At 56.6% G+C, this 56,166-nt stretch carries 61 protein-coding genes and 2 pseudogenes (1 of these 63 only partly in view); 28 read left to right on the top strand and 35 right to left on the bottom strand.

Annotation, left to right across the window (positions count from 1 at the left end):
- Positions 1-65: 65 nt before the first annotated feature.
- Both IPJ12_15865 and IPJ12_15860 read right to left on the bottom strand, forming a co-directional pair.
- Positions 66-284, bottom strand: coding sequence for a hypothetical protein (locus tag IPJ12_15865; GenBank protein MBK7648578.1), 219 nt, complete (start codon positions 282-284; stop codon positions 66-68).
- A gap of 198 nt (positions 285-482) precedes the next feature.
- Positions 483-1,982, bottom strand: coding sequence for a hypothetical protein (locus IPJ12_15860; protein MBK7648577.1), 1,500 nt, complete (start codon positions 1,980-1,982; stop codon positions 483-485).
- A gap of 129 nt (positions 1,983-2,111) precedes the next feature.
- Between IPJ12_15860 and IPJ12_15855 the strand changes: the two genes are divergently transcribed.
- Complete coding sequence (locus IPJ12_15855) at positions 2,112-2,918, top strand: class II glutamine amidotransferase (protein MBK7648576.1); 807 nt, start codon at positions 2,112-2,114, stop codon at positions 2,916-2,918.
- Here the strand turns inward: IPJ12_15855 and tatC are convergent, their stop codons facing one another.
- The 10 genes from tatC to hisB are packed head-to-tail and all read right to left on the bottom strand — an operon-like array spanning position 2,919 to position 8,230.
- A complete protein-coding gene (gene tatC / locus IPJ12_15850; protein MBK7648575.1) occupies positions 2,919-3,737 on the bottom strand; it encodes a twin-arginine translocase subunit TatC in 819 nt (272 codons plus the stop codon).
- Entirely contained in the window at positions 3,734-4,096 is a 363-nt protein-coding gene (gene tatB, locus IPJ12_15845; GenBank protein ID MBK7648574.1) for a twin-arginine translocase subunit TatB, read from the bottom strand. The genes tatC and tatB overlap by 4 nt, the downstream gene beginning before the upstream one ends.
- Positions 4,097-4,142: 46 nt before the next feature.
- Positions 4,143-4,376 carry a Sec-independent protein translocase subunit TatA gene (gene tatA, locus IPJ12_15840; GenBank protein MBK7648573.1) on the bottom strand — a complete coding sequence of 78 codons (234 nt, stop codon included), beginning with the start codon at positions 4,374-4,376 and terminating at the stop codon, positions 4,143-4,145.
- Positions 4,377-4,386: 10 nt separating this feature from the next.
- Positions 4,387-4,737, bottom strand: a complete 351-nt coding sequence (locus IPJ12_15835; GenBank protein ID MBK7648572.1) for a histidine triad nucleotide-binding protein — start codon at positions 4,735-4,737, stop codon at positions 4,387-4,389.
- A complete protein-coding gene (locus IPJ12_15830; GenBank protein MBK7648571.1) occupies positions 4,734-5,060 on the bottom strand; it encodes a phosphoribosyl-ATP diphosphatase in 327 nt (108 codons plus the stop codon). Before IPJ12_15830 ends, IPJ12_15835 begins: the two co-directional genes overlap by 4 nt.
- On the bottom strand, positions 5,057-5,455 hold the full coding sequence (gene hisI / locus IPJ12_15825) for a phosphoribosyl-AMP cyclohydrolase (GenBank protein MBK7648570.1): 399 nt from the start codon (positions 5,453-5,455) through the stop codon (positions 5,057-5,059). Before hisI ends, IPJ12_15830 begins: the two co-directional genes overlap by 4 nt.
- Positions 5,456-5,468: 13 nt before the next feature.
- Positions 5,469-6,227 (bottom strand): imidazole glycerol phosphate synthase subunit HisF, encoded by a 759-nt coding sequence (gene hisF / locus IPJ12_15820; protein ID MBK7648569.1) that lies wholly within the window; start codon positions 6,225-6,227, stop codon positions 5,469-5,471.
- Complete coding sequence (gene hisA / locus IPJ12_15815) at positions 6,227-6,967, bottom strand: 1-(5-phosphoribosyl)-5-[(5-phosphoribosylamino)methylideneamino]imidazole-4-carboxamide isomerase (protein ID MBK7648568.1); 741 nt, start codon at positions 6,965-6,967, stop codon at positions 6,227-6,229. The genes hisF and hisA overlap by 1 nt, the downstream gene beginning before the upstream one ends.
- 34 nt (positions 6,968-7,001) lie before the next feature.
- A complete protein-coding gene (hisH, locus tag IPJ12_15810) occupies positions 7,002-7,607 on the bottom strand; it encodes an imidazole glycerol phosphate synthase subunit HisH (protein ID MBK7648567.1) in 606 nt (201 codons plus the stop codon).
- A 35-nt stretch (positions 7,608-7,642) separates the two neighbouring features.
- Positions 7,643-8,230, bottom strand: coding sequence for an imidazoleglycerol-phosphate dehydratase HisB (gene hisB, locus IPJ12_15805; GenBank protein MBK7648566.1), 588 nt, complete (start codon positions 8,228-8,230; stop codon positions 7,643-7,645).
- A 79-nt stretch (positions 8,231-8,309) separates the two neighbouring features.
- Here hisB and IPJ12_15800 point away from each other — a divergent pair, with 79 nt between their 5' ends.
- On the top strand, positions 8,310-9,401 hold the full coding sequence (locus tag IPJ12_15800) for a histidinol-phosphate transaminase (GenBank protein MBK7648565.1): 1,092 nt from the start codon (positions 8,310-8,312) through the stop codon (positions 9,399-9,401).
- A gap of 5 nt (positions 9,402-9,406) precedes the next feature.
- On the top strand, positions 9,407-9,613 hold the full coding sequence (locus tag IPJ12_15795) for a hypothetical protein (protein ID MBK7648564.1): 207 nt from the start codon (positions 9,407-9,409) through the stop codon (positions 9,611-9,613).
- A 36-nt stretch (positions 9,614-9,649) separates the two neighbouring features.
- Here the strand turns inward: IPJ12_15795 and IPJ12_15790 are convergent, their stop codons facing one another.
- The 16 genes from IPJ12_15790 to IPJ12_15715 all read right to left on the bottom strand — a co-directional run bounded on the left by IPJ12_15790 (position 9,650) and on the right by IPJ12_15715 (position 20,760).
- The gene (locus tag IPJ12_15790) at positions 9,650-10,501 is read right to left on the bottom strand and encodes a methyltransferase domain-containing protein (protein MBK7648563.1); all 852 of its coding nucleotides are present in this window, start codon (positions 10,499-10,501) and stop codon (positions 9,650-9,652) included.
- A gap of 2 nt (positions 10,502-10,503) precedes the next feature.
- Complete coding sequence (locus IPJ12_15785; GenBank protein MBK7648562.1) at positions 10,504-11,022, bottom strand: chromate transporter; 519 nt, start codon at positions 11,020-11,022, stop codon at positions 10,504-10,506.
- Complete coding sequence (locus IPJ12_15780; protein ID MBK7648561.1) at positions 11,019-11,582, bottom strand: chromate transporter; 564 nt, start codon at positions 11,580-11,582, stop codon at positions 11,019-11,021. The genes IPJ12_15785 and IPJ12_15780 overlap by 4 nt, the downstream gene beginning before the upstream one ends.
- 13 nt (positions 11,583-11,595) lie before the next feature.
- The gene (gene hisD / locus IPJ12_15775; GenBank protein ID MBK7648560.1) at positions 11,596-12,897 is read right to left on the bottom strand and encodes a histidinol dehydrogenase; all 1,302 of its coding nucleotides are present in this window, start codon (positions 12,895-12,897) and stop codon (positions 11,596-11,598) included.
- The gene (locus IPJ12_15770; GenBank protein ID MBK7648559.1) at positions 12,898-13,542 is read right to left on the bottom strand and encodes an ATP phosphoribosyltransferase; all 645 of its coding nucleotides are present in this window, start codon (positions 13,540-13,542) and stop codon (positions 12,898-12,900) included.
- 111 nt (positions 13,543-13,653) lie between these two features.
- Positions 13,654-13,860, bottom strand: a complete 207-nt coding sequence (locus IPJ12_15765) for a cold-shock protein (protein MBK7648558.1) — start codon at positions 13,858-13,860, stop codon at positions 13,654-13,656.
- 221 nt (positions 13,861-14,081) lie between these two features.
- Positions 14,082-15,335 carry a UDP-N-acetylglucosamine 1-carboxyvinyltransferase gene (gene murA, locus IPJ12_15760; protein MBK7648557.1) on the bottom strand — a complete coding sequence of 418 codons (1,254 nt, stop codon included), beginning with the start codon at positions 15,333-15,335 and terminating at the stop codon, positions 14,082-14,084.
- Positions 15,328-15,570, bottom strand: coding sequence for a BolA/IbaG family iron-sulfur metabolism protein (locus IPJ12_15755; protein ID MBK7648556.1), 243 nt, complete (start codon positions 15,568-15,570; stop codon positions 15,328-15,330). The genes murA and IPJ12_15755 overlap by 8 nt, the downstream gene beginning before the upstream one ends.
- A 5-nt stretch (positions 15,571-15,575) precedes the next feature.
- Entirely contained in the window at positions 15,576-16,328 is a 753-nt protein-coding gene (locus IPJ12_15750) for an ABC transporter permease (GenBank protein MBK7648555.1), read from the bottom strand.
- Positions 16,325-17,044, bottom strand: a complete 720-nt coding sequence (locus IPJ12_15745) for an ABC transporter ATP-binding protein (protein ID MBK7648554.1) — start codon at positions 17,042-17,044, stop codon at positions 16,325-16,327. Before IPJ12_15745 ends, IPJ12_15750 begins: the two co-directional genes overlap by 4 nt.
- 10 nt (positions 17,045-17,054) lie before the next feature.
- Entirely contained in the window at positions 17,055-17,336 is a 282-nt protein-coding gene (locus tag IPJ12_15740) for an STAS domain-containing protein (protein MBK7648553.1), read from the bottom strand.
- On the bottom strand, positions 17,333-17,968 hold the full coding sequence (locus IPJ12_15735; protein ID MBK7648552.1) for an ABC transporter substrate-binding protein: 636 nt from the start codon (positions 17,966-17,968) through the stop codon (positions 17,333-17,335). Before IPJ12_15735 ends, IPJ12_15740 begins: the two co-directional genes overlap by 4 nt.
- Before the next feature lie 6 nt (positions 17,969-17,974).
- Entirely contained in the window at positions 17,975-18,694 is a 720-nt protein-coding gene (locus IPJ12_15730; protein MBK7648551.1) for a VacJ family lipoprotein, read from the bottom strand.
- On the bottom strand, positions 18,694-19,164 hold the full coding sequence (gene mlaD, locus IPJ12_15725; GenBank protein MBK7648550.1) for an outer membrane lipid asymmetry maintenance protein MlaD: 471 nt from the start codon (positions 19,162-19,164) through the stop codon (positions 18,694-18,696). The genes IPJ12_15730 and mlaD overlap by 1 nt, the downstream gene beginning before the upstream one ends.
- Positions 19,164-19,955: a lipid asymmetry maintenance ABC transporter permease subunit MlaE gene (mlaE, locus tag IPJ12_15720; GenBank protein MBK7648549.1), complete on the bottom strand. Its 792-nt coding sequence runs from the start codon at positions 19,953-19,955 to the stop codon at positions 19,164-19,166. Before mlaE ends, mlaD begins: the two co-directional genes overlap by 1 nt.
- Positions 19,948-20,760, bottom strand: coding sequence for an ABC transporter ATP-binding protein (locus IPJ12_15715; GenBank protein ID MBK7648548.1), 813 nt, complete (start codon positions 20,758-20,760; stop codon positions 19,948-19,950). The genes mlaE and IPJ12_15715 overlap by 8 nt, the downstream gene beginning before the upstream one ends.
- On the opposite strand from IPJ12_15715, the gene IPJ12_15710 reads away from it, so the two are divergent.
- The 12 genes from IPJ12_15710 (at position 20,747) to IPJ12_15655 (ending at position 36,836) form a co-directional block, all read left to right on the top strand.
- The gene (locus tag IPJ12_15710; GenBank protein MBK7648547.1) at positions 20,747-22,288 is read left to right on the top strand and encodes a sigma-54-dependent Fis family transcriptional regulator; all 1,542 of its coding nucleotides are present in this window, start codon (positions 20,747-20,749) and stop codon (positions 22,286-22,288) included. The genes IPJ12_15715 and IPJ12_15710 overlap by 14 nt on opposite strands.
- Positions 22,285-23,661 carry an AAA family ATPase gene (locus IPJ12_15705; protein MBK7648546.1) on the top strand — a complete coding sequence of 459 codons (1,377 nt, stop codon included), beginning with the start codon at positions 22,285-22,287 and terminating at the stop codon, positions 23,659-23,661. The genes IPJ12_15710 and IPJ12_15705 overlap by 4 nt, the downstream gene beginning before the upstream one ends.
- Positions 23,662-23,764: 103 nt before the next feature.
- Positions 23,765-25,561: a pilus (MSHA type) biogenesis protein MshL gene (mshL, locus tag IPJ12_15700; protein MBK7648545.1), complete on the top strand. Its 1,797-nt coding sequence runs from the start codon at positions 23,765-23,767 to the stop codon at positions 25,559-25,561.
- Positions 25,562-25,570: 9 nt separating this feature from the next.
- Positions 25,571-26,824, top strand: a complete 1,254-nt coding sequence (locus IPJ12_15695) for a tetratricopeptide repeat protein (GenBank protein ID MBK7648544.1) — start codon at positions 25,571-25,573, stop codon at positions 26,822-26,824.
- Between the two features lie 6 nt (positions 26,825-26,830).
- Entirely contained in the window at positions 26,831-28,537 is a 1,707-nt protein-coding gene (tadA, locus tag IPJ12_15690) for a Flp pilus assembly complex ATPase component TadA (GenBank protein MBK7648543.1), read from the top strand.
- Between the two features lie 41 nt (positions 28,538-28,578).
- Positions 28,579-29,739 (top strand): type II secretion system F family protein, encoded by a 1,161-nt coding sequence (locus tag IPJ12_15685; GenBank protein ID MBK7648542.1) that lies wholly within the window; start codon positions 28,579-28,581, stop codon positions 29,737-29,739.
- Positions 29,736-31,244, top strand: coding sequence for a hypothetical protein (locus IPJ12_15680; GenBank protein ID MBK7648541.1), 1,509 nt, complete (start codon positions 29,736-29,738; stop codon positions 31,242-31,244). The genes IPJ12_15685 and IPJ12_15680 overlap by 4 nt, the downstream gene beginning before the upstream one ends.
- Complete coding sequence (locus IPJ12_15675; protein ID MBK7648540.1) at positions 31,241-31,843, top strand: hypothetical protein; 603 nt, start codon at positions 31,241-31,243, stop codon at positions 31,841-31,843. Before IPJ12_15680 ends, IPJ12_15675 begins: the two co-directional genes overlap by 4 nt.
- Positions 31,840-32,211 carry a hypothetical protein gene (locus tag IPJ12_15670; protein ID MBK7648539.1) on the top strand — a complete coding sequence of 124 codons (372 nt, stop codon included), beginning with the start codon at positions 31,840-31,842 and terminating at the stop codon, positions 32,209-32,211. The genes IPJ12_15675 and IPJ12_15670 overlap by 4 nt, the downstream gene beginning before the upstream one ends.
- Positions 32,208-34,718: a hypothetical protein gene (locus tag IPJ12_15665; protein ID MBK7648538.1), complete on the top strand. Its 2,511-nt coding sequence runs from the start codon at positions 32,208-32,210 to the stop codon at positions 34,716-34,718. Before IPJ12_15670 ends, IPJ12_15665 begins: the two co-directional genes overlap by 4 nt.
- 7 nt (positions 34,719-34,725) lie before the next feature.
- Positions 34,726-35,448 (top strand): prepilin-type N-terminal cleavage/methylation domain-containing protein, encoded by a 723-nt coding sequence (locus IPJ12_15660; protein MBK7648537.1) that lies wholly within the window; start codon positions 34,726-34,728, stop codon positions 35,446-35,448.
- Between the two features lie 95 nt (positions 35,449-35,543).
- Positions 35,544-36,836 carry an adenylate/guanylate cyclase domain-containing protein gene (locus tag IPJ12_15655; protein ID MBK7648536.1) on the top strand — a complete coding sequence of 431 codons (1,293 nt, stop codon included), beginning with the start codon at positions 35,544-35,546 and terminating at the stop codon, positions 36,834-36,836.
- Here the strand turns inward: IPJ12_15655 and IPJ12_15650 are convergent.
- A complete protein-coding gene (locus IPJ12_15650) occupies positions 36,814-38,496 on the bottom strand; it encodes a HAMP domain-containing histidine kinase (protein ID MBK7648535.1) in 1,683 nt (560 codons plus the stop codon). The genes IPJ12_15655 and IPJ12_15650 overlap by 23 nt on opposite strands.
- Positions 38,497-38,624: 128 nt before the next feature.
- Between IPJ12_15650 and IPJ12_15645 the strand changes: the two genes are divergently transcribed.
- Positions 38,625-39,266, top strand: a complete 642-nt coding sequence (locus IPJ12_15645; protein MBK7648534.1) for a prepilin-type N-terminal cleavage/methylation domain-containing protein — start codon at positions 38,625-38,627, stop codon at positions 39,264-39,266.
- Between the two features lie 38 nt (positions 39,267-39,304).
- Here IPJ12_15645 and IPJ12_15640 read toward each other — a convergent pair whose 3' ends face one another.
- Complete coding sequence (locus tag IPJ12_15640) at positions 39,305-41,263, bottom strand: cation:proton antiporter (GenBank protein ID MBK7648533.1); 1,959 nt, start codon at positions 41,261-41,263, stop codon at positions 39,305-39,307.
- Between the two features lie 52 nt (positions 41,264-41,315).
- Between IPJ12_15640 and IPJ12_15635 the strand changes: the two are divergent.
- The 6 genes and pseudogenes from IPJ12_15635 (at position 41,316) to IPJ12_15610 (ending at position 45,436) form a co-directional block, all read left to right on the top strand.
- Positions 41,316-42,314: pseudogene (locus IPJ12_15635) on the top strand (KpsF/GutQ family sugar-phosphate isomerase).
- The gene (locus IPJ12_15630) at positions 42,314-42,841 is read left to right on the top strand and encodes an HAD hydrolase family protein (GenBank protein ID MBK7648532.1); all 528 of its coding nucleotides are present in this window, start codon (positions 42,314-42,316) and stop codon (positions 42,839-42,841) included. Before IPJ12_15635 ends, IPJ12_15630 begins: the two are co-directional and overlap by 1 nt.
- Positions 42,838-43,419 (top strand): LPS export ABC transporter periplasmic protein LptC, encoded by a 582-nt coding sequence (lptC, locus tag IPJ12_15625; GenBank protein ID MBK7648531.1) that lies wholly within the window; start codon positions 42,838-42,840, stop codon positions 43,417-43,419. Before IPJ12_15630 ends, lptC begins: the two co-directional genes overlap by 4 nt.
- On the top strand, positions 43,416-44,006 hold the full coding sequence (gene lptA, locus IPJ12_15620; protein ID MBK7648530.1) for a lipopolysaccharide transport periplasmic protein LptA: 591 nt from the start codon (positions 43,416-43,418) through the stop codon (positions 44,004-44,006). Before lptC ends, lptA begins: the two co-directional genes overlap by 4 nt.
- Positions 44,007-44,244: 238 nt before the next feature.
- Positions 44,245-44,799: a phasin family protein gene (locus tag IPJ12_15615; protein MBK7648529.1), complete on the top strand. Its 555-nt coding sequence runs from the start codon at positions 44,245-44,247 to the stop codon at positions 44,797-44,799.
- A 73-nt stretch (positions 44,800-44,872) separates the two neighbouring features.
- Positions 44,873-45,436, top strand: a complete 564-nt coding sequence (locus IPJ12_15610) for a phasin family protein (GenBank protein MBK7648528.1) — start codon at positions 44,873-44,875, stop codon at positions 45,434-45,436.
- 118 nt (positions 45,437-45,554) lie between these two features.
- Here the strand turns inward: IPJ12_15610 and IPJ12_15605 are convergent, their stop codons facing one another.
- The 3 genes from IPJ12_15605 to hrpA are packed head-to-tail and all read right to left on the bottom strand — an operon-like array spanning position 45,555 to position 50,918.
- Positions 45,555-46,319 (bottom strand): competence/damage-inducible protein A, encoded by a 765-nt coding sequence (locus IPJ12_15605; GenBank protein ID MBK7648527.1) that lies wholly within the window; start codon positions 46,317-46,319, stop codon positions 45,555-45,557.
- Complete coding sequence (locus tag IPJ12_15600; protein ID MBK7648526.1) at positions 46,316-47,050, bottom strand: EI24 domain-containing protein; 735 nt, start codon at positions 47,048-47,050, stop codon at positions 46,316-46,318. The genes IPJ12_15605 and IPJ12_15600 overlap by 4 nt, the downstream gene beginning before the upstream one ends.
- Positions 47,043-50,918: an ATP-dependent RNA helicase HrpA gene (hrpA, locus tag IPJ12_15595; protein ID MBK7648525.1), complete on the bottom strand. Its 3,876-nt coding sequence runs from the start codon at positions 50,916-50,918 to the stop codon at positions 47,043-47,045. Before hrpA ends, IPJ12_15600 begins: the two co-directional genes overlap by 8 nt.
- A gap of 244 nt (positions 50,919-51,162) precedes the next feature.
- On the opposite strand from hrpA, the gene IPJ12_15590 reads away from it, so the two are divergent.
- From IPJ12_15590 to IPJ12_15570, 5 genes are all read left to right on the top strand, one after another.
- The gene (locus IPJ12_15590) at positions 51,163-51,750 is read left to right on the top strand and encodes a hypothetical protein (protein MBK7648524.1); all 588 of its coding nucleotides are present in this window, start codon (positions 51,163-51,165) and stop codon (positions 51,748-51,750) included.
- A 139-nt stretch (positions 51,751-51,889) separates the two neighbouring features.
- Positions 51,890-52,885 (top strand): hypothetical protein, encoded by a 996-nt coding sequence (locus tag IPJ12_15585; protein MBK7648523.1) that lies wholly within the window; start codon positions 51,890-51,892, stop codon positions 52,883-52,885.
- Positions 52,886-53,066: 181 nt separating this feature from the next.
- The gene (locus IPJ12_15580) at positions 53,067-53,519 is read left to right on the top strand and encodes a hypothetical protein (GenBank protein ID MBK7648522.1); all 453 of its coding nucleotides are present in this window, start codon (positions 53,067-53,069) and stop codon (positions 53,517-53,519) included.
- A gap of 19 nt (positions 53,520-53,538) precedes the next feature.
- Positions 53,539-54,156 (top strand): hemolysin III family protein, encoded by a 618-nt coding sequence (locus IPJ12_15575; GenBank protein ID MBK7648521.1) that lies wholly within the window; start codon positions 53,539-53,541, stop codon positions 54,154-54,156.
- An 84-nt stretch (positions 54,157-54,240) separates the two neighbouring features.
- Positions 54,241-54,468, top strand: coding sequence for a hypothetical protein (locus IPJ12_15570; protein ID MBK7648520.1), 228 nt, complete (start codon positions 54,241-54,243; stop codon positions 54,466-54,468).
- 12 nt (positions 54,469-54,480) lie between these two features.
- Here the strand turns inward: IPJ12_15570 and IPJ12_15565 are convergent, their stop codons facing one another.
- Positions 54,481-55,041 (bottom strand): flavodoxin, encoded by a 561-nt coding sequence (locus IPJ12_15565; protein MBK7648519.1) that lies wholly within the window; start codon positions 55,039-55,041, stop codon positions 54,481-54,483.
- A gap of 150 nt (positions 55,042-55,191) precedes the next feature.
- Here IPJ12_15565 and IPJ12_15560 point away from each other — a divergent pair, with 150 nt between their 5' ends.
- A complete protein-coding gene (locus IPJ12_15560) occupies positions 55,192-55,452 on the top strand; it encodes a hypothetical protein (protein MBK7648518.1) in 261 nt (86 codons plus the stop codon).
- 12 nt (positions 55,453-55,464) lie between these two features.
- Here IPJ12_15560 and IPJ12_15555 read toward each other — a convergent pair.
- A pseudogene (locus tag IPJ12_15555) lies at positions 55,465-56,166 on the bottom strand (dinitrogenase iron-molybdenum cofactor biosynthesis protein); it runs 33 nt beyond the window's last position.

Below are 56,166 nucleotides of genomic sequence, written 5' to 3'. Positions count from 1 at the left end.
GTTAATCACCCTGGTCAATTTTCAGCGCGCACAACCTCGCTTTTCTGGTCAGTTTTCAACGAGCGTCAACAGTTATAAGGATTTTCTACCACTAATTGCCCGCGCAGCCGCCTGTACTCTGGAACCTCTCCAGTTCTGAAACCTGTTAGTTCAGAGTTAATCCACTCCACAAGCTCCGGAACATTAAGTCGGCGGGCTACCACAAGGGAACGACGTAGCAAGTCCCCGGTAGAAACATTAGGGTCGCTAGCCATGTTGACTAATTCTGGCACTAGCGCGGGCATTTTCTCTCCTTGGACAAACCTAATCTTCATAGTTTAGCCATGTTCCGCCTTAAGCGACTACAGCCCGACAGGAACACAGCAATTAATTAGCATAACCTTATTTCATAATCACCAAACTTCCCTTTTGTTCGTACCCCTATCGCAGTCATACCTAAAACGTGGATCAATGCATCTTTAGCAGCTCATGCCATCTGTTTCTTATGCGACAGCAAAGATCACAGAACGCACAGCCTCGATAGCATCCAGCCCTCTAGCAAGAGGAATTCCCGATCCATACACCGCTGCGACTCCCGGCACCTTATGCCCCATCAACCGCTCTCGTAGCTCTGAATCTACCCCGGCATTTACCGCTACGTCTTTCCAAGAATGCCGCATCTGGTACAACGTACTGCCTCCTGTCATATCCTTGAATCTGGTTCCGAATGACGAGACAGCGCCATGAGGAGAACGCACATTTTTCTCCTGCCACTCCAACATCTCCCGCAATCGCTGAACTGGCAGAACTTCCCGAGTTCCATCGCTTAGGGGTATCTCGCGCTCCGATGCCTTGTTCTTTCCATCAACAAGTCGGAGATACAACCCTTTCTCTCCGAATACATCAGTTTTCGTTACAAGGTCGATTGGTCTTGCTTGTATCAATTCCCGAGGTCTCATACCAAGCACGGCCAAAACCTCGACGGCGATTGCATCAAACTGCGAAGCACCGCCCCCGTAGTCGTTCCGAACCTTCACAGGAACTGGCCTACTCTTGAATGCCTTAAGTGCTGAGCGAATCTCCTGAATCGGCATGCTCTGCCGATCACCCACCCGAGGCTGCATAACGCCCTGTAGCTCACGCAATACCGGCGCGGTAAACTTTGGAAGAACGCACCGAAGAGCAGACACCATGCAATCAAGCTGGCCTTTCACGCTCCGAGGCTGAATCACTTGCAGACGAGCATTGCACCACTCCCGCAAACCATCCTGAATATCTGATTCCCCAACGCTCCGAACCTTTATCTTCGGCAGAAGCGATTTCGCCAACTGATACCGCTGAGGGGCTACCTTGTGCAGGTATTCGCGCAATGCCCGATCACAAAGCACCGACCATGTTTCCGTGTTTGCCTCACTCCCCGACTGGGTAGCAATAGGCTGCTGTATTGCGCTCGATTGCGTTGCAGGTTCCGGAGGGAGTGGCTGAGCTTGTATTGCCAACTCGATTCCATTCAGACACGCCTGCGCCTCGATAGCGGTCTGAGGGCCGGGACTCGGCATTGGTGCTGTAAGCGCAGCCGAATAGAAATCCTTCCAGCGCCTAATCGTATCTAACCAGCCCTGCGGATCACGTTGCTGTTCTTCCACAACCCGAATAGCAGCAAGCCGCATCAACTCAGGAACCCGAGCCAAGACGCTCTCGGGACTTCTTTGGCTATCTGCACCGGCTGCACCATCAACCCGCTTCGCTTCAGCCCCTTGTGCCGCCACAAGTTCCACCTGCCGCTTTTCCTCTTGAAACTTGTGTTCCCGCCTTGCCTCGGCACAGATCGCATCGAACTGCACGGACACGGCACGGCACAATTTCTCAGCCTCTCTCCTGTTCGCAGTCTGAAGACTCTGCATGTGCATGGTCTTGCCAACCACCTTAGCTACCTCAACCGGGTATCTGCGACGGAAGTACCAGAGACTAGAGCTGTCCTTTTTGTGTAAGAATTCTGCCATCGCGTGTCACCCTGTTGTGTATCCGAATCACGGCAGTTTGTGTCACCTAAACAAACCCAGACCAACACCGCAAATCGCTTGTACTGCAAGCATTTAGAGCGGACAGGCTATCATGAAAAGAGTTAGAAAATGTGCCAACTGCTCGGCATGAACTGCAACGTGCCGACCGACATCTGCTTCTCCTTCAGCGGATTTCGAGAGCGAGGCGGTGCAACGGACGTGCACTCGGATGGTTGGGGCATCTCCTTTTTTGAGGGCAAGGGAACCCGGACTTTCCTTGACCCGCAACCTTCAAGCATTTCGCCGGTCGCCGAGCTGGTTCGTCGTTATCCGATTCGCTCCAAAAACGTCATCGCCCATATCCGCAAGGCAACGCAAGGCGCCGTCGGACTGGAGAACACGCATCCCTTCATGCGCGAACTGTGGGGACGCTACTGGATCTTTGCCCATAACGGCAATCTGTTCGATTTCATGCCGCAGCTCGATGGCAGCTTCGTTCCGGTCGGACTCACCGACAGCGAACGCGCCTTCTGTTGGCTGCTTCAGGAATTGCGCAAGCGTTTCGGAAATCATGTGCCGGAACGCAACGATTTGTTTGATGCGATTCATGCGCTGACGCTGGTCATTTCCAGCCACGGCGAGTTCAATTTTCTGCTCTCGAATGGCGACTGTCTGTTTGCGCACGCCTCGACCAAACTGAGCCACATCGTGCGTCAGGCACCGTTTGCTCAGGCGCACCTGAAGGATCAGGACGTCACCGTCGATTTCAGCGATGTCACCTCGCCCAACGATCGTGTAGCGGTGATTGCCACATTGCCACTGACCGATAACGAGGCGTGGACCGCGATGCCGCCGGGCACGCTGTGGTGGTTCGAGGAAGGCGCGCCGGTCAAGACCTTGCCGACGCGACCGGGGCCGGTCAAAAAGCCCGCCTGATCAGTCGCCGGAGAACTTGCGGAAATCTTCTTCCGCCTTGGCCATCTCAGTTTCCATTTTTGCCTGATTTTCCGGGTTGACCGCAGGATCAGCCACCGGACGCGAAACCAGGCGGGATGCGATGATTCCCAGCTCATAGAGCAGGCACATTGGGACAGCCAGCGCCAGTTGGGAAACGACATCCGGAGGCGTTACGACCGCAGCAACCACAAAGGCACCGACGATAAAGTAGGAGCGCCATTCCTTGAGTTTTTCAACGGTAACAAGGTTCAGCTTGACCAGCATGACCAGTGCCACCGGCACCTCGAAGGCGATGCCGAAGGCCAGGAACATGGTCATGACGAACGACAGGTACGCTTCAATGTCAGGTGCGGGCGTAATGCTCTTCGGGGCAAAGGTGTTGATAAAACTGAACACTTGCCCGAAGACGAAGAAATAACAAAACGCCATGCCGGAAATGAACAGCAACGAACTGGAAATGATCAGCGGAATCCCCAGACGCTTTTCATGGGCATAGAGGCCGGGAGCGATAAAGGCCCATACCTGATAAAGGATATAGGGCAAGGCAAACACGAAGGCGACCATCGCTGTCACCTTCAGCGGCACCATGAATGGCGTAATGACGCCAATGGCAACCATCTTTGTGCCCTCAGGCAAAGCCCTGGTCAGCGGTGCAGCGAGAATGTCGTAAATTACCCCTGGCCCCGGGTAGAGACACAGAATGCCAAGCACCACGACAATAGCGATCAGACTGCGCAACAAGCGGTCGCGCAATTCGATCAGATGCGAAATGAAGGAATCTTCCGGCGTATCGCTCATGCCACAGGCTTGCTGGCGCTATCAGCGACGGGCAATGTTTCAGACAATTTTGCGTTCGATTGCAATTCAGTCATCGCCTCGTGTGCCGGCACTTCAATGGCACTGCGTGCCGATTCAAACTCCTTGCGCACAGAGGTCTCCAGTTCGCGCGCAGAATCCGTAACCTGGGACTGCAGCTTTCGCAGCTCATCGAGCTGGACTTCGCGACTGATATCGGACTTCACGTCATTGACGTAACGCTGGGCACGACCGAGCAGATGCCCGAGTGTGCGTGCGACCTTGGGCAAGCGCTCGGGGCCGATGACGATCAACGCCACGAAGCCGATCACTATCAACTCGGAAAAACTGATATCGAACATGGATTTGAGGCCGGATCATGAAACGGAAAACACCCGTTTCATGACATCAGGACTTGGTCTTTTCCTTAACTTCGACGTCAATGGTTTCGCCACTGACCTGCTGAGTTGGCTGTGCCACATCCGCTGGCTTGTTTTCGGCGCTCGCTTCCTTCATGCCTTCCTTGAAACCCTTGACGGCGCCACCGAGATCCTGTCCTACGTTACGCAGCTTCTTGGTGCCGAAAATGAGCATGACGATGACCAGAACGATCAACCAGTGCCAAATGGAAAAACTGCCCATAATGTGTCTCCTAGATACGTTTCAGCATGGGGCCGACCGGTTCCGGGCCTCCCACGATATGCGCGTGCAAGTGCGGCACTTCCTGCTGCCCCACACGTCCTGTATTGATAATCATACGAAAGCCGTCCGGACTGCCTTGAGCTACCGCAATTTCGTTAGCCTTGGCCAGAATCCTGCCGAGCACCTGCGTATCGTCTGCCGTTGCCGTTGCCAGCGATGTGATGTGCTTCTTGGGAATTACCAGAACATGGACAGGCCGAGCCGGGTTGATATCGTTGAAGGCAATTATCTCGTCGTCTTCATAGACCTTCTTCGCGGGGATCTTTCCATCGACTATCTTGCAAAAAATGCAATCGCTCACTTGGCGCCTCGTGCCGCCTTTTCGTCGATACCGGAAATGCCTTCGCGACGACGCATCTCCTGGGAAACATCCTCGATGCTCAATCCATAGAAGGCTAGCAATACCAGCACGTGATAAATCACATCCGTTGATTCCCAGACCACTTTAAGGCGCTTGCCTTCCTTCCCCGCCATAATCAGTTCGGCGCATTCCTCGCCGATTTTCTTCAGAATCGAATCGGGTCCCTCTGAAAACAGCTTGGCGGTGTAAGACTTCTCCGGGTCAGCGTGACGACGGGAAGCCAGTGTCTCGGAGAGACGGTGCAGGATGTCATGGGTGCTCATTTGTAAATATCCTTCGGGTCTTTCAAAACCTGATCTACGGGAATCCAGCGATCCCCATTCAACTCATTGAAGAAACAACTCTCTCGGCCGGTATGACAGGCAATCCCGCCTACTTGTTCAATGCTCAACAGCAACACATCGCCATCGCAATCGGTGCGAATAGCCTTGATCTTCTGAAAATGGCCTGACTCTTCACCCTTGCGCCAAAGACGCTTCCTCGAACGCGACCAGTATACCGCGTTGCCGGAGCGAAGCGTTTCCTGAAGCGAGTCGCGGTTCATGTAGGCGAACATCACGACGCGTCCTTTTTCGTCCTGCGCAATGGCCGGGATCATCCCGTCAGCGTCCCATTTCAACGCCTGCAACCAGTCTTGCGTATGATCCAGATCAGACATTAGCTACTTAGCCTTAAAGCCGCACTTCAATGCCGCGGGCCGCCATGTATTCCTTGGCCTGGCGAACCGTATACTCGCCAAAATGAAAAATGGATGCAGCCAGCACTGCATCGGCCCGGCCTTCGCTGACACCATCGGCCAGATGCTGCAAGTTACCCACACCACCGGAGGCAATGACCGGAATCTTCACCGCATCGGACACGGCGCGGGTCAGCGCCAGATCGAAGCCATTCTTGGTACCGTCACGATCCATGCTGGTCAGCAGAATTTCGCCGGCGCCCAAAGCATCAACCTTTTTCGCCCACTCGATCGCATCCATACCGGTATCGTTGCGACCGCCATGGGTAAAGACATGCCATTGGCCAGGCGCAACCTGCTTGGCATCGATGGCGACGACAATACACTGCGAACCAACCTTGCTCGACGCATCGAAAACGAGATCCGGATTCTGCACGGCCGCCGTGTTCATCGACACCTTGTCGGCGCCTGCATTAAGCAGACGACGGACGTCTTCCACCTTGCGCACGCCACCACCTACCGTCAGCGGAATGAAAACCTGCTCGGCGCAGGCTTCAATGATGTGCAGGATGATGTCGCGCTGATCGCTGGACGCAGTGATATCGAGAAAAGTCACCTCATCGGCGCCCTGCTCGTTATAACGGCGGGCGATTTCGATGGGATCGCCGGCATCGCGCAGGCCGACAAAATTCGTCCCCTTGACGACACGGCCAGCCGTGACATCAAGGCACGGGATGATGCGCTTGGCGAGCATCAGGCGCCCAACTCGTCAGCCATTTCCTGAGCTGCCTTGAAGTCGAGAGAGCCATCGTAAACCGCACGGCCGGCGATGGTGCCAACGATGCCTTCAGCTTCAACGGCACACAGCGCACGGATATCGTCAAAACCAGTCAGGCCGCCGGACGCAATGACCGGAATAGTCAGCGCCTGGGCGAGACGCACAGTGGCTTCGATATTCAGGCCAGAAAGCATGCCGTCGCGGCCAATATCGGTGTAAATGATCGACTCGACGCCGTAATCTTCATATTTCTTGGCCAGATCGACGACCTCGTGGCCGGTCAGCTTGGACCAGCCGTCGGTCGCCACCTTGCCGTCCTTGGCATCAAGGCCAACGATGATGTGACCGGGGAAGGCCACACAGGCATCACGCAGGAAGCCGGGATTCTTGACTGCGGCGGTACCGATGATGACGTAGGAAAGACCGCCATCGATACAGGCTTCAATGGTATCGAGGTCGCGAATGCCGCCGCCCAACTGCACGGGAATCTCATCACCCACTTCAGCCAGGATGGCCTTGATGGCGGCTGCGTTCTTTGGCTTGCCGGCAAAGGCACCATTCAGGTCGACCAGGTGGAGACGACGGGCGCCCTGGTTCAGCCAATGACGAGCCTGCTCGGCCGGGCTATCGGAAAAAACAGTAGCCTGTTCCATCAGGCCCTGCTTCAGACGGACGCATTGGCCGTCCTTGAGATCAATCGCGGGAATAATCAGCATGGGAGTCTAGGAAAATGTGTTCGACAAAAGCGAATCAAGGGTGCCACTCAACGAAGTTTTTCAGTAGTTGCAGGCCGTCACGAGCGCTTTTCTCAGGATGGAACTGAACCGCGAAGATATTATCCCTCCCGACAGCGCAGGTAAAGGGTATGCCGTACTCGCAGGAGCCCGTGACCAGCGCCGGATCGGCAGGTACGACAAAGTAGCTGTGCACAAAGTAAAAGCGCGAGCGGTCGGCGATGCCCTGCCATAGCAAATGCGGCTTCTGGGCCACTTCGTTCCAGCCCATGTGCGGCACCTTCAGGCGCTCGCCGGTGGGCTGCAGCATTTTGTCATCGGGGAAACGTTTGACGTTACCGGCAAAGACACCAAGAGCCGAGACGTTACCTTCATCACTGTGCTCGAACAGCATCTGCTCGCCGACGCAGATGCCGAGAAACGGCTTGTTCTTGGCAGCAGCCAATACTGCGCCACGCAGACCGCGTGCATCAAGCTCCCCCATGCAGTCCGGCATCGCGCCCTGACCGGGAAAGACCACTCGCTCTGCCGCCGCAACCATGGCCGGGTCGGCAGTCACAACAACTGGGCAGCCACCGGCTACGTGCTCCAGCGCCTTCGATACGGAGCGCAGGTTGCCCATGCCGTAATCGATGACAGCGATGGTTTTGCCTGCACTCACAGCGAGCCTTTCGTCGAGGGCACGGTGCCAGCCATGCGCGGATCAGGCGTCACCGCCATGCGCAGGGCGCGGCCGAAGGCCTTGAAAATAGTCTCGGCTTGATGGTGGGCGTTTTTGCCGCGTAGATTATCGATGTGCAGCGTCATTCCGGCGTGATTGACCAGGCCATGAAAGAATTCGCTGATCAGGTCAACGTCGAACTGGCCGATCACAGCCCGCGTGAACTCGACATTCAGTTCCAGGCCCGGACGACCGGAAAGATCAATGACGACGCGCGAGAGTGCTTCATCCAGCGGCACATAGCTGTGGCCATAACGGGTCAGGCCCTTCTTGTCGCCCCAAGCCTTGGCCAGCGCCTGGCCGAAGGTGATGCCGATATCTTCGACGGTGTGGTGTGCATCGATGTGGAGATCACCTTTCGCGTCAACATCGAGGTCAATCAACCCGTGGCGGGCAATCTGGTCGAGCATGTGGTCGAGAAAGGGCACGCCGGTGGCGAACTTGCCCTGACCGGTGCCATCGAGATTGAGACGCACAGTAATCTGCGTCTCCAGCGTGTTGCGTGTGATTTCGGCTTGCCGCATGGTTGAAGGCTGCAAAAGGCTTTTAACGGGGGGCCATGATACCATTTCAGCCCACCATTACGCCTTTCGTAAAAACCCCATGAGTCGCTTCTGGAGCCAGGTCGTCCGTGACCTCACCCCCTACGTACCGGGCGAGCAGCCCAAGATCACCAATCTGATCAAGCTGAACACCAACGAGAACCCCTTCCCACCCTCCCCCAAGGTGCTGGCGGCGATCCAGGCGGAACTCGGTGATGATGCGGCGCGCCTGCGTCTTTACCCGGACCCGAACGCTGATTTGCTCAAAGGTGCTATCGCCAAATGCCATGGGCTAAATGCGCAGCAAATCTTCGTCGGCAACGGTTCAGACGAGGTATTGGCCCATGTCTTCATGGCGCTACTCAAGCACGACGCGCCAATTCTGTTTCCAGACATCACTTACAGCTTCTACCCGGTGTATTGCGGCTTATTTGGCGTTGAATACCGCACCGTGCCGCTCGCCGACGATTTTTCGATCAACCCGGCCGACTTCTACGGTCAACCGGAAAAAACGGGCAAAAACAAAATCCGCGGCATCATCTTCCCTAACCCGAACGCCCCAACCGGTCGCCTGCTGGCGCTTGAGGCCATTGAGCAGATTCTCAAAACCAATCCGGATACCGTAGTGGTCGTCGATGAGGCTTATGTCGATTTCGGCGGAGAAACTGCCATTCCGCTGATCGAACGTTACGACAACCTGCTCGTCGTCCACACGCTGTCCAAATCACGCTCGCTGGCCGGCATGCGCGTCGGCTTCGCGGTTGGCCATCCGGCGCTGATCGAAGCGCTGGAGCGGGTCAAGAACAGCTTCAACTCCTACCCGCTGGATCGCCTGGCCATTGTCGGCGCAGTGGCTGCGATGGAGGACGAAGCATATTTCGAACAATGCCGCCGTGCGGTAATCGCTACCCGCGATACCTTGTCCGCCGAATTGACCAATATTGGCTTCGAGGTCCTGCCCTCCGCTGCCAATTTCATCTTTGCGCGTCATCGGCAACGCGATGCAGGGGAACTGGCCAAGTCACTACGTGATCGAAATATCATCGTCCGCCATTTCAAACTTCCTCGTATCGACCAGTTCCTGCGCATCACCGTCGGCACCGATGGCGAATGCAAGGCATTGACCGATGCGCTGCGCCAGATCATTGACTAACCACCATGGAACCAATCTGGAAACGCCCCGACGGCAGCATCGTAGCCTGCACCGAGAAGATCAAGGTACTGCGCGAGAACCTCGAAGAACTTCGCCAGATGGCGCAGGATGCCTTCGAGGACGCACTGTTGATGGAGTGCGAGGAAGGCCAGATCCGGGCGGTGTTTCAGGACGTCATCGCGGGGCTGGACAATCCCTACAAGCGGGACTAACCGCAAATTAGCCGCTTGCACCAGACCGACATCTCGTTAGTCAACAGCAGTCCGAACAAAACAGGTCAGGCGCACGTCTACGGTCAGCGCAATCTCCGTCAGCGCCGCTGCTCGCGCCCTGCCCTCCGCGGTTGCCCGATAGAGATGCGGCGTCATGGCCAGCAAATCGGCAATTTGTTCGGCACCTGAAATAGTCAAGGTATAGCGGAGCGTATCGAAAAGACCTTCGGCAAACCCATCCGGCACCGGCATGACAGTCGTCCGCTCCGGCTTCAGCGTCGGGTAAATAATTTCCCGCAGTTCCCGTAAATGATCCGGTCCGGTATCAACCTGCAGCAGCAAGCCGCCCGACTTGAGGATACGGGCAAACTCGGGATAAACAGGAAAGCCGAACATACATAACACCCGGTCGATCGTCCCCGACAGCACGGGCAGGTTGGCATTGCTGCCGACCACCCAGTTTGGCCGCTTATCCTGCTTGGCGGCCGACAGTACCGCCCATTTGGAAATATCCAGCCCGAGCAGGGCAACGCTTTGCCCAACGCCAAGCGCTGACATCAACTGGCGAACGTAATAGCCTTCACCGCAACCGGCATCGAGACAACTGAACGTCGCATTCTCCGGCAAATCAGCCAACACAAGCCGACTGACTGCCGCGGCGATCGGCTGATAGAACCCGGCATTGAGGAAGCGCCGCCGAGCCGCAACCATTTCCTTGCTGTCACCCGGGTCAAGCGAGCGCTTTTTGTGCACGGGAAGCAGGTTTGCGTAGCCCTGACTGGCAATATCGAAACTATGGCCGGCCGGACAGCACCATGCCGAGCCCTGGCACTGCAATGGCGCGCCATCCAACGGGCATGCCAACGACCGAAATGGGGTAACGGCCATCCTCAGATCACTCCCAAAAACCCCAGCGCAGCGCCGACCGCGATAAACCATAGCGGGTGAAATTTCGTCCGCAGATTAGCCGCCATGGTGGCACCCACCACTAACCAGGCGGCCCAGCCGAAGGCAGCAGCCTGGGCAATCAGGGTCGCTCCGGAAAAAATCAGACCCACGGCCAGCGGCGCAACCCCAAGACTCACCGCTCTTTGCCAGCGCTTGCCGGAAAAACTCTCCCAGCGGTCGATCAGCAAGTAGATCAGGATACTCATGGGCAAGCACATGGCCAGCGTCGAGGCCAGCGCACCCGACAGCCCGCCGATTTCCCAGCCGATCAAAGTGACCACCAGCACATTCGGCCCTGGCGCTGCCTGGGCAATCGCGTAGAGATGGGTAAAGGTCGCATCGTCAAGCCAGTGATGATTTTCTACAACGACGCGGTGCATTTCCGGCAACAAGGCTGTCGCCCCGCCAAAGGCTACCGCGGAAAGTAGCGCAAACTCGAGGAATAGTTCGACGACAATCATTTCCGGCCCAGCGCCCAATACGCCACACCACCGGAAAGCAGCAAGCCGACGACCATGACGCTCGGCATCGGCCAGCGCAAACCGGCAATGGCCACCACGGTCAACCCGGTAAATGGCAGAAAAAACCGCTTGTCCTTGAGCGCCGAGCCCATTCTCCAAGCCATGCTGAAGAGCAGCCCGCAGCCTACTGCCGCAATGCCGCGCAACATGGCCTGAACTTGCGGCAAACTGCCGTAGTGGTCGTAAAGCAGGGCCAGCAACAGAACGATGACGAACGGCCCAGCGAGAAGGCCAAACGCCGAAACGAGCGCGCCAGGCAAGCCGCGATAACGCTTGCCAACAACCACAGCCAGATTGACAACGTTGGGTCCCGGCAAAAATTGACAAAGACCGAGTTGGGCATTGAATTCCTCCGCGCTCATCCATTGCCGCTCTTCGACCAGCATGCGCCGGGCGAAAGGCAGGACACCACCGAAGCCGGAAAGTCCGACCGATGAAAAGCCCAAAAAAAGCGCCCGGAGATTCGGGCGCTGCTGAAGATTGGGCTCTTCCACGGTCAACCGGAAAATTCGCTCAATTTTCGAGTCGGAACTCAGCCGACTTGGCGTGAGCCGGCAGACCTTCGCCATGCGCCAGCGTCGAAGCAATCCGACCCAGCGTCTGGGCGCCTGCTTTGGACACCTTGATCAGACTGGTACGCTTCTGGAAATCATAGACACCCAGCGGCGACGAGAAACGTGCACTGCCGGAAGTCGGCAAGACATGGTTCGGGCCAGCGCAGTAATCACCAAGCGCCTCAGAGGTGTAGTGACCGATGAAAATGGCACCCGCATGGTGGATCTTGGCGACCCACGGATCGGGGTCGGCCAGCGACAACTCAAGATGCTCCGGCGCGACGCGGTTGGCGATGGCGACCGCCTCGTCCATGTCACGCACCAGAATGAAGGCGCCGCGATTGGTCAGCGAGGTACGAATGGTTTCGGCGCGCGGCATGGTAGGCAACAGCTTTTCGATACTGGCCTGCACCTGATCGATAAACCCGGCATCGGTGCAGATCAGAATCGACTGCGCGAGTTCGTCGTGCTCCGCCTGCGAAAAGAGATCCATCGCCACCCAGTCCGGATTACCGGAGCCATCCGAGACGACGAGAATTTCCGAAGGGCCAGCCACCATGTCGATACCGACAATGCCGAATACCCGGCGCTTGGCGGTAGCCACGTAAGCGTTGCCGGGGCCCACGATCTTGTCCACCTGCGGCACGCTTTCAGTACCATAAGCCAAGGCACCCACTGCTTGGGCTCCACCGATAGTGAAAACGCGGTCAACGCCCGCCAGACAGGCGGCTGCCAATACCAGCTGATTCTTTTCACCATCCGGGGTCGGCACCACCATGATCAGTTCCTTGACGCCAGCCACCTTGGCCGGAATCGCGTTCATTAGCACGGACGACGGATAGGCGGCCTTGCCACCTGGTACGTAGAGACCAACGCGATCAAGCGGCGTGATCATCTGGCCAAGCATGGTGCCATCGGCCTCGGTGTATGACCAGCCTTCGAGCCGCTGACGCTCGTGATAGGCCCACACGCGCCCGGCAGCAGCCTCCAGTGCGGTACGCCGGTCAGCCGGCAGGCTATCCAAAGCCTGCTGCATTTCGACTTTGGACAACTCAAGGTCGGCCATAGTGAGGGCAGTCATTCGATCAAATTTGTTGCTGTATTCGATCACGGCGGCGTCGCCGCGCGTCTTGACGTCAGCCAGGATACCGGCGACGGTGCGTTCGATACCTTCATCAGCCGCCGCCTCGAAGGCTAGCAAGGCATCCATTTTTGCCTTGAAATTGGCGTCGACCGTAGCAAGACGTTTAATGGCGACCATTTACTTCTCCACCGCCTGTGCGAAGGCATCAATAATCGGCTGCAGGATATCGCGCTTGACTTTGAGTGCGGCCTGATTGACCACGAGGCGGCTGGAAATATCCACGACATGCTCAACTGCGACCAGCTTGTTGGCCTTCAACGTACCGCCGCTGGAAACGAGATCAACAATGGCATCAGCCAGCCCGGCCAGCGGCGCCAGCTCCATGGAGCCATAGAGCTTGATCAGATCAATATGAACGCCCTTTGCCGCAAAATGTTCACGCGCGGTCTTGGTATATTTACTAGCCACCTTGAGACGATTGCCCTGGCGTACGGCATTTTCGTAATCGAAGCCCTCCGGCACGGCGACCATCATCCGGCACTTGGCAATCTTCAAATCGAGCGGTGCATAGAGGCCTTCGCCACCATGCTCAATCAGCACGTCCTTGCCAGCTACGCCAAGGTCGGCCGCGCCATACTGAACGTAGGTCGGCACATCGGTCGCGCGAACGATAACGACGCGCACGGACGGATTGTTCGTCCCGATGATCAGTTTACGGGATGTTTCCGGATTTTCACTGGGAACGATGCCGGCTGCAGCGAGCAGTGGCAGGGTTTCATCGAAGATACGGCCCTTGGAGAGTGCGATGGTGATGCCGGTCACGGGATTTCTCGTGGCAAAAGAGTAATTTTACCGCAAAGCCGAGAAACGGCCGGGCAGAAAAGCAAAAAGCCCGGCAAGCCGGGCTTTCTTGAGTCAGGCGACTCCGCGAGCTTATTCAGCCGGGCGGATGTTTGCAGCCTGCTTACCCTTCGGGCCATTGACGACGTCGAACGTCACTTTTTGGTTTTCAGCCAGGGTCTTGAAACCGTTGCCTTGAATTGCAGAGAAGTGGGCGAAGAGGTCTTCACCACCTTCAGACGGGGAGATAAAACCAAAACCCTTGGAGTCATTGAACCACTTAACGGTACCGTTTGCCATTTGATAGCTTCCTAAAAAAAAATACGGGCTTGCGCCACAAAAATACGAGAACCAAGACCGAGGAGAGCTGACAAACCGTGGTACGGCGCAGGAACAAAACACTGCCTGGAAATCCCGAGGCTCGGAGTATGGGCCAGCATTTCAAATACGCCAAGCATTTTTTGCACTTTTCTGCGGCGGACCGCAGAAAAGTGCAAAGCGCCAAAGCTAATGTGTGCCGCTCAATGAACGCGCCTGACAGAGGCGCCCAGCTTGGCGAGCTTTTCCTCAATACGTTCGTAACCACGATCCAAGTGGTATATGCGATCGATCACCGTCTCGCCCTGCGCGACCAAGCCGGCGATAACCAGCGAGGCGGAAGCACGCAAATCCGTCGCCATGACCGTAGCGCCTTCCAGTCGCTCAATGCCACGCACGATGGCGTTATTGCCCTCGATCTGGATATTGGCACCAAGCCGCATCAACTCATTGACATGCATGAAACGGTTTTCGAAAATGGTTTCACGAATCGTCGCCACGCCATCAGCAATGCAGTTGATTGCCATAAACTGGGCCTGCATGTCGGTCGGAAATGCTGGGTACGGCGCGGTGCGCAGACTAACCGCCTTCAGGCGTTGCGGCGCGATAATACGCATCGCGTCGCGTTCGACAGTAATCTCGCAACCCGCATCCATCAGTTTATCGACCACCGTGTCGAGGTAGGCCGCCGATGTCTTCAGTAGACGGATATCGCCCCCTGTTGCCGCCGCCGCACATAGATAGGTGCCCGTCTCAATGCGGTCCGGCATGACGGCATGGGTTGCCCCGTGCAGCTTTTCTACACCTTGAATACGAATCACATCGGTACCGGCACCGGAAATACGAGCGCCCATACTGACCAAACAGTTGGCCAGATCGACCACTTCCGGCTCGCGCGCGGCATTCTCAATGATGGTTTCCCCATCTGCCAAGCAGGCGGCCATCATCAGATTTTCGGTACCCGTCACGGTCACCATGTCGGTACAGATGCGAGCACCTTTTAGGCGAGTAGCCTTGGCATGCACATAACCCTGCTCCACAGTAATTTCGGCACCCATTGCCTGCAGGCCTTTGATATGTTGGTCAACCGGACGGGCGCCAATGGCACAACCACCCGGCAACGACACGCGCGCTTCACCACAGCGCGCCACCAACGGACCAAGTACCAGAATGGACGCCCGCATGGTCTTGACCATTTCGTAGGACGCAACAGCGTTGTTCAGGCCGCCCCCATTCAGAACCATGCCGTCAATGCCATCCATGGTGACACCAACGCCCATATCGCCCAGCAGGCGCAGCATTGTCGAAATATCGTTAAGGTGCGGCACATTGGTCAGGTGCAACGGATCCGCCGTTAACAACGAAGCACAAAGAATCGGCAATGCAGCATTCTTGGCACCGGAAATGGCAACCTCACCAGAGAGGATTTTACCCCCCTCAATCAATAACTTATCCACGCTGCGCGCTCCATTCTTCCGGGGTCAATGTTTTGAAGGAAAGGGCATGCAATTCCCCTGAATCAAACTTTTCCTTCAGAATTTTATTTACGTGCTGCTGACGCTGCACGCGACTCTTGCCAACAAACTCGCCACTCACAATTAGCGCCTCGAAATGCTGGCCGTCTCCATCGAGAGTCAGGTGTTCGCAGACCATGCCGGCGAGAATAATTTGCTTGATTTGTTCAGGATGCATCATTTTTAGCCTCTCAGCTTCCAGCCCCGCTTCAACAGGCTTAGTGTCACCCAGGACACAGCGGCAAAGCAGGCGACAACGACCGCCAAGCTGGTTTCCGGCGCCACATCTGAGACACCAAAAAAGCCATAGCGAAAACCGTCAATCATGTAAAAAACGGGATTGTAATGTGACAAACGCTGCCAAAACATGGGCAGTGTGTAAATTGAATAGAAAACACCGGACAACATGGTCAACGGCATGATCAGGAAATTCTGGAATCCGGCCAACTGATCGAACTTCTCGGACCAGATACCAGCAATCATACCCAGCGCAGCAAACAGCGCACCGCCAAACAGCGCGAAAGTCAGCACCCACAAAGGCGCAACGATGGAAAGCTCTGCAAACCATACGGTCGCAGCCAGAACGCCTATACCAACAAGCATACCTCGAACTACCGCCGCCAGTACGTAAGCAGCAAAAAAAGCACTATAGGGAATTGGCGGCAGCAAAACAAAGACGATTGAACCGGTGATCTTGGCCTGAATAAGACTAGAGGAGGAGTTGGCAAAAGAATTTTGGAGCACCTGCATCATCACCAGCCCTGGAACCAGAAAGCTGGTGTACCGTACACCATGGACTTGGACGCTGCCATCAAGCACGTGGCCAAAAATAAGCAAATAGAGCAAAGCCGTAAGCACGGGGGCAGCGACAGTCTGAAAACTGACTTTCCAGAATCGCAGAAACTCCTTTTCAAACAGCGTCAGGAAGCCAATCATTGCTGCAAGGTCCGCACAAACACCTCTTCCAGCGAGGCGCCCGGATACGCTGACATGAGGTTGGCCGTTGTATCCATGGCCACAACACGCCCCTGTTTCATCAGCGCCATACGATTGCACAAGGCCTCTGCCTCTTCGAGGTAATGCGTGGTCAGGATGATTGTGTGCCCCTCAGCATTCAGCCGACGAATGAATTGCCACAGCCCCTGACGTAATTCGACATCAACACCAGCGGTAGGCTCATCAAGAACAATGACCGGCGGTTTGTGAACCAACGCCTGAGCAACCAGCACACGCCGCTTCATCCCCCCGGATAACCGACGCATATTGACGTTCGCCTTGCTCGTCAAATCAAGATTTTCGAGAATTTCATCGATCCAGGCGTCGTTATTACGGATACCAAAATAGCCGGACTGGATACGCAAGGTTTCACGCACATTGAAGAATGGATCGAAAACCAGTTCCTGCGGCACCACGCCCAGCAAACGGCGCGCTTCACGAAAGTCGCGTATCACGTCATGGCCAAGAACCCTTAGCACACCAGAGTCTGGACGAATCAACCCTGCCAGCGATGAAATCAGGGTCGTCTTGCCGGCTCCATTCGGCCCAAGCAGGCCGAAGAACTCGCCTTGCGCGATTTCCAGGGAAACTCCGGCCAGCGCTTGCAGCGAGCCAAAATTCTTGACGGCATCGACGATTGAAACAGCAGAAAGCATGACGCGCCCCTCAAACGAGGGGCAATAATTCGGTGACGCCGTAGAGCTCAGCCAGCGAACGGACTCCAGGCGGAATATTGGCAAATTTGACCGTCGACCGCATCGATTCGGCAGCACGCAACCATCCGATCATCACGGCAAGCGCCGACGAGTCGGCCTCGGTCACCTCGGAAAAATCAAACACTTGTTCGCCCTGTAGCAAAGCAGAACGGCCTGCTTCGAGCAGGCCGCGCGCATTACTCATAACGAGTGGCACCTTGACATTCAGGCGCCCCGCTTTACGTTCAATCATTTTTTCTCGGATTTGACCGAGTTGCCTTCCAAAGACCTGTTCTTGGTGGCAATCGCGGCAATCAGACCATCGATCCCGCCGTTACGAACCTCTTGATTGAACTGGTCACGATAGTTGGTAACCAAGCTGATGCCGGCCACCACTACGTCGTAGACTTTCCAGCCCTGCTCCTGTTTTTCCAGGTTGTAATCCAGCTGTACGGGCTTGCCGCCTGGCTGATGAATCTCTGTTCTAACCAGCACATCAGTTTCAGTGGGTGCCATTTTAAAGGGCTTGTAAACGACCTTTTGATTCTTGTAGCTGGTTAATGCATTCGAATAAGTACGCACAAGCAGAGTCTTGAACTCGGCAGTCAAATGTGTCTGCTGTTGCGGTGTAGCTTTACGCCACTCCTTACCAAGGGCCAGCGCGGTCATATGCGTAAAATTGAAATTGGGCAGCACTTTCTTGTCCACCAATTCAATGACTTTTCGGGTATCACCACTCTGAATATCCTTATCTTTACGGATAATTTCCAGAACATCTTCCGTCACCCGCTGAATCAAGGCGTCGGGAGCCTCCTGAGCGTATGCAACAGTGGCAATAAAACTGGCAAACAAGACCGCAAATAGCTTTTTCATTATCGAATACATAAAAAATCAATCATCCAGCCGCGGTGGGCGGCCATCGAAAATCTGGTTACGACGGCGTTGCAAATAAGCGTCGCGAATATAAGCATATTTATCCAGCGCGGCCTCTTCTACAACCTTGTCAGCAGGCAACAAACTGGCTCGAATGTCGACAAAACGCAACGCTGCCATACTATTTCGTACCGAAACTGCACGGACACGCGTTACCGGATCGAGATAGGCATCAACTCCCCAACCGAAAGTATCCCGCACATTGCGCGGACCAATCACAGGCCAAAATAGATAGCCGCCACCATCTGCGCCCCAGACGGCAAGCGTCTGCCCGAAGTCTTCGTCGTGCTTTTCAAGGCCGAGTTCGCTGGCAACGTCGAACAACCCGAAAATACCAACGGTTGAATTGATCAGCAAGCGCCCAAAATCGAAACCGGCATCACCGAACTTACCCTGCAGAGCGCTATTCAGGCCAATCCATAGATCACCTGCATTACCAAATACGTTGCCAACAGCCGCTTTTACCGGCAGAGGAGTCACGTAGTCATAAGCCTGGCCTACAGGCTTGATTGCATACTTGTCGACCACTTCGTTGACTGCAAACATTGGGCGATTGAAGCCTTCATAAGGATCAATCGGATTCCCCTCGGCCAGAACCCCGGCGCAAGCGACAGCGACAACCGCACCCAGCGCCCAGTAACGACAAGTTTTAGATCCCGATGCGCAAAATACGTCCATCATTTTTTATCCTGTCCGTCCGCTGCCTTGCTGAATAAAAACTGGCTAATCAATTTCTCGAGAACAACTGCCGATTGTGTTTTGGTGATCGTCTCTCCCGCCTGCAACATCTTGTCTTCACCACCCGCATCAAACCCGACATACTGCTCGCCAAGCAAACCCGCAGTATTGATCGAGGCGAATGTATCTTTCGGAAAATGGTAGCGACCATCGATAGTCATGCTGACCACCGCCTCATAAGCCCCTGAGTCAAACTGTATATCTACAATCCGCCCAACCACGACGCCTGCACTTTTGACTGGCCCGCGCACTTTTAGCCCACCGATATTATCAAATTTGGCCTTAAGCACGTAGCCGTCCGACAACCGGGACGACGAAAGGTTGCCAACCTTGAGCGACAAGAAAAGCATTGCCGCAAGGCCAATTGCCACAAAAACACCTACCCACAGGTCGAGAACAGTACGATTCATTAAGCCCCCCGGAACATGAACGAGGTTAAGACAAAATCCAGCGCCAGCACCGTCAGCACCGACGTAACTACTGTGCGCGTAATAGCGCGCGAAACACCTTCAGCGGTCGGCACTGAGTCGTAACCCTCAAAAACAGCGATTAGCGAAACTGCAATACCAAAAACAAAGCTTTTAACGACACCATTCCAGATGTCATAGCGAAAATCAACACTGGCCTGCATCTGCGACCAATACGCGCCATCATCAACACCAATCAGCACCACACCAATCAGCCATCCGCCAAGCACACCCATGGCAGAGAAAATGGCAGCCAGTAGCGGCATGGAAATGACTCCACCCCAGAAGCGCGGCGCCACAACACGGGCAATCGGGTCAACGGCCATCATGTCCATTGCCTTAAGTTGCTCGGTCGCTTTCATCAAGCCAATTTCAGCAGTCACTGATGAACCAGCGCGTGAGGCGAAAAATATCGCGGCCAGAACCGGCCCAAGTTCCCGTGTTAAAGACAGGGAAACCAGCGTTCCCAGTGCCTCGGTTGAACCAAATCGCTGCAGAATTTCATAACCTTGCAATCCAAGAACCAAGCCAACGAACAACCCGGAAACAACAATAATCAGCAGGGACAACACCCCGCTGAAATATATTTCACGCAGGGTCAGCGGCAGGCGACGAAAAGAGGAGCCTGAATGTATGAGCACTGCCCAGAAAAACCTGGCGGCGAAACCAAGTCGCCACACACGCTCAACGGTCACATGGCCCAACTTGCGAATGATGGCAATCGGATCAAGCATTCGACGCCCGACTCAGGAACTCATCTCGAACCGAGGGGGCTGGATAATCGAAATGCACCGGACCATCCGGTTCGGCGTAGATAAACTGATGCACAAAGGCATCTTTCGATGCCCTGATCTCATCCGGGGTACCTTCAGCGACAACCTGACCGCCATTCAGAAAGTAGATGTAATCAACGATCTGCAACGACTCATGAATATCATGAGTCACCATGATCGAGGTTGCACCTAGCGCATCATTCAACTTGCGGATCAATTGACCGATAACGCCAAGTGCAATCGGATCAAGTCCTGTAAATGGCTCGTCATACATCACCAGCATTGGGTCAAGCGCCAGCGCCCTGGCGAGAGACACTCGCCGAGCCATACCACCAGACAATTCACCCGGCATCAGCTTATGTGCGCCACGCAGGCCAACAGCCTCCAACTTCATCAATACCAAGTCACGGATCATCTCATCCGACATATCCGTATGCTCGCGCATAGGGAAAGCCACGTTCTCAAAAACCGTCATGTCGGTGAAAAGGGCGCCAAACTGGAAAAGCATCCCCATCCTGCGCCGCAATTTATACAACTCTGTTTGGGACATGCCGCAAATCTGATGTTCATCCAGGCAAACTCGCCCTCCCGTCGGTCTCAACTGACCGCCGATGCAACGCAGCAGGGTGGTTTTCCCGCAACCAGACCCTCCCATAATAGCCACCACCTTGCCTCGGGGAATCTTCATGTTGATTCCCTGGAGTACAGGACGGCCGTCATAGTCAAATTGAAGGTCCTCAATATCGACCAAGATGTCGTCGGACAAAGCATTTTCCCAAAAAAAAGGTGGGCCAATTTTATCAGAAACCCCCAACGTCGCTCGGAAACGGCAAGGCTATAATCGAACAAATTACATATGGAAAGCTACGCTCTTGTCAGCTACCAAACCGCTTTTGTTGATCGTTGATGATGATCCGCTCATCAGCGAATCGCTCAGTTTCGCGTTTGCACAGGAATATGACGTACTCACAAGCCATTCCAGAACTCATGCACTGACCCTGCTTAGACAACTACGCAAACCTCCTCAAATTGCACTGGTTGACCTCGGACTCCCGCCAGTGCCCCACCGCCCAGACGAAGGATTTGCTCTGATTGGCGATCTGCTCGCATTGTCACCGGACATGAAAATCATTGTTCTTTCCGGGCAAAGCGACGAGGACAACGCGCGTCATGCGCGAACTCTGGGAGCGGTTGAGTTTGTTGCAAAGCCGTGCGATCCAGGTCGCCTGCGCGAACTTTTCCAGCAAGCCTTACGCTTTGGAGGCCAGACTCAGGCCACAGTGACCAAAGGGTTGATTGGCGAAAGCCTGCCGATGCAACGACTTCGTCTGCAACTCAGCCAATATGCCAACCTGGCCTACCCGGTACTGATAGAAGGCGAGTCAGGCAGTGGCAAGGACATCGTTGCCAGCCACTATCTGCATCAGCTAACAGAACGCCATGACAAACCTTTTCTGGCTCTTAACTGCGCAGCGATTTCACCATCCTTGCTTGAGCCCACACTTTTTGGCCATGCCAAGGGCGCATTTACCGGTGCAGCAGGTGCCAAAGCGGGTTATTTTGAAGATGCCAACAGCGGAACCCTGTTTCTTGACGAAATCGGCGAACTCCCGCTGGACCTTCAACCAAAGCTGTTGCGCGTTCTGGAAAATGGTGAATATCAACGCGTTGGCGAAACGCAAACGAGGGTATCCACCGCGCGTATTGTTGCCGCGACCAATCGGGACTTAAGACACGAAATGAAGGCAGGACGCTTCCGAGCTGATCTTTTTCATCGACTTTCCGTGTTCACCGTAGCAGTACCCCCGTTACGCGAAACAAGCCTCGATCGCCTTCTACTGCTTGAGCACTTTCGCAAAGCATGCGCCTCCAGCGCTCGTACCGAACCGTTCGTTCTAGCCGCATCAGCTCAATCACTTTGGCTGGACTATGGCTTTCCCGGCAACGTACGCGAATTGCGCAACATCGTTATTCGTCTGACCGCGCGCTATCCTGGACAGGCAGTAACAGCAGAGCAATTACGCGCCGAGCTGGACAATCTCGACAGTTTCGAACCAACGACGCCGCCAAGCATATTGGCCGTAGACGACTTGGAGAACGTCAAGCTGGCCGCTCGCCGGCATCTCGAAGCAGCCTCCCGACTCAATCTCGATGCCACTCTCGAGCTATGGCAGCGTGGTTATATTGAGGCAGCGACCGAGCTCTGCGGCGGGAATATGAGCGAAGCGGCTCGTCGCCTCGGCATCAATCGCACGACGCTCTACAACCGCATGGAAAGCTGGACTCGCCGATGAGCCTTTATCTGGAACATTTCGGGCTGCGCGAACCACCGTTTCGCATCACGCCCGACACTGATTTCTTTTTCACCGGTGCAAACCGGGGGCCAACGCTCGACGCCCTTGTTTATGCAATCACACAGGACGAAGGCATCGTCAAGGTCACAGGCGAAGTAGGTAGCGGCAAGACCATGCTTTGCCGGATGTTATTGGACCGACTGCCGGAAAATGTTGAAACGCTCTATCTAGCCAATCCCTCATTATCAAGACAGGAAATACTGGGCGCCATTGCCGATGAATTGGGCATCCCGGCAGATGGCAAGGCAACACACTCACTCACCCGAGCACTCCAAGATGCCTTGATAGCCCGCTACGCCGAGGGCAAACGCGTGGTTTTGCTGATTGACGAGGCGCACGCGATGCCTGCCGAGTCACTTGAAGAAATTCGACTACTCTCCAACCTCGAATCAAAAGCCAACAAACTCCTGCAAATCGCCTTATTCGCCCAGCCCGAGCTCGATGAAAGACTGGCGGCGACCGATATGCGCCAGTTGCGCGAACGTATTACCCAGCATTTCAACCTGATGCCACTAAAGCATGATGACGTCGCCAACTATATCGAGTTCCGCCTGCGCGCTGCTGGCTATCGAGGCCCTAACCCATTTTCCGTCCAGGCAGTCGAGATGATTGCCCGCATTTCCGAAGGGCTCTCTAGGCGTATCAACATCCTGGCCGACAAGGCTATGCTTGCCGCCTATTCTGCCAGCAGCCACAGGGTTGATATTAACGAAATCAAAATCGCTGCCCAGGATGCGCGCTTTTCACCGCTGCAACCCCAATCACGCCTAAATATCACCCCCCTGATCTGGGGCATCGCGGGCGCGAGCATTGCTGTACTAATGATTTGGCTGACGTCCGCCACATTTCAACACGCATCGCAAGAAAGTAACACCAACGAAGTCGCTGCAACGGCAGCGACAACCGCACCTTCACCTCCGGACAAACGCCTGCAAACAACCCTCCTCCACGCTCCCGAAGCAGCGCAGGCTGACAGTCAACGCAAAATCCGTTTCGCTCCACTAACTCGCCAGCACCTTTCGCAATATGAGCAGTGGATCAACGATGCTCCTAGCGCTCACTATTTCATACAATTGCTGGCCACCGATGCTACCAACACCGGTGAAATCGAAGGATTTCTCGCACGAGTAAGCGAAACTATCGATCCATCGCAAATCCGCGCCTATCGCTCATCACTCTCCGGACGCGACCGAGTCGGTGTGATTTTTGGCGATTACGCGAATCGAGAAGAGGCTGTTGCGGCGATGCAGGCACTACCGGAGTCGATCAAGGCAGCACAACCCTTTCCGAGGCAGGTCAGCAGGTTACGCTAGCGGCCCGCCCCAAGCCGCCTCGTGCAACCCGGTCAAATTACGTGCTAGCATCATAGTCAAATTCAGCCACCCGCCCTCCCCTGCTCAGACAAGGTAAAACCCGATGAAAATCGGTTTCATCAGTACAACGCTTTTGCTTCTATTGCTGACCGCCTGCGCAGCGCCAACCCCGCGCGAACCCCTGAAGGGACATTTGACGTCGGAAAGCTCCGTACCCGCCGCCTCTGGCAATATTCCTGCCCCCGTCCAGCAGACGCTCGCACTGCCCAAACCACGGACAACCAGAAAGGCGGAAACCTATAGCGTCGTCGTCAACAATGTACCGGTTCGCGATCTGCTTTTTGCGCTGGCCCGTGACGCCAAAGTCAATGTAGACGTGTATTCCGGCATTACCGGCAACGTCACACTGAATGCAATCGACCAGACGCTGCCACAATTGCTTACCCGGATTTCCAAGCAAGTCGACATGCGCTTTGAACTGGACGGTCCGAACCTCGCCATCATGCCGGACTCGCCCTTCCTGAAGCATTACAAGGTCGACTATGTGAATATGGCGCGCAACGTCACCGGCACAGTATCGACCAACACCCAGATTTCTACCGGAACGCCAAGCAGCGCGGGCAGCAGCGCCACACCATCCACCAGTGGTGGTGCCGGTAATATTTCCAACACGCGTATTGAAAACACCTCGCGCAACCAATTTTGGGAGTCCCTGGAAAAAAACATCAAGGACATCCTGCGCGAAACCGACAAGATTTTGCCTGAAGGATCAAGCGAAACGGTCGTCGAGCAAAGCAGCGCCGAGAGCGCAACAGGAACCGCCGCGCTGCCGCAAGCAACTGGCCGACGCGCAGCCCAAGCAGTTGCCAACGTCCTGCAAGCCAATCCAAATCCAAACTCATCCAGTCAGGCAGCAGGCACCTCGGTCGTCCGCCGCAACACCTTCAGGGAGGCCGCATCGGTCATCATGAATGCAGAGACCGGCGTCATCACCGTGCGCGCCACCCAACGCCAGCATGACCGGATTCAGGAGTTTATCGATCGTGTCGCCAATTCAGCCCACAAGCAGGTGCTGATTGAAGCGACCATTGTTGAAGTAGCCTTGAACGATGGCTACCAGCAAGGCATCAACTGGACTCAGTTAGCCGGGAGCGGGACACTCAATTTCCTTGGCGATGCGCTGACAAAAAACGCCTATAACCTGAGCTATACAAAAGCTGACAAGAATCCGAATGCGCTGGTCACCATGCTGGACACTTTCGGGACCACCAAAGTACTTTCCAGCCCTCGGCTTTCGGTCATGAACAACCAGACAGCCTTGCTGAAGGTCGTGGAAAATTACGTCTATTTCAGCGTCAAGGCTGACACAACCACCACGGCCAATGTGGGCACGACTACAGCCTACACCACGACGCCACAATCGGTTTCAGTTGGCCTGGTAGTTAGCGTAACACCGCAAATCAGCGATGGTGACGCAGTGACGCTCAACGTACGTCCGACAATCACCAGCGTGGCCAGAGAAGTTCAAGACCCCAACCCCGACCTCAAGAAAAATGACATCAGCAACCTTGTCCCGGTAATCCGGACCCGGGAAATCGAATCGGTCATGCGTGTTGCCAGCGGCAACATTGCCATTCTTGGCGGCCTGATGGAAGACAAGATCGACTACCAGACCCAGCGCGTCCCGCTACTCGGACAAATCCCTCTGGCGGGAGAGTTGGTCAACAATCGCAACAATGCCGCCAAAAAGACCGAACTGGTCATTTTTCTCCGCCCGGTCGTTATCAAGGATGCAAGTATCGATGGCGACTACGCCTCGATGCGCGACCACCTTCCCGGACAAGGCTTTTTCGCCCAACCCAATGAAGCCCAGCCTTTCAACATCATTCCGAGCCGCTGAGAGCAACGCATGAGCCTGTTGATGGATGCCCTCAAGCGGGCGGAAACCAGCAAGCAGGAAGCCGCTCGCAACCTGTCAGGCAAACCTCTGTCGCCCAGCGAGTTGCTCAGTCTTGAACCCCTTCCCGACGAACCGGGACGGGCGACAGCCACCCCGTTGCCCAAGCTTGCCGCCCATATTGATACCGTGGATGCCGATCTGGCTGGTGCAGCAATGCCTGGCTCTCGCGCCGCGCCGCCCACGATCAAAACGAGTCCGTCACCGAAACCTGTCGAATCGCGCGAAGCGGTCCGCAATGCCTTTGCCGTAAAGCAAGTGCCCGAAGAATCACCGTCCAGACTGCCGCTCTGGCTAACGCTGGGCATCCTTGGCATCGGCGGCATCGGCATCGGTGGCTACGTCTGGTATCAGATGAATTCCATGAATCATGGGACGATGGTCGCCAGTCCCGGAACAGCCGCACAAACACCACCTGCGCAAATGCCAAAGCCGCCGGTGCCTGCCGTGCCGTTAAACACACCTTCCGATTTTGGGTCAGAAAACCGGTTGACCGCAGCAATCGCCCCCCAGCCAACCACAACGCCGCTTTTCCCTCGTCAATCGGCTCGCCCGAGCAGTACCCAGGCAAGCGATACCGAAACGCCAGGAAATCCGCCGATACGTCTGGTCCGGACGCACCCGGAGCCGGACACCAACCTGGTTCGCGGCTATGCCAGTCTACAGCGCGGCGAAATCGAGTTATCACGCCGAGAGTTGGAGCAAGCGCTGCGCCGTGATCCGAACAACACGGATACCTTGCTTGCCCTGGCTGCCATCGCCCACCGCCAGGGACGCCTGGCAGATGCTGGATCGCTTCGCCAACGTGCGCTCTTCGCCAACCCAAGCGACCCGGCAGCCCAGGCGGCCAGCCTTAACAACGCTGCGGCCGATGCTGACCCGAATGCCGCCGAAAGCCGTCTGAAAACGCTGCTTTCCACTCAACCGGAATCACCACCGCTCAATTTTGCCTTGGGCAACCTGTACTCGCGCCAAGGCCGCTGGTCGGAGGCGCAACAAGCCTATTTCAACTCAGTCGCCGCTGATGGCGACAATCCCGACTACCTGCTCAATCTAGCCGTCAGCCTTGATCACATGCGCCAGCCGCGCCTGGCCGCTCAACATTACCGGCTTGCACTGGAAGCGGCAGCAAAACGTCCCGCCGGTTTCGACCGCGATAAAGTCCGGATGCGCCTGGGTGAGCTGCAACCCGAGCGCCAGCCTTAAGTACGCATGAGTACCGCTACCCTCCAGCGCCGCCCCCTCGGCCAGATTCTGATTGCCGAAGGCATCCTGTCGGAAGATCAGTTGCGCATTGCGCTGCTGGAGCAGATGAAGCAAAACCAGCCGATCGGCAAATTGCTGGTGTCGCTGGGCTTTGTCACCGAAGCCACCTTGCGCCAAGCGCTTTCGGAAAACCTCGGCAAACAGAGCATTGACCTCTCTCACGCTGTCGTTGACCCGCAAGCGGTCAAACTGGTGCCGCGTGACCTTGCCAAACGCCATCACCTGCTGCCGCTGGACTTCGACCGCCAGAGCCGCCGCCTGACCCTGGCCATTGCCGACATCAACGATATTGTCGGCCTTGATCGCGTGCGAAGCGAGCTTGAAGAAGGTACAGAGATCGAAACGCTGCTCGCCGGCGAGTCTGAAATCGACCACGCAATCGACCAGTATTACGGTCACGAGCTATCTATCGACGGCATTCTGCACGAGATCGAAACCGGCGAAATTGACTGGCGCAGCCTCTCGACGAGCGATGATGAGTACAGTCAGCCGGTCGTTCGATTGATCGACTCGATCCTGACTGATGCCGTCAAACGCGAAGCCTCGGACATCCACTTCGAACCGGAAGCCAACTTCCTGCGCATCCGTTACCGTATCGACGGCATGTTGCGCCAGATTCGGGCGCTGCATAAGTCCTACTGGCCGGCCATGACGGTACGCATCAAGGTGCTTTCCGGCATGAATATCGCCGAAACCCGCGCCCCGCAGGATGGCCGGATCAGCCTGACGGTGTCAGGCCGCCCGATCGATTTCCGCGTTGCCTGTCAGCCGACCATCCACGGCGAAAACGTCGTCCTGCGTATTCTGGATCGTCAAAAAGGCATTGTACCTCTGGAAAACCTCGGGCTGGCCGAGGCGCACCTGCACCAGCTCAAGCTGATGATTTCCCGGCCGGAAGGCATCATTCTGGTCACCGGCCCGACCGGCAGCGGCAAGACGACAACCCTCTACTCGGTTCTGAACCACATCAACGCCGAGGGCATACACATCATGACTCTCGAAGACCCGGTCGAATACCCGATGGCGATGGTGCGCCAGACCTCAGTCTCCGAAACCGCCAAGCTCGACTTTGCCAACGGCATTCGTTCGATGATGCGACAAGACCCGGACGTCATTCTGGTCGGCGAAGTCCGCGATGCCGAAACCGCCGAAATGGCCTTCCGCGCAGCCATGACCGGCCATCAGGTGTACACCACCCTGCATACCAATTCAGCCATTGGTGCCGTGCCCCGCCTGCTCGACATCGGCGTACTGCCTGACGTCATGGCCGGCAACATCATCGGCATCATTGCCCAGCGCCTGATTCGCCGCTTGTGCGATCACTGCAAGACGCCATACCACGCCGAGCCACACGAAATCCGGCTGCTCGTTCCTCTTGGCGAAGGACCGCGCCCGGTACTGTTTCGTCCCACGGGTTGCGAACAGTGCGACTTCCAGGGCTACCGCGGGCGCATCGCCATCATGGAGTTGCTACGCATAGACGCAGGCATCGACGAACTCATAGCCCGCCGCGCCACCACCCATGAAATACGGACGCGAGCGCTGCTGCAAGGCTTTACCACACTGGCCGACGACGGCATGCATCGTGTGCTGAATGGCACGACCTCGCTCGAGGAACTGGCCCGCGTCGTCGACCTGACCGACCGGATGTAGCCGTGCTTTACGACTACAAGGCGGTCAGCCCAGAGGGACGAATGACCTACGGACGACTCGACGCCATCAATCTGGTCGACCTCGAAATGCGCCTGAAGCGCATGCACCTCGATCTGGTCACCGGCGCCCCGATCAAGCAGCGCGCCCTGTTTGGCGGTCACAAGGTGCCGCGCCCCGAACTGATCAATTTTTGTTTTCACCTGGAGCACCTGACCCGTGCAGGCGTTCCCATTCTCGATGGTTTGACCGACCTGCGCGACTCCGTCGATCATCCGCGTTTTCGCGAAGTCATGGCCGGGCTAATTGAAGGCATCGAGGGCGGCCAGACCTTGTCACAGGCGATGAGCGCCCATCCGGATGTCTTCAATCAGGTATTCGGCAATCTGATCCGTGCCGGCGAAACCAGCGGCCAGCTACCCGATGTGCTGGCCAGCCTGACTGAATCACTCAAATGGGAAGATGAACTGGTTTCTCATACCCAAAAACTGCTGATGTACCCGGCGTTTGTCGCCAGCATTGTGCTTTCTGCGACTTTCTTCCTGATGATCTACATGGTCCCTCAGCTCAAGATGTTCGTAAAAAACATGGGCCAGGTGCTGCCGCCACATACCAAACTGCTGTTTTTCGTTTCCGACCTGCTGGTCGCCTACTGGTACGTGTTCCTGCTGCTACCTGTCATCGGCCTGATAGCCGGCCAGGCCATCCTTCGTAGTAATCCGCTAGCGCGATTTCGATTGGATAGTCTCAAGCTACGCCTGCCGCTCGTCGGCCCCATCTTGAAAAAGATCATTCTCTCCCGCTTTGCCAACACCTTCGCCATGCTTTACGCCTCCGGCATTCCGGTACTCGAATCGATCCGCACCACCCAGAACGTTGTCGGCAACCTGGTAGTGCGCAAAGCACTCGAACGGGTTGAAATGTCGATTCGCGAAGGTCAGAATGTCGCCGGCGCCTTCAAGGATGTCGGACTCTTCCCGCCACTCGTCGTCCGCATGCTGCGCATCGGCGAAAGCACGGGCGGATTGGACAAGGCCTTGCTCAACGTCAGCTATTTCTACAACCGTGACGTCAAGGAATCGGTCGGCAAGGCGCAGGCACTGATTGAACCAATGCTCACGCTATTCATGGGCGCCCTGCTCGGCTGGATTATGCTATCGGTCATCGGCCCCATTTACGACGTCATCAGCAAGATCAAAACGTGAGCAGCAACCGCCTCCTTTACCTCAACACCCATCGCCTGTCGGCCTATGCCTGGCAGCAGGGCGTACTGACGCTGAATGGGGTGTTCGACAATGACGAAACTGGCCTCCAGCAGTTCTCCGAATATCTGAGCAAAAATCACAAATGCTACTTTTCGCTGCTTGCCAACGTCGCAGAGGAAGGCCACGCGCTGGAAACCATCCCTTTCCTGCAGGGTAGCGACCGTCAGGCACTGATTACGCGCAAGATTGGCCAGCACTTCCTGGGCACCTCGCTCGCCTCGGCAATTTCGCTGGGGTACGAAAAGTCGCAGCGTAAAAACGAAAAACTTCTGCTTTCGGCGCTGACCAACCCGGCTCACTTCGAGCCCTGGTTACGCCGTATCGCCGATGCTGAAGCAGCACTGGCCGGTATCTACACCGTTGCCCAGCTCGGTGGAGACATGTTGAAAAAACTGGGACAGACAAGCAGGCGCTGTTTGTTGCTCACCTTGCAGGATCACTCGATCCGCGAAAGTTATCTGGTCGACGGTCACGCCCAATTTTCACGTATGGCGCCGCTGACTGACAGCAGCATAGCCGGTATAGCCAGTGCCTTCACCGCCGAATCCAGCAAGCTTCGCCAGTACCTGATCGGTCAGCGCCTGATCGGCCGTGATGAAACCCTGCCGGTCTTCATCCTTGCTCATCCGCAGACCATTCCCGCCATCGAAAAAGCTCGCCCTGAAAGCGGTCTGCCGGATTTCACCGTCATTGACAGCCACACGGCGGCGAGCAAACTCAAATTGCGCTCGCTACCGGAAGACAATCGCAGCGAGCTGCTTTTCCTGCATCTGCTGGCGACCGCAGCGCCCTCGCAGCAATTTGCCAACGAAGCCCATCGGCACCATTATCGGCTGTCACAGATTCGCCGCGGGCTAATCGCCGCCGGACTGATTGCCCTGCTTGGTGGTCTTCTATTTGCCGCCAAGGGGACCTACGACGCGCATGAACTGCGCCAGGAGGTTGCGACACTGGCCGCCGAAGAGGTCGACCTCAACCGACGCTACGCTGAGATTTCTGCCACCTTCCCGCAACTCGGCATCGATAACGACACCCTGCGCCGCCTGACCAATCGCTACGGCGAACTGCGCAGTCTGCAACGCCAACCGGCGCCGAGCTACACCATGCTTGGTCGTGTGCTCGACGGCATACCGGCCATCATCCTTGAAAGCATAGATTGGAAAAACGGCACTTTTTTGCCGTCGACCGCAGCAATCAACAATGGCCCGGAAATCACAACGATTCAAGGCGCCATTCGCCTCGAACGGGCCACTACCCGGCAAACACTTAACACCTTCGATCAGTTCGTCGAAACACTGCGCGCCGACCCGGCCAATACGGTCAAAGTACTGCAACGACCCTTCGACATTGAATCCGGCAGCGCCCTGCGTGGCGGCGGCGAAGAAGATGAAGAAGCCAAGCCCCGGCAGTTTTCCGTCGAAATTACCCGGAACGTCGCGCCATGAAGCTGACGAAACGTGACCTTGGAAAGCTCTGGCTGCCGCTGCTTGCCACACTGACGCTGATCAGTATTGCGGCAGTACTGGCCTGGGCCACCCACCTCGATGCCAAAAAGGCCGAACGCGAACGAAATGCCGCTGCCGCCCAAAAAAAACAGATCGAACAGCGTTTGCGCCAAGTTCGCACTGAAGAACAGGACATCAAGGAACGGACAGAACTTCTCCTGCAACTGCAGGCGGCCGGGTTCACCGGAGAAGAACGCCGCCTCGACTGGATGGAGACGCTACGCGATGCCCACCACCAACTCGGCATTCCGGGCATGAACTATGAATTCGGCGTCCAGACACGCCTGGACAGCACCGATGACAGCACGCAAAGCTGGTTCAGCAGCCCGCTGCATCTTCAGCTTCGACTACTGCATGAAGAAGACCTGCTCAGGTTCCTTGCGCGCATCCAAAAAGACGCCAAGGCATTGGTCATCGTGCGTAGTTGCAAACTGTCACCCCTGTCCCGCCAATCCGATGCCCGCGAAGCAATGGCCCAGTTCGTTGCCGATTGCGACATGCAATGGCTCACCATGCGCCAGCGGACCGCCCAGAAATGAGTATCGCGCGCCTGATCGCTCTCCTGCTGCTGACTTCTGTCGTCGGCCCAATTTCGGCGGAGGAGGCAAAGCTCGGCCGGCTATTTCTCGAACCGCAACAACGCGCCAGACTTGACCTTCAGCGCCAACGAAACCCGGGGTTTCATCCGGACACCGGTAACGGCGAGACCAGCCAGACCTTCAACGGCGAAGTACGCAGCAGCAACGGGCGTCGCACACGCTGGATCAACGGTGAAGCGGACTGGGCGGGCGTCGTCCTGCCACCGCGCGTTCCCGTTGGCGACACCTTCACCCCCACTACCGGTGAACGCGAAAGCCTGCTGCACGGCGGGCGTATCCTGATCAAGCCAGGCCGCGCCAAAAAATGAATCGTCACGCCCCCCCGAAAGCCCAAAGGGGCGTCGCCCTTGTCGCCCTACTCGTGATGGTGCTCCTGGCCGGTGGTTACGCTTTCTATCGCAGCGCCAACCTCGGTAGCGGCAAAAATCAGGAACGCGACACGGTTTTGCTACGGCTGGCGCAAGCCAAGGAAGCGGTCATCGCTTACGCGGTCAATGACGCCAACCGCCCGGGGCGACTGCTCTGCCCCGATTTACTCGGCAACGGTATTTCTCCCCTGCTATCTCGCGATGACTGCGATAGCTACAGCGGCCTGCTTCCCTGGAAAACGCTGGATTTGGCAGAAAGCAGTGATGCGCAGGGCGGAAAATTTCGCTATTACGTCTCTCCCGCATTCGGCGGGCAAAGCACCGCCATAAAACTCAACAGCGAAACACTCACTTCGCTTCGCCTTGACCTTCCCAATCCCGGCCCCAGCAACGACATCGCAGCCATCATCGTCGCCACGCGTGGCGCACCTGACACGCTGAACGAGGATGGCGACGACTACTTTTACAGCGGCAAGACAAATTCCCCGCAAGATAACGACCTTGTCATTGCCATCACCCGCCAGGAGTTGATGGCTGCCGTCGAACAGCGCATCGCCAACGAACTTCGCACCTGTCTGGAACAACACGCCAGCAGCGCAGATAACCTGCAGCACACCTACCCGTGGCCCGCGCCGCTATCAAACGCGATTTTCAAAGGCGCCACCCGAAGCCTGTTTGGCATGGTTCCGGACACGCAAGCGGGCAACCCGGAAAAGGCGCTCAAGGACACCATTACCAAGCTGGCAAATTTGCAAAACAGCCTGAATTCCGCGTTGACCGCAGAAGACCAGCTCAAGGTCACCTATCAAATCCAGGCAGAAGCCGCTTACGCCCGAGCGCTGTTTGATCGCATTTACTTGCTGGCGTTGGAAGTCTCAGACAAAGCCGCTCAGGCGAAGTCCGCGTTCCAGTCACTTGATGCCGCATTTGTTTCGGCCACCGTCAGCAAAGGCACCTTCACCGCCCAGGCGGGCTCACTACCAAGCGCCATGAGCAGCGCCTACCCGGCCCTGAATGCTTTCATCGAGTCACTGAAAGACAGCGGATTCGACCTCTTCCTGATGGAGATGGAAACGCAAAACCCAACGCTTAAATTCGCCATAGACACTGCCAACGCAGTCCCTACCGCGGCGAATTTCAAGGCGCTGGCCGCATTGATCAACCCATTGGACAACCTTGTACTGGAAAACAGCTGGACACCCAACCAGACCATCGAAAGCCAAATCATCATCGCCAGCAACACCGCCAAGGCTGCCGTCAGCGCTGCCAACGCAAACCCTGTCATCGTGCCCCAAGCGATCGCCCTCGCCACTGAGCTGTACAACACCAACCAGTCCATTGAAGCGACCATCCTGGCAAGCCGTTTCAACCTGGACAGCAACGAAATCAGCTTTCGCGCTGAGCGCATCAACGCTGCCTCCACCAGTGCCATTTCGTCCTCTTTGAGCGCCCAGTCCCTGAGCGCACTAGTTTCGACGCTCGAATCAACACAGACGCTAATTACCTCACTTTCGAGCATCTCGCCCACCCTCAACGCCGCCCGCACGGCCACCTTGAGCGCCCTTGACAGCGCCATATCAGCAGCAAAAACAGGCAGCGATCAGGCGCTTGTCGGAAGCAGTTCCGATAGCGCAGTCCTGCAGCTGACGGCACTGGCTAACGCCATGGCGAACAATGGCGACAATGTCGCCTTGGAGGCGCTGAAATCAGTAGCAGCCACCCTGAATCCGTTCCAGCAAACCGCACCGAAAAATGTTACCGCAGGGCGTGCCTTGCGCACGCCAATCGGCACGGTCCTCGACTGGGCCAACAATGCCATCAGCCGCTCCGCTGATCTGGCGCGCCTGGCCAGAAAAGGCATCACCTCAACCGAGGATAACGACACCTCCGCCTACACAGCATCCCGGAAACTGCTCGACAGCCTGGATGGTGCTACCGGCAGCATCGCGCTGCTCGACAACTACAGCAAAAACAATACTGCTGCCGCGGCACGCCTGGCACAAGAAGCACTGAACAACACACAATCTCTTTTATCCAATCTCCTGTTCGTGGCCGCGAGACTCGATAGCTCCCTCGAAACCAGCATGGCAGAAGCTGCGATCCCCACGGTATGGTATGGAAATGCCTGCCTTTTTCTGAAGCCATCCACCGGCAGCAGCACGTGGTGGGTAGCAAACGACTGGAAAAAACTGTTCTTTTATCAAATCAGCGACCGCATTCGTCCCGCTATCGGGCAACTCACCGTGAATGGCAGCGGCAACTACCGCGCCATAGCGCTTGCCGCGGGCAAAGCACTGCCGACGCAGGACAGAATGATTCGTGACAGCAAAAGCTATCTGGAAGGAATAAACGCAGACAACTCCCGGAATGGCGATGCGCAATCCCCTTCACCTCGATTAGCCGTTGAGGCGGTTTCGCCCACATTCAACGATCACCTCGCCTACTAGAAACCGGATGAATCTTAAGCACTCAATCCTCAATCAGGCTGGATTTACGCTCGTCGAACTGACGATCGTACTGTTCATCGTCGCCCTCCTTTCAAGTGGCCTGATGCTTGGTCTTTCAGGACAACGCGAACAGGCGATGAACAAGGATGCGCGAATGCAACTTGAAACCATTCGCGAAGCATTGATCGGCTACGCAATGACGAATGGACGGCTTCCTTGTCCAGCCCCCGCCAACCTGCCCAACACTGATCCAAAAGCAGGCCAGGAGTTGATACCCCCATGTGAAAATAACTTGAGATTCGGCGTCATTCCCTGGGTGACACTTGGCGTACCGGAAACCGACCCTTGGGGAAGTCGCTTTACATACTTCGTCAGCAGCAAATTTACAGGTGCTTTACCGGGAGGCGCTCAAGCCAGCTTCTCGCTATCGACGGGAAGCGCTAGCGCCTCACCTCCGGATAATGCAGGTACCGCCAATATCAAGGACAACGGATTGGATATAGCCTCTGACATACCAGCCGTCATTGTCAGCCACGGAAACCGAAGCGCGGGAGCCTACCAAACCTCCGGCACACAACTTCCCGGCGCCACCGGAGATGAAGCCGAGAATGCCAACCGCACGCAGACCTTTATTTCCCACCCCCCCACTGACAGCTTCGACGACCAGGTGATATGGATCATCCCGACCGTCCTCAAATCGCGCCTGGTTTCCGTAGGAAAACTTCCCTAGATCGCTATCAACTGATTGCGCCGGCATATTGACCACCAGCACAGCGACTGCCAAACTGATTCATTCGGAAATTTGGTCGCTACTACAGGCAAACCGTGATTCGGCAATCTTTTCTTCTTTCGCTACGCAACGGTGGCATCCGCCCAGAAGACGATGCTGAATTACGCCTGAAGAAATCGCTGCTGGTCTTCGCTACCGGACTCGTATGCGCCGGCTCAATGCTCTGGCTTTTCCTCTACGGCCAGATGGGGCCGCAGTTTTCAGCCACTGCCCCATTCGTTTTCCAGCTCTTACTGGTCGGCAACTTGTTGTTCTACCTGCGTAGCGGCAATTTCGACCTTTTCCGCTATTCGCAACTGGCACTTTTTCTATTCGCACCGTTTGCCGTGCAGTGGAGCATCGGCAATTTCATCACTGCCAGTGGCACTAGTCTGTGGGGGTTGCTCGCTCCGATCGGCGCGGTCCTTTTTTTCGGCGTACGCGAATCGCTGGCATGGTTCTTTGCCTATATTTTCCTGACCGCGCTCTCCGGGTTTTTTGACTATGTACTCGTAGACAGCGTGGGAAACCACGGCCCGCGGGTCTCCATTCAAACCAGCGTCTTTTTCTTTGCACTCAATTTTGCTGCAATTTCAAGCATTGTTTATTTGCTCTTGCGCTACGCTGTGCAAGAAAAAGCCAAGGCACAAGCCAGCCTTGAAGCCACACACCGCTTGCTTCAGGATGAACAGGAGCGCTCAGAACGCCTGCTACTCAATATTCTTCCCGGGCCAATTGCCGAGCGCCTGAAACATGACAGCCAAGCCATTGCCGACGGGTTCGCCGACGTCACGGTAATGTTCGTCGATATCGTCAACTTCACCCGTATGGCCGAAGGGATGACACCGCAGCAGGTGTTTGCAATGCTTAATCGCATTTTCTCGTCCTTTGACGAACTTGCCGAACAATATGGCATGGAGAAAATCAAGACGATCGGCGATGCCTACATGGTTGCCGGAGGGCTCAATAATGAGCTGACCAATTACACCCAATCGATTGCCGAATTGGCCATTGCCATGCGTGACCTGCTGCGTCGTGATTTCACGGTTAACAGCATGCATCTGGATGTGCGTATCGGTATCGGTACCGGCCCAGTTGTCGCTGGTGTCGTTGGCAAGAAAAAATTCATTTACGACCTCTGGGGCGACACGGTCAATCTGGCCAGCAGAATCACCAGCGAAGGCACCCCAGGCATGATCCACGTCGATGAAACCACCCATCAGCGATTAGTACAGCACTTCACCTTCGATGCGCCGTTGTCTATTCACCTCAAGGGCAAAGGCAACACCCTCGTTCATCGGCTGAACGGCTCTCGAGAAATGTCGTTCAGTGAGCACGAGCCAAACTGAAAGCCACTCGCCCCGCCCGGTTTTCAACCAACTTCAGCGCATATCCGGCGCCATCCGCCTGTCGTGCTGCGTGATATAGACCAACCCCCAACCCATCCTCGGAACTGACAGGCTCCCTGAACAGGTTTGCGACCAGCACTGATGGAATGGCCAAACCATCATCATCAACGCTCAAGGAGGCATCGCCGAAAGCCACCCTGATTTTCAAGCCGGGCTGACGCTGACGCTTGGCCAGTGCGTTCTGCAATAAATTTTCCGCAACACTATCGAATAAAGCTCCAGGCACAGAGGTGTTTACCGTAGCCTCTCCGAGCCACTCAAGCGACACATGCGCATATCTTTCCTTGAGCCCTGCCCACCAAAAATCTGCGGCAACCTGTTCCTGTGACTCGAGGCTTGGTGACTGCAGTTTTTCCAGCGTTGCCTTCAGTCGATCAGCAATCTGCGGTAATTGCCTGCCGAGCAGCGAAGCGACCTCGGCCGGATCTCCTGGCTGGTTTGCCGCATAGCAAAGTACCTGCAACGACTGTAATAAATTTTTTACGTCATGCGTCACCCGCGCCCCGGTTTCATAGATTGCCTGTACATAACCCATGCGCTGCAACTGATGGGTCTGCCGCTTCACCAGGTAGAACTCGGCTACCAGTCGCAATAGCCACTCGACGTGCCAACGCATGGCAGGTGATGGCGCCTGTCGAAAATGAACGTTCAAAGCCAGTTCATTTGCCAAGCAAGCATGCACATATTGCGTCAATTCGCCAGATTGCCCTGAACTCTGCCCCGATTTCCATGAAACGCCCATGACCCAAGGCATCTCCCGCATACGCCCCATTTGAGCCTCGAGGAAACGCGTCGGATCTGCGTGCCGCTCACTCTCCGCCGACAGCTGCACCAACCACTGCTCAAGTGGCATACCCATTGATAACAAATAGCGAGAAACCGCCGAACCAATTCCGGAAAAGCCGGCCCGTGGATTCCAGGCCCAGGCGACAATGAGCAAAGCGCAGGCTACGGTCATGGAAGCCTTGAAGAGCGCTTCGACGTAACTGGCGGTCGTCACCAGCATATAAGCCAGCGCACCCAGCACAAAAACCGCCAGGACGAGAAAAACCAGCATGCCATAAAACAGGTCGAATGCCTCACCAGATTTGCGTTGTGGTGCACGCGCGGGAAAAAACAGCAGCACAGGCAGGAATAACGGCATGTAGCGAGCCAAAAGGCCGCGCAATGCGGGATCCAATGCAACAACCGGTGAGATTTCCGGCACAACGCCCAGCACGGCAACGACTATCAGATAGCCAAAGGCCAGCAGATAGCCGGAGCGTTCACTACGGCGCTCCGTCCAAAGCACTCGCCCCCCAATCGCTGCGGCCAATGCACCACACCATATCAACAAAAGCCAAGGCCCAAGCAACAGGGTAGAGCCCAAAACTGCGCCGCAAAGCATGGCGCCCTGACGCGGAGTAATCCGACGCTCTCCGGCAACAAAAGGCTGCCAGATCAGAAAGAGCCCCAGAGCAACGACCCAAAGCAGACTAACAGGCGGTATACGCCAACCACCGAAGGCCAGCGCATGCAACATCAGCAAATGCCCGGCCAGCAAAAAGTGCGGCCAATTTGCCAGTCGATTGGCAATCCGATTTGACAGCCTGGCGTTCATTTTTCAGACACACTGTTCATTTTTCGACACTTCCAGCAAATTTGCTATTCACGATTGACAAATTCCCCTGAAAACATCGGGCGTGAAAGTTGCTTATATAGACACGAAAATATAAATCGGAGCATGCCATGAAAAGCCAACAAAAAGGCTTCACCCTTGTCGAAATCGCCATTGTTCTAGTCATTATCGGACTTTTACTGGGTGGCGTTTTGAAGGGGCAAGAGCTGATCAACAGCGCAAAAGTAAAAAATCTAGCCAATGACTTTCGTTCGATCCCAACTTTTGTCTTCGCCTACCAAGATAAGTTTCGTGCCCTGCCTGGTGATGATCGAGCCGCTATCACCCACATTGGCGCCGTTGCAAATGGCGACGGTAGCGGACGCATCGATGGCGACTGGAACGCCGAACCTGCGGGCAACGCTTGCCCGACCGAATCCTGCAACTTCTGGGACCATGTTCGTCGGGCCAATCTGGCCACCGGCTCCCTCGTCATGAACGCTGAATTCTTCCCCAGGAACTCCGAAGGTGGGCTGATCGGCATTACCGGAGTTTCGCCATTAGCCGGATGGACTGGCAACTTCTACGTTTGCTCAACCAATATCCAAGGGCGGTTTGTACGCCAACTGGACATTACTGCGGACGATGGCAACACAGCTACCGGCAACATTCGCGTTATCTGCCAAGGTGTTTGCGCGACATCAGCCAACCCGCCTGCCAACCTCACGGTGGCAGAAGATAGCAACCTCTATACGGTTTGCTCGTCAAATTAAGCAATATCGCCCCACAAAGCCCATTTCGATGGGCTTTTTCATTTCTGCAGCAAGCGTTGCTCAGCAGCCGTCACGACCGCCGGTGAACCCAGAACAATCACCGCATCCCCCTCTTCCAGAAGCGTTTCCGGTGCCGGCTCCAAGGCGCGGATACCCCGACGCCGGATAGCACTGACTTCGCAGCCCAGTGCATCGAGATCGAGGTTGTTCAGCGTCTGTCCTATAGCTGCCGCACCCGGCACGAGCAATACAGTGTGAAGCCGTGGTTGCTGCTCGTCCTCTTCATCGCGGTCACGGTCGCTTATGCCACGATAGAAACCACGTAACAAGCTATAACGTTGAGATCGGGTCTGGCGAACGCGCTTGAGCACGCGATTCAGTGGTACGCCCACCAAAACCATGGCGTGTGAGGCAAGCATGAGACTACCCTCCAGCGCCTCCGGTACGACCTCAGTGGCACCGGCACGAGTCAAACGCTCCATGTCGCGCTCATCAAGCGCACGAACCACCACCGGCAAATCAGGCCGCAGTTCCTGAACATGATGCAAGACCCGTTCGGACAACTGGGTATCGCTCACCGTCACGATAATGACACTGGCTCGCATCAAGCCTGCGGCCAGCAAGGATTCTTTTCTCCCGACATCACCGTATGCAACGTTTTCACCGCCAGCCACCGCCTCCCGGATACGATCCGGGTCCAGATCCAGCGCCATATAGTGGATGCCCTCCTGCGCCAGAAAGCGTGCAAGATATTGGCCGTTGCGCCCAAAGCCGCAAATGATGGCATGCTTCTCCGAACCCATTGATTGCGCAGCAATCTTGGTCAATTGCATGGAACGGATCATCCATTCGCTGGCCACGAAACGAACGACGATCCGCTCGCTGTACTGGACAATGAACGGCGCGATCAGCATCGACAACACCAGCACAGTCAAAGCGACCTGCTGAATCTCTCTCGGCAGATGGATAATTTCGCCCAGCAACACGAACCCGAACTCGCCACCGGCGCACAACCACAAACCGGAACGGATGGCATTGCCGGGCGTCGCCCCAAGACGCCAGGACAACAAACCGACAACCAGCGACTTGATCAGCAGCAATGCCAGTAGTGCCAGCAGGACTTGCCACCACAAGCCAACCACCAGATGGACATTAAGCTTGACGCCAATCGTGACAAAGAAAAGCCCCATCAGCACATCGCGGAAAGGCTTGATATCCTCTTCCACCTGCAGCTTGTATTCGGTTTCCGAAATCAGCATGCCGGCAACAAACGCGCCGAGCGCCAAGGAAAGTCCTGCGAGCTCGGTGATGGTGGCCAGACTGAGCGTAATCAGCAAGACGTTGAGGACGAACACTTCAGACGACTTGGCACGGGCGACAAAATGGAACCATTTACGCATCAGGTGCTGACCAAATACCAGAATCAAGGCAAGTACAACGATCGCCTTGAGCAGCGCCACCCCCAGTAATACCGCCAGCTTCTCTGGCGGTTGCGTCAATGAGGGAATAATGACCAGCAAAGGGACCACCGCCAGATCCTGAAAGAGCAGCACGCCCATGATGTCCCGACCGTGCGGCGAATCCAGTTGCATGCGCTCGACCAGCAACTTGGTCAGCACAGCTGTGGACGACATGGCAAAGACACCACCAAGGGCGATGCCCAACTGCCAGCTAACGCCAAAGAGCATGATCAACCCGGAAATCAAGGCCATGCTAACGACAACCTGCAGCAATCCGAGCCCGAACACGATGCGTTTCATCGCAAACAGTTTGGGTAGGGAAAATTCAAGTCCTATCGAGAACATCAGGAAAACCACACCGAATTCAGCGAGGTATTCGGCCCGGTGCATGTCGTTCATCAAATTCAGCGCGTGCGGTCCGATCACGCTACCGACGAACAAGTAGCCAAGGACCGGCGGCAAATTAAAGCGCCGAAAGACGACCACGGCCAAAACCGAGGCGCCGAGCAGAAGGAGGACGAGTGAGAGTGCGCTCAAGGCCGTTGCTTGAAGTCAGGTATACTTGACCCATCATAACCTCTGCCCGCCCATGAACCCAAGTCAATCTACCGCCCGCTTCTCGCCGGAACGCGCTCTGGAACTGGGTCGTTAGACCCTGAGTATCGAGGCTGCCGCGGTCGACGCCCTGAAAAGCCGAATAAACGAAGATTTTGCGCGCGCTGTCGAATTGATCCTGAACTGCCAGGGTCGCCTGATCGTTAGTGGCATGGGAAAGTCCGGCCATATTGCCCGCAAAATAGCGGCCACTATGGCCAGCACCGGCACCCCTGCCTATTTTGTTCATCCGGCCGAAGCCAGCCATGGCGACCTCGGCATGATTACTCGCAACGATATACTCCTCGCCCTCTCCAACTCAGGAGAATCGGAAGAGCTGCTGCGCATAGTCCCGGCCGTCAAGCGCCAGGGCGCAAAAATAATTTCCATGACGGGAGTACCCGCTTCAACCCTCGCGCGAGAGGCGGATGTTCATCTGGATGCCGGCGTCGCCCAGGAGGCTTGCCCGCATAATCTGGCGCCGACCGCCAGCACGACCGCGTCGCTGGCGCTGGGCGATGCACTGGCGGTCGCCCTGCTCGACGCGCGCGGCTTCAGCCCCGATGATTTTGCCCGCTCCCACCCTGGCGGCTCACTCGGCCGGCGCCTGCTGACTCACGTTCGTGATGTCATGCGCGCTGGTAAACTGGTACCAGCCGTCTCGCCGACAACCGGCATTACCGATTCGATCGTAGCCATGTCACGCGGCGGCCTCGGTCTCGTCGCAGTCACCACGCCCGAAAATGTGGTGCTCGGCATTTTCACGGACGGCGACCTGCGTCGTGCCTTTGAAAAGCGTATTGATCTGCAACAGGGCAACATCGCCTCTGTCATGCACTCCTCGCCGCGCACAATCGGCCCCGACCGTCTTGCGGTCGAGGCCGTCGAAACCATGGAGCGTCTGCGCATCAACGCGCTGCTCGTGGTCGACGCCGACAATCACCTGATCGGCGCACTCAACATGCACGATCTATTTACCGCCAAGGTTATCTGATGGACACCAAAGCCCGCGCCGCCCGCATCAAGCTGGTTGCCTTCGACATTGACGGCGTCATGACCGATGGCGGATTGCATTACACCGATGATGGCCACGAACTGAAAACTTTCAACGTCCAGGACGGTCTTGGCATCGTCCTGTTGAAGCGCGCCGGCATCGACGTCGCCATCATCACCGGCCGCACCTCCAACGTCGTTTCCTGTCGTGCCAAGGACCTGGGGATTGAACATGTCTTCCATGGCGTCGGCAACAAGGGCACGGTATCCGCACAACTGCTGGAAAAACTGAGGCTGAACTGGTCCGAGCTCGCCTTCATGGGCGACGATCTGATCGACCTGCCAGCCATGAGCCAATGTGGCCTGGCCATCGCTCCGGCCAATGCCCGCTCGATTGTCAAGGATCGCGCGCATATCGTCACCGAGGCATCTGGCGGCAAGGGCGCCGTGCGCGAAGCGGTAGAGTTCATCCTCTCTGCCCAGGGCAAGCTCGACGCAGCATTCGCCCCCTACCTCACGCCGCAATGAAACACTGGCCCAGCCAACTCTTTCCGGTCATCGTCCTGACCATACTGGCCGCCCTCAGCTTTTGGCTGCAAAGTACCGTTGACCGTGGCGAGACAAAAAGCGACGGCAAGCTTCGCCATGATCCCGATGCCATGGCGGATAACTTTGTCGTTCGCCGGTTCGATCAAACAGGTCATGTCAAATACCGCCTGACCGGCCCCCGCTTTGTCCATTTCCCGGACGACGACACTTCCGAAGTTAGCTCTCCAACCTTGATCAGTTATCGTCCCGGCGCGCCGTCCGTCACCGTTACCGGCGATCACGCCAAAGTAACCGCCAAGGGCGAAACTGTTTTTCTCTGGGATAATGTGATCCTTACTCGAACAGGGACACCGGAGCGCCCCGAAATGGTTGCCCGCATGCCGGAACTGACCGCCCACCCCGAGGCCGGAACAGCCTTTACAGGCAGCGGGATTGAAATCACCCAGGGACAATCCAGGCTGACCGCTGTCGGCGCGAAGATTGACAACAATAACTTGACCCTCGTTCTGCAATCGCAGGTCCGGGGACAATATATACAACCAAGAGCCAAGCCATGAAACGACTCGCCACGCTCACCCTCTGCCTGCTCATCGGCATCAGCGCCCATGCCGAACGCGCCGACCGCGGCAAGCCCATGTTACTCGAGGCCAATCGAGCCTCGCTCGACGACGCCAAGAAAATCCAGATCCTTGAGGGTGACGTCCTGATCACCAAGGGCACCATGACACTGAAAGCCGACCGCGTCGTTATTACTGAAGACCAGTACGGCTTTCAAAAAGGTACTGCCTACAGCGGCAAGGGCGGGCTGGCCCGCTTTCGCCAAAAGCGGGATGGCAAGGAAGAATACATCGAAGGCGAAGGCGAACGTATTGAGTACAACACCAATACCGAAGTCGTTGAACTCTTTCGTCGAGCCTGGGTGAAGAGCGGTGAAGACGAGGTGAGGGGTGATTACATCTGGTACGACGCGGTCAGCGAAAAATACCTGGTGACAGCCGGCGACGCGCACAATCCGAAAGGCCAGCCCGGACGCGTCCGGGCCGTCATCCAGCCCAAGGGCAAAGATGGTGATGGGGCGGCAACACGTGGGGAACGGCTTGAACTCAAAGGAAGCGGTACGCTGGGCGGCCAAAACGCACGGTAGTAGTGCATCGCGGGATTAGCAGCCGCCGAAAGCCGTGCCACCAGCGCCTCGGCGACCACGAACAAGCCTATGATTTAAATGGGCTTGTTCGTTTTTGTGCACCGCACAAAAATAATGTTGACAATGCAACAATCACACCTATAATGAGACTCATGGTGCAGTGCAACATCGCCTCATGAAATCGCACTGCCAGAGCTTTCGATTGTTTTGCATGACCCTTTTATATTGGAGATAAACCATGTTCAAGACCCCTGAGCAATTCGCTACCGCCAACAAGGCTGCCGTTGATTCCATGCTGACCCTGGCCAATACCGCTCTGGCCTCTGCCGAGCGTATCGCCGCCCTGAACCTGAATACTGCTCGCTCCGTGATGGAAGATTCCGTTTCCGGTGCCAAGGCACTGATGGGTGCCAAGGACGTTCAGGAAGCCCTGTCCATTCAGGCTTCGCTGGCCCAGCCGAATGTCGAGAAAGCTGTTGCCTACTCGCGTTCCGTGTATGAAATTTCTGCCCAGACTCAGGAAGAGCTGTCCAAGATGGTCGAAGCCCAGTTTGGCGAATTCCAGAAGACCGTCGCCGGCCTGCTGGACAAGGCTGCCAAGTCTGCCCCGGCTGGTTCTGATGTCGCTGTTGCTGCCGTCAAGAGCGCCATTGCTGCTGCCACCTCCGCTTTCGACAACATGAACAAGGCTGCCAAGCAGGTTGCTGAAATCACCGAAGCCAACGTTGCAGCCGCTACAAATGCAACCGTCAAGGCCGTCAGCGCCACGACCGCAGCTTCCAAGAAAAAATAATCAGCTGTATCAAAGCCCCCGTTTCGATGGGGGCTTGTTTCATCCATACCCGCAAACAAACTTGGAGAATATGATGAGCAACCTGAACCTCGAACAACTGACCGCCGCCCAAAAAGCCAACGCCGAAGTCATGACGAATCTGATGCGCACCGCCTTCAGCGGCGTTGAGCGCCTGACCGCATTGAACATGGCAGCTTCCCGCGAATTCTTCAACAGCACCTTGGCTGGCACCCAGCAGATGATGAGCGCCAAGGATCCCGGCGCCCTCGCCAAGCTGAACGCCGAACTGGCCCAGCCGAATGCCGCCAAATGGATGGACTACTCGCGTAGCGTCTACGAACTGGTCGCCGAAATGCAGAAGGAAGTCACTTCGGTCATGGAAGCCCAGTACGGCAGCCTCACCAAAAACCTTAACAGCGTCGTCGAGAAGGCCAAGTCTTCCACGCCGGTGGGTGGTGAAGTTTTCGCCACCACCATGCAGTCCATCATGACCGCCTCGACCAAGGCATTTGAGAACATGACCGGCATGGCCAAGCAAATGTCTGACATGGCCGAAGCAAACATGGCAGCGGCCGGCAAGATTGCCGCCCCGGCCAAGAGCGCAACTGCTGCTGCAGCCAAGAAAGTCGCCAAGTAATTCGGCGCTTCTCGCAAAAAAAGCCCGCGAAACTCGCGGGTTTTTTTACGTCTTCATTCCGGAATAATTCAATTTTGGCTGTTTTTTCCGGTTGACCGTAGCAACCGGAAAAAATCCATCAAGTCCGCCATACCCAAGTGATTCCCCGTCTTTCGACCTCGATGCGGATTTCCTCCATCGCCTTGTCGACCAGTTCAGGTGACCCCTCGACACCAAGTTCGAGATGCTTGCGCTCCTTGCCAACCAGCGACGGCAACGAGAACAAACGCAGCATCGGATAGTCGGCGACGATTCGCTCCATCAAGTCGAGCAGCGCACTTTCATACGCTGTCGGGCCGGTCAGCAGGAAAGCCTTCTCCACCATGCCATCGACCGCCTTGAACTGATCCTTGTAGAAAGTATCGAGCGCCCATTCGATCATCGGATGCGCCATCTGCGGAAAGCCGGGTACGAAATAGTGATCGTTGGCCATGAAGCCGGGGATGCGGTTGAACGGGTTGGGGATGATCTTTACACCGGCAGGAAAGGTGACCAGCAATTTGCGCTTGTCCGTGATTTCCTCGCCGGCGAAGCGCGCTTTCAATTCTTCAAAACCTTCCGGGTGCAGCACCAGATCAACGTCGAGCGCTGCCGCCACCGCTTGCCGCGTATGGTCATCCGGCGTGTTGCCTATGCCGCCACAGGAGAACACTACATCGCCGGCTGCCATCGTGCGTTTGAATGTAGCCGCCAGACGTTCGCGGTCATCGCCCAGATAGTCGACCCAGCTCAGGCGCAGGCCACGCGCGCCGAGCAGTTCGGCGATCTTGGCAAAATGCTTGTCCTGCCGTTTGCCCGACAAAATTTCGTCGCCGATGATAATGGCGCCAAAAGTACGACTCATACCCGTTCCCCCTCGATGGTAACAATGGCCCCGCCGCGCGAGCGGCGTAGTGCTTCCAGCCCGTAATGGACAAATGATAGCGCTGCCAGCGCGGGCACCAGCAGGCCAACGAACGGAATGTGGGCCAGCAGTGCCATGGTCAGGCCGAGCATGAAGAGCGGTGTTTTCTGGCGATTGCGAACATCCTGCCACTCGCCACTGGTGGCATGCATCGACAGGGCATCGTAAGCGAACGTCCGGCGATTCAGCCAGCCCATCAGCAGCAGTGGAATGAGCAGCGAGAAGCCGGGAATCAGCCACAGCGGGATGGTAATCAGCCAGCCGATGATGAACATGACGGTCGCCAGTACGCTGTTGCCCGCTGCCGCGACAAAACTATCTTTGCCCATCGGCGCAACATCCTGATACTCGGTTTCGGACAGGTACTTGAGCATCAGCGGCATGATAACGATGGCCGCCAGCAGCGAGGCAGTCAGGTAGGCGATGGCGAAGATCGCCATCCAGCCGCCAAGGTAGGCCAGGATGTAAGCCAGCCAAACCAGCCCCCAGCCAACAAGCAGGGTCATCGGCGGATAGTCCATCATCTGCTGCACCATCCAGCCCAGTCCCCAGACGGCCAGCGCGACGGTCAGCAACAAGGAGAGCAGCGCCGGAGTCAGCACGTAGAGCCAGACCTTGCCGCTCTTGAGGTTGGCGAAAGTTCGCGCCAGCGCGAGCATGACATCACCCATTCTTGATTCCTTCCCATTGTTTTTGCAGACGTTTGGTCGATACCGGCACCGGCGTCCGCAATTCCTGCGCAAACAGCCCGACGCGCAATTCTTCAAGCAACCAGCGGAACTGTTCAACCTGCGGGTCGAGCGCACCGAGCTTGGCCAGCTGGATAGCGCGCCGTTCGTAGTTGGTCCACAACGGCGTGTATTCGACCATCAACTGGGCGTCGCGCGCCGGGTTGGCTTTCAGCTTATCGAGGCGGACGACGATTGCCTTGAAGTAGCGCGGGTAATGCTGCAAGCGGTCGAAAGGCGTGTCGAGCAGGAAATTCTTGCCCATCAGCCGTTTCAATTGCGCTTCGATGTCAGCCACCGCCGCCGCATGCGCCTTAAAGGCCGGCAGCTTTTTGACCACGGCCTGCCATTCGCTCAGCACCGTGCCGACCAAGCGGCAGACTTCCTGCATAATCAGCCCGAGCCGCGCCTTGCTATCACCGCACCTGCTCTTGAAGGCATTTGGTGTCGTCGGCAGCGGTTCGGTCAGGCAGGCGCGCTCGAAGGTCAGGGCGACGATCTGGCTCTTCAAGTCATCGCTGCTACCGAGCGCCATGTACTGCATGGCCATCTGGTTAAGACCGGGAATGTTCTTGTCGAAATACTTCACCTGATCGCGGAACTGCAGCATGAACAGGCGGAGCAGACCGGCCCGATGCGCCTCCGCAGCCTCCTCGGCGGAGTCGAAAACCTTGAGGCTGACACTATCGCCATCATCGGTCAGGCCGGGATAGCCGAGTACCGTCTGACCGGCCACCGGCACTTCCATCAACTCCGGCAATTCGCCGAAAGTCCAGTCAGTCAGATTGGTAAACTCCGACGGCGTTTCGTGCAGTTCGGCGAACTCGTCCTTGGCCTGCTTGCCCCACTCGGCGCGCAGGGCAACCAGGCTGCGGTTCATATCGAGTTGCCGGCCATGCTCGTCGATCAGCTTGTAATTCATCGAGAAGTGGAGCGGCAGCGCGTCGGGCCGGAATGAATCCGCTGTCACCGCCCAGCCACGGGCATTGAGGCCACGCGCTTCGAGGATGTGTTCGATCAGCGGCGTAATCAGGCCCTGATTCATCTTCTTTTCATTGCCCGCTACGGTAGCCATGAATTCTTCGACGAATTCGGGCACCGGCACCACTTTCGCCCGAATCTTCTGCGGCAGTGTCTTGATCAACTGCACCAGCTTTTCCTTGAGCAAGCCCGGCACCAGCCATTCCATGCGCAGCACCGGAATCTGGTTGAGTTGCGCCAGCGGCAAGGTCAGCGTCACGCCGTCGCGCGGCGAACCCGGTTCGAAGTGGTAGCTCAGCGGATAGTCGACGCCGCCGACCTTGATGTGATGCGGGAAGGCTTCTGTCGTCACGCCGGCCGCCGAGTGGCGCATCAGGTCGTCTTTCGACAGGTAGAGCAGCTTGGCGTTGTCCTGTTCGGCTTCCTTGCGCCAGTGATCGAAAGTCGCGCCGTTGTGGATGCCGTCGGGAATGATCGAATCGTAAAAAGCGAAAATCAGCTCGTCATCGACCAGCACGTCCTGCCGGCGCTGCTTGTGTTCGAGATGCTCGATCTCGCGAATCAGCCGCTGATTGTGCTGGAAGAAGGGCCAGCGCTTGGCGAAAGCCTCGTCGATTTCCTCGCTAACCAAGCCTTGGCGGATGAAAATCTCGCGTCCTTCGGCCGGCGCCATCGGGCCGTAATGGATGCGCCGCTTGGGGTTGATAACCACGCCGTAGAGCGTCGTCCGCTCCCAGCCCGAGACCTGCATCGACTTCTTTTCCCAGTGGGCATCGAAGTACTGGCGCTTGATAAGGTGAGCGCCCACTTTCTCCAGCCAGTCGGGCTCGATGCGGGCGACACAGCGACCGAAGAGACGCGTCGTCTCGGTGATCTCGGCCGCCATGATCCATTTTCCGGCCTTCTTTTGCAGCGGCGAGGATGGATGGATCAGGTAACGAATACCGCGGGCGCCGAGGTAAAAGCCCGACTCGTCAGCCTTGCAACCGAGGTTACCGAGCAGGCCGGCCAGCAGCGCCTGATGGATGGCGTCGTAGGTGCCGGGCAAGTCGCTTTCCTTCCAGCCCAGCTCGGTGACCATTGCGTGCAACTGGCCATGCACTTCGCGCCACTCGCGCAGGCGCAGGTAGGAAAGGAAATGGGCGTGGCAGTTGTCGACCAGTTGCTTGTTCGATTTCTTGTGCTCGACGGCGTTCTGGAACCAGTTCCACAACTTCCACCAGCTCAGGAATTCCGACTTTTCGTCGGCGAACAACTTGTGCTTTTCGTCCGCCGCCTGCTGTCTGTCCTGCGGCCGTTCGCGCGGGTCCTGCGCCGACAGGCCGGCAGCGATGACCATGACCTCCTTGAGGCAGCCGAGATCGCGCGCGGCGACCAGCATGCGGCCGATGCGCGGGTCGAGCGGCAGTTTGGCCAGCGAGGCGCCAATCGGCGTCAGCACATTGTCGTCAGTCAGCGCGCCGAGTTCCTGCAATAGCGCGTAGCCGTCGGCGATGGCCTTGGCTGGCGGCGGCTCGATGAAGGGAAAACTTTCGACATCGGTCAGGCGCAGCGACTTCATGCGCAAGATGACGCCGGCCAGGCTGGAACGCAGAATTTCCGGATCGGTGAACGGTGCCCGCGCGTTGAAATCAAGCTCGTCGTACAAGCGGATGCAGACGCCCGCCGCCACCCGGCCGCAACGCCCGGCCCGCTGCCGCGCCGCCGCCTGCGAGACCTTCTCGATCTGCAACTGCTCGACCTTGTTGCGGTAGGAATAGCGCTTGACCCGGGCCAAGCCGGTGTCGATGACGTAGCGGATACCCGGCACGGTGAGCGAGGTTTCGGCCACGTTGGTGGCCAGCACGATGCGCCGCTGGCCGCCGGAAGGTTTGAAGATACGGTCTTGATCGCCAGCGGACAGGCGTGAGAAAAGCGGCAGGATTTCCGGGGCGTGAGCGGAAGACAAGCCGGGTCGGGCCAGCGCGTGCTTGCGCAAGGCTTCCGCCGCTTCGCGGATTTCCCGTTCGCCGGGCAGGAAGACGAGGATGTCGCCACTGCCCAGCCGCGAAACCTCGTCGGCGGCATCGACGATGGCGTCGTAGAGGTCGCGCTCGTCGTCCTTCTTTTCGAGATCCTCGACCGGCCGGTAGCGCACCTCGACCGGGTAGAGCCGGCCGGACACTTCGATAATCGGCGCTTTTTTCCCGTTGACCGTGAAATGTGTCGAAAAACGGTCAGCGTCGATCGTCGCCGAGGTGATGATGACCTTGAGATCCGGCCGCTTGATCAGCAACTGATTGAGGTAGCCGAGCAGGAAATCGATGTTCAGGCTGCGCTCGTGCGCCTCGTCGATGATGATCGCCTCGTAGGCGTTCAAATAAGGGTCGGACTGCGACTCGGCGAGCAGAATGCCGTCGGTCATTAGCTTGACCCAACTTTCCGGGCTGGAGCGATCCTGGAAACGGATCTTGACGCCGACGCCGGTTCCGACCTGCGTCTTCAACTCCTGCGCCAGCCGAGTTGCCACCGAACGCGCCGCCAGCCGGCGGGGCTGGGTGTGGCCGATCAGGCCACGGGCGCCGATGCCGAGATCAAGGCAGATCTTCGGCAACTGCGTGGTCTTGCCCGAACCGGTTTCGCCACAGACGATGACGACCTGATGCTTGAGGATCAACTCGGCAATGTCGGCCCGCCGTTCATTAACCGGCAAATCGCTCTGGAACTCCGGCTTCGGCAGCTTGGCGCGACGTTCGAGCACTGCCGCCTGCGAACGAGCGAGCAAAGCCGCGAAGTCGGCATTCAATTTTTCGCGCTTTTCTCCGGTTGACCGCAGCAAGTCGCGCTGCATCCCACGCAAGCGCTTCAGATCGTTGCTCAGGCAAAGGTTTTCGCCAAGTTGGGCAGTGCGGACAGGTTTCTCTTGTTTCATTCATCGAGACAGCAAATCGGGGCGCCAATTTTACCGCGCCATAACCAAGACTCAGCAGCTGAACGAAAAATGGAAGCCGATCCAAATCGAATGCGCTTCCACCTGTATAACCGGTAGCCGGCTTAGACTATTATGACAATTGTTAGCAAAAAGCCTCCGCCACATGCGCCCCCACATTCTCGCCGTACTTTTCGCCCTGACATTCATGACGGGCTGCGCTTCGACAAAAGTCGAAACAACCGGCACACCACCCCAGCAGCCGTTATGTCAGGTTGGCAAACCGGCAGTTTCCACGCTGGTTTATTGGGCGCCACAGTGGCGGCCGGATCAGAAGGAGCCGCAACTGCGCGAGGCGGCTGCATTGCGAGGAATTGAAGACTTCTTCAATCGAGCGGGTTGCATTGCCATTGCAGGTATTCACCGCCTGCCTGAAGAGAAGCCGCTGCCGACGAACGAGGCGCTGGTTCGCCTCGCATCGAACTCGACGCCGGTGCCCGAGCGGGTGGTTCTGATCGTTGTTCGTGAGTTGGGCCCACGAATGACCATCGGCATCCCGAAGATTGTTGAGGGAGGCACCGAGGTGCTGATCGATGTTCGGGTTTTGAACCCCACAACCAAGGAGTCTCTGACGAATACGCAAACGCTGTGGCGGAATGGCGGGACTTTCGTAATCAAGGGCGTCAAAACACTGGATCAGGATATGAGTGCAACCTTGAAGGCGGCGCTGATGCCCGAGCAGGCTGCCAGATAAAGGCAGGTATCCCCAAGCCACATTTCCACGGTCAACCGGAAAATTTGCCCGAATTTGAAAACTCTCGCGCCGGAGCAATGTTGCGCAGCAGCTTGGCTCATGGACATATACTTTCCGTCTATTAATTGCCGATAAAACCATGGCCATCATCCGCTGCAACAAGTGTTCCCTGCTCTCCGAACAACCGGACAATCTCGCCGGCCAGAGCATCCCCTGCCCCAAATGCGGCACAGAGGCACCGGTCTATCGGACCATGTTCTTCATCGAAAAACTGCTCGACAAGTATTTTGATGCCCAGCGCGAACTGATCCGGCTGAAATCCGCCGCCGAGCCAGAGAAGGCAAGCGTACCTGAGCCCGCGGCCACGACGAGCGCGCAGTCCAATATCGACCTGGCCAATACCGACGTCCTGGCGACGGAACTTCAGCACGGCCCGATCTACGACTGGTTTCACAAGAAGCAGATCAAGGTTCACGCCAACCTGCGCGGCGTCGATACCAGTGGCTTTTTCGACGAGGTGGCCGAGGCCATCGGTGGCAATCTGGCTGTGCTCAAAGAGGTGCTTGAACGCATCCGCTGGGCGCAACAGAAAGAGCATGCCAGCGCGATCATCCATCTCGACAAAAAATCGCCGGATGAGGCCAAAGCTATTTCGGCCTTCTGCCAGCAACTTTACGACTTTTCTTTCGTCGCCAAGTGCTTCCACAACAAGCCGGAAAACAACGTGCGGCTGATTCTGCAGACGGCACCGACCATCCGCGATTTCTTTAACGGTGAATGGCTGGAATGGCATGCGCTGATGACTTGCCTGCGCTATGCCAAGGCACGCAACCGCCGTTTTTCCTGCACGCGCGGGCTAAATCTCACGCTGGCCAATGGCGACCCCTACGAGCTTGACGTCTTCATGCTGATCGACGGCAAGGTGCCGATCTGTATCGAGTGCAAAAGCGGCGAATTCCGCCAGAACATCGACCGTTATCTGGCACTAAGAAAGCGCCTTGGTCTCGAAGCAAAGCAATTCGTGATGTGCATTGCCGGCCTGAGTGACGAGAATGCCAAGGCCTTTTCCGCCATGTATGACCTTGCCTTCGTAAACGAACGCGGCCTGGCTGACCATCTTGGGCGTCTATTCTGAGCTTTCGGTTATTGCGCACATTTCGTGCGGACAGCGAATTGAATGAACTGTTTTTCCACAATAGGACCTAAGTCCGATGTGTGGATTAATTAAGTAGTTTAATTTCAGAAACTGTCAGCGTTGAGCCTTCGCCATTACCCATCGCGAAGCAACCCCTCTTGTTCCCCGGAAGGAATACAGCATGTCCCCGATAGGCGACGATTCAATCGATAGAATCCAGCGAGATCACGAGCGCATGCTGGAACTGCTTGCTCGAATCCGCGCCGAGTGCGATCAGCGTGACAACGTCGACCACTGCAACGACTGCACCTCGAACCGTCGCGGTATCTGCCACGGCAATATCGAACAACTGATTCGCTCGTTCGTTGAAAGCACCTTGAAACACAACCTGATCGAATCGATGTTCATGACGGACAAGGTGCCCGATGATCACCGTATCGCCCACAATCAGGCGCACATGGAGATCGCTCAGCAACTGAAGGCAATTCGGGCCGTTTTTTCTGAATGCGGTAACAAAATACTGGCCATTGAAGGCATAGAGCACGTCCACCAAACTTTGATTGCCCACTTCCGGGATTACGACCAGCCGCTGGAAGGCTACCTGAACGAAGCGGCATTGGCGCCCCACTCGTAGCAGACGAAAAAGACCGGCGATGTATTACGGAGAACGCTTCAACGCCTGGACTCACCTGCTTGGCGCCCTGCTCGCCTTGAGTGGCGCCATCTGGCTGATTGCCCTCTCGGCACGCACTGGCGACCTTTTGAATACGCTGAGTGTCAGTGTTTATGGCGTCACGCTGGTCACGCTCTACAGCATCTCGACGATCTATCACAGCGTGCGCGGCCGGGTGAAGCGGGTACTGCGCAAACTCGACCACCTGTCGATCTACCTGCTGATCGCCGGTAGCTATACGCCCTTCTGCCTGATCAGCCTGCGCGGCCCATGGGGCTGGTGGCTGTTTGGCATTGTCTGGACGCTGGCAGTCATTGGCATGTTGCAGGAAATCAAGCCACGCTCCGAAGCGCGCATCCTGTCACTGGTGATCTACGCCGTGATGGGCTGGATCGTGCTGGTGGCGATCAAGCCGCTGCTGGCCAGTCTCGGCCTGGCCGGCTTTCTATGGCTGGCAGCAGGCGGCGTGTTCTACACCGTCGGCATCATTTTCTTTGCCTTCGACCAGCGTTTCCGACACTGGCACGGCATCTGGCACCTATTCGTCATCGCTGGCAGCCTTGCACATTTCATTGCGATCCTGTTTTACGTGGTTTGAATCGGTCATCATGCGGCTGTCCCGCATCCATTAAAAATTGTCAGTTTGCCTCGGCTGTTCAATACCCATCAATGATCCAAGGAAATCTCCATGAAAAAGCCTTACGCGCTGCTTCTCGCCCTGCCCCTGCTTTGTGCACTCGCCGCCTGCGACAAGCCAGCCGACCTCTCCTCCAATGCCAAGAATTCGATTAATGACGCATTGGATCGTCGCCCACAAGAAAAGATTCGCGACGCAGCCGAAGACGCCGGCGATGCCATCAAAAAAGGCGCCGGTGACGTCAAGGATGCCGTGAAGGACGCAGTCAAGTAAGCTCGCCGCCGGTCAGGCTGCGACGGCAAGCTTTTCCATCAGCAGCGGCTTGACCTGTGCCAACCACGCCAGAATGCGTTCGTCGGTGAACATGCCCTGCGTACGCTGGTCGATGATTAGACCAATAAAACGCCCATCGACCAATGCGGCGGACTGGTCGAAGCTGTAACCCTCGTTTGGCCAGTCGCCAACGACTTCCGCCCCCCAGCCCCGGAATTTCTCGACCAGCGCAAAGAGCGAACTGCAGAATCGGTCCGCGTAGCGTTCCTGTGCCCCAAGACCGAAAAAGGCGATGCGCTTTCCGGTGAAATCGGGATTGGCCGGCATCAGCGCGAGGAATTCCTCCCAGTTGGGCTCAAAGCATCCGGCAGCCCCCTTGCCGGGAATTTCACCAATCCCGTAGCTCGGCGTACCGAGGATCAGCGCCTCGTATTGGAGCATGTCGGCCGGGGTGATGCGATTGACGTTGAGCGGCTTGTCACAAATCTCGTCGCCCAGATATTTCTGCATTTTCTTGGCGATCAGTCGGGTGGTACCGGTTTCAGTACCGAAAAACAGTCCAATTTTATTCATGATTATTCCTTGTTAAATTTGATAACAAAAGAAAGAGCATCCGGAATCCGACATGGCACGCCAGTTGCACGCTCTCTGGAAAACGGGCTGCCGACGTCAACTTTCCGACACCGCAGGCCCATGCCAAACATCCCAAAAGCGGAGTTCGCCATGAGTGCTACCACCATTGATCGCAAAGGCCAGACCGTGACCTCAGGCGACCGTGTTCGCGTGCTGGAGATCACGCCTGATTTCGAACTCGACGAAGACGATCTCGACATGTTCATGAACATGGTTGGCTCGAGCTGCAATGTCGAGCGCATCGACACCGACGGTGCAGCTTGGGTGGCAATCTGGTGGAACGGTGACGAGGGAACGGTACTCACCCAGATCGGCCTGGCGCCTCGGCAGATGGAGAAAATGGCGGACTGAGTCGCCCCCATCTCATTCCTCCATCTCCGCCGCGTTGTAGTTCTTCAGCCGTTTTTCGGCGGACACACCAAGAATTTTGAGCAACCACGGCGGCGGCGAATTGACCATGGCCAGCTGAAATTGGGTGAGGATTTACAGCGCCGGCCCGCCATCGGGAATCTTGATCGGGTAGATATCGGCCCGAATCACCTTGGCCGCTGCCGGACCGCCAATCGACACGACGTAGCAGACGTGACAATCACCAATCAATTTAGCCCGCCAGAGGTTTTTATCGTCCGCAAACTCCGCATCCATCGTGTCGCGAATGTCGACCAGCCGAATTTCGGTCGGCGATACCTGGTAAACCAGAAAGCGCAGGCAGGAGCCAAAGTGACCAGAAAGCAGGTCGCCCTTGTCAGAAGCAATGGCGACGCGCACCGAACCCGGCATCTCGCCATCTTCGCAGGACTGAATCTTGGGCAAAGAATCGTCGCCCTGGGTTTCGCCCCACAGGATGCGCACGGCCAGCTTCATCGACTCCAGCCCAATACCGATATCCTCGCCATCCTCTTCGCCATCGACACTGGCAAAGCCGGTCTTGAGCATGGTGACCGTCACCTTGCGCAGATCTTCTTCATCGATCTCGTGGCCAAGCTGACGGCGCAGCAGGTCGATCAGGCGTGGCAAAGTCACGTTGGGCATCGCCCGCGCCGCCAGCGCAGTGCGCAGCGCGGC

The sequence above is a fragment of the Betaproteobacteria bacterium genome (assembly GCA_016709965.1).
Taxonomy (GTDB): domain Bacteria; phylum Pseudomonadota; class Gammaproteobacteria; order Burkholderiales; family Rhodocyclaceae; genus Azonexus; species Azonexus amarohabitans.
This window is presented reverse-complemented; position numbering and strand designations above follow the sequence as displayed.

Coding starts and splice junctions, on each gene's coding strand:
- IPJ12_15585 (MBK7648523.1), top strand. CDS start 51,890: ATGGCCATCATCCGCTGCAACAAGTGTTCCCTGCTCTCCGAACAACCG.
- IPJ12_15730 (MBK7648551.1), bottom strand. CDS start 18,694: ATGGACGTATTTTGCGCATCGGGATCTAAAACTTGTCGTTACTGGGCG.
- IPJ12_15765 (MBK7648558.1), bottom strand. CDS start 13,860: ATGGCAAACGGTACCGTTAAGTGGTTCAATGACTCCAAGGGTTTTGGT.
- IPJ12_15660 (MBK7648537.1), top strand. CDS start 34,726: ATGAATCTTAAGCACTCAATCCTCAATCAGGCTGGATTTACGCTCGTC.
- IPJ12_15790 (MBK7648563.1), bottom strand. CDS start 10,501: ATGGCCGTTACCCCATTTCGGTCGTTGGCATGCCCGTTGGATGGCGCG.
- IPJ12_15610 (MBK7648528.1), top strand. CDS start 44,873: ATGAGCAACCTGAACCTCGAACAACTGACCGCCGCCCAAAAAGCCAAC.
- IPJ12_15795 (MBK7648564.1), top strand. CDS start 9,407: ATGGAACCAATCTGGAAACGCCCCGACGGCAGCATCGTAGCCTGCACC.
- IPJ12_15575 (MBK7648521.1), top strand. CDS start 53,539: ATGTATTACGGAGAACGCTTCAACGCCTGGACTCACCTGCTTGGCGCC.
- IPJ12_15735 (MBK7648552.1), bottom strand. CDS start 17,968: ATGTATTCGATAATGAAAAAGCTATTTGCGGTCTTGTTTGCCAGTTTT.
- tadA (MBK7648543.1), top strand. CDS start 26,831: ATGAGTACCGCTACCCTCCAGCGCCGCCCCCTCGGCCAGATTCTGATT.
- mlaD (MBK7648550.1), bottom strand. CDS start 19,164: ATGAATCGTACTGTTCTCGACCTGTGGGTAGGTGTTTTTGTGGCAATT.
- mlaE (MBK7648549.1), bottom strand. CDS start 19,955: ATGCTTGATCCGATTGCCATCATTCGCAAGTTGGGCCATGTGACCGTT.
- hisA (MBK7648568.1), bottom strand. CDS start 6,967: ATGCTGATTATTCCCGCGATTGATCTCAAGGACGGCCAATGCGTCCGT.
- hisH (MBK7648567.1), bottom strand. CDS start 7,607: ATGGGCAACCTGCGCTCCGTATCGAAGGCGCTGGAGCACGTAGCCGGT.
- IPJ12_15705 (MBK7648546.1), top strand. CDS start 22,285: ATGAGCCTTTATCTGGAACATTTCGGGCTGCGCGAACCACCGTTTCGC.
- IPJ12_15590 (MBK7648524.1), top strand. CDS start 51,163: ATGCGCCCCCACATTCTCGCCGTACTTTTCGCCCTGACATTCATGACG.
- IPJ12_15755 (MBK7648556.1), bottom strand. CDS start 15,570: ATGCATCCTGAACAAATCAAGCAAATTATTCTCGCCGGCATGGTCTGC.
- hrpA (MBK7648525.1), bottom strand. CDS start 50,918: ATGCAGCGCGACTTGCTGCGGTCAACCGGAGAAAAGCGCGAAAAATTG.
- IPJ12_15645 (MBK7648534.1), top strand. CDS start 38,625: ATGAAAAGCCAACAAAAAGGCTTCACCCTTGTCGAAATCGCCATTGTT.
- IPJ12_15745 (MBK7648554.1), bottom strand. CDS start 17,044: ATGCTTTCTGCTGTTTCAATCGTCGATGCCGTCAAGAATTTTGGCTCG.
- mshL (MBK7648545.1), top strand. CDS start 23,765: ATGAAAATCGGTTTCATCAGTACAACGCTTTTGCTTCTATTGCTGACC.
- IPJ12_15740 (MBK7648553.1), bottom strand. CDS start 17,336: ATGATTGAACGTAAAGCGGGGCGCCTGAATGTCAAGGTGCCACTCGTT.
- IPJ12_15615 (MBK7648529.1), top strand. CDS start 44,245: ATGTTCAAGACCCCTGAGCAATTCGCTACCGCCAACAAGGCTGCCGTT.
- IPJ12_15630 (MBK7648532.1), top strand. CDS start 42,314: ATGGACACCAAAGCCCGCGCCGCCCGCATCAAGCTGGTTGCCTTCGAC.
- IPJ12_15750 (MBK7648555.1), bottom strand. CDS start 16,328: ATGATTGGCTTCCTGACGCTGTTTGAAAAGGAGTTTCTGCGATTCTGG.
- IPJ12_15865 (MBK7648578.1), bottom strand. CDS start 284: ATGCCCGCGCTAGTGCCAGAATTAGTCAACATGGCTAGCGACCCTAAT.
- IPJ12_15565 (MBK7648519.1), bottom strand. CDS start 55,041: ATGAATAAAATTGGACTGTTTTTCGGTACTGAAACCGGTACCACCCGA.
- IPJ12_15695 (MBK7648544.1), top strand. CDS start 25,571: ATGAGCCTGTTGATGGATGCCCTCAAGCGGGCGGAAACCAGCAAGCAG.
- IPJ12_15800 (MBK7648565.1), top strand. CDS start 8,310: ATGAGTCGCTTCTGGAGCCAGGTCGTCCGTGACCTCACCCCCTACGTA.
- hisF (MBK7648569.1), bottom strand. CDS start 6,227: ATGCTCGCCAAGCGCATCATCCCGTGCCTTGATGTCACGGCTGGCCGT.
- tatB (MBK7648574.1), bottom strand. CDS start 4,096: ATGTTCGATATCAGTTTTTCCGAGTTGATAGTGATCGGCTTCGTGGCG.
- IPJ12_15600 (MBK7648526.1), bottom strand. CDS start 47,050: ATGGGTGATGTCATGCTCGCGCTGGCGCGAACTTTCGCCAACCTCAAG.
- IPJ12_15665 (MBK7648538.1), top strand. CDS start 32,208: ATGAATCGTCACGCCCCCCCGAAAGCCCAAAGGGGCGTCGCCCTTGTC.
- IPJ12_15685 (MBK7648542.1), top strand. CDS start 28,579: ATGACCTACGGACGACTCGACGCCATCAATCTGGTCGACCTCGAAATG.
- IPJ12_15560 (MBK7648518.1), top strand. CDS start 55,192: ATGAGTGCTACCACCATTGATCGCAAAGGCCAGACCGTGACCTCAGGC.
- lptA (MBK7648530.1), top strand. CDS start 43,416: ATGAAACGACTCGCCACGCTCACCCTCTGCCTGCTCATCGGCATCAGC.
- tatA (MBK7648573.1), bottom strand. CDS start 4,376: ATGGGCAGTTTTTCCATTTGGCACTGGTTGATCGTTCTGGTCATCGTC.
- IPJ12_15670 (MBK7648539.1), top strand. CDS start 31,840: ATGAGTATCGCGCGCCTGATCGCTCTCCTGCTGCTGACTTCTGTCGTC.
- IPJ12_15710 (MBK7648547.1), top strand. CDS start 20,747: ATGTCGTCGGACAAAGCATTTTCCCAAAAAAAAGGTGGGCCAATTTTA.
- IPJ12_15580 (MBK7648522.1), top strand. CDS start 53,067: ATGTCCCCGATAGGCGACGATTCAATCGATAGAATCCAGCGAGATCAC.
- IPJ12_15855 (MBK7648576.1), top strand. CDS start 2,112: ATGTGCCAACTGCTCGGCATGAACTGCAACGTGCCGACCGACATCTGC.
- hisB (MBK7648566.1), bottom strand. CDS start 8,230: ATGCGGCAAGCCGAAATCACACGCAACACGCTGGAGACGCAGATTACT.
- IPJ12_15675 (MBK7648540.1), top strand. CDS start 31,241: ATGAAGCTGACGAAACGTGACCTTGGAAAGCTCTGGCTGCCGCTGCTT.
- lptC (MBK7648531.1), top strand. CDS start 42,838: ATGAAACACTGGCCCAGCCAACTCTTTCCGGTCATCGTCCTGACCATA.
- hisI (MBK7648570.1), bottom strand. CDS start 5,455: ATGTCTGATCTGGATCATACGCAAGACTGGTTGCAGGCGTTGAAATGG.
- IPJ12_15785 (MBK7648562.1), bottom strand. CDS start 11,022: ATGATTGTCGTCGAACTATTCCTCGAGTTTGCGCTACTTTCCGCGGTA.
- IPJ12_15860 (MBK7648577.1), bottom strand. CDS start 1,982: ATGGCAGAATTCTTACACAAAAAGGACAGCTCTAGTCTCTGGTACTTC.
- IPJ12_15605 (MBK7648527.1), bottom strand. CDS start 46,319: ATGAGTCGTACTTTTGGCGCCATTATCATCGGCGACGAAATTTTGTCG.
- hisD (MBK7648560.1), bottom strand. CDS start 12,897: ATGGTCGCCATTAAACGTCTTGCTACGGTCGACGCCAATTTCAAGGCA.
- tatC (MBK7648575.1), bottom strand. CDS start 3,737: ATGAGCGATACGCCGGAAGATTCCTTCATTTCGCATCTGATCGAATTG.
- IPJ12_15650 (MBK7648535.1), bottom strand. CDS start 38,496: ATGAACGCCAGGCTGTCAAATCGGATTGCCAATCGACTGGCAAATTGG.
- IPJ12_15830 (MBK7648571.1), bottom strand. CDS start 5,060: ATGAGCACCCATGACATCCTGCACCGTCTCTCCGAGACACTGGCTTCC.